The organism is Azospirillum brasilense (assembly GCF_007827815.1).
In the GTDB taxonomy this organism is placed as follows: Bacteria; Pseudomonadota; Alphaproteobacteria; order Azospirillales; family Azospirillaceae; genus Azospirillum; species Azospirillum brasilense_C.
The window spans coordinates 1-55978 of record NZ_VITH01000003.1; the positions used below are offsets into that span (position 1 = coordinate 1).

The following is a 55978-nucleotide window of genomic DNA, read 5'->3' on the forward strand; positions in this document are numbered from 1 at the left end:
CCTGGAAACCATCGCCCCCTTGCGCGATGATCTCGCCCTCACGTTGCCCGCTGCGACCACGTGAACCTTCCGGCCAGACACGCCGGTGACCAGATAAGCGCCCCGGCTCCTACACCACGCCTCGGGACACGACCCTTTCCCAGCAGCTACTGCAGCGATGGCGGCCGGGCGATCAACAATTTCGAACCCGACTGGCCGGACAGCCTCACCGGCTTCGCGCGGGAGGTCTACGACAATTACGACCGGTATCTGCGCCCCGCCGGCTACAAGCTGCGCGCCCAGATTTTGAGCTATCCCGGCGGCATGCCGGGCGACGTCGGCGTTTTCCTGCATTGGTGAGACCAGCAACGTCCGGACGCACCGACGCCCGGCCAAGGAATGGCCGGGCGCGGTCGTCGCCGAAACGATGGAGAGAGAACCCGTCCTTACGCGGTCGGGCTGGCCTTGGAGGCCGAGGAGATGGTGTTGTTGGCGACGTTCTGGCTGATGCTGTCGGCGATGGACACCGCCGAGCGGCCGTTGTTGTTGTTGAAGATGTTGTCGTGCACGTCGAGCGAGATCGACCCGGCGCCCTTCAGGTGCTCCATGATGCCGCCGTTGTTGTTGAAGATCTCGTTGCCGTAGATCTTGTAGGTGACGCTGGTGCCCTGGTTCTGGCCGACCGAGATGCCGACGTTGGCGTTGCCGTAGATCGTGTTGTCGTAGATCTCGGTGCTCGACTTGGCGAGGATGCCGGCGCCGCGCGGGTTGTCGTAGATCGTGTTGTCGTGGATCTTCAGCGTGCTGTTGGCCTGGCTGTGGTCGTGGTACAGGCCGTGCGACCGGCCGTCGCCGCCGCCGGCGCCGTTGTTGAAGATCGTGTTGCCGGCGATCTCGCCGCTCAGGATGCGGCCGTTCCAGCCCGAATACACACCGTCGGTCCGCCAGCCGTTGTCGCTGATGGTGTTATTGGTGAAGTACTGGTCGGCGTTGTCGGCCGAGTAATGCACGATGCCGTAGGCGCCGTTGCCGTCGATGGTGGAGCCGTCGATCCGCAGCCCGTGCGAGGTGCCGCTGATGACGACGCCCGAGCCGCGGTTGTCGACGATCTGCGAGTTGGTGACCTTCACGTTGTCGGCGCCGCCGTTGAGCAGCAGGCCAGCGTCGCCCGAACCCTTCATGGTCAGGCTGTCGAAGGTGATGTTGTCCTTGTTGTTCAGGCTGACGGCGTAGCTGGCGCCGCTGGACGCCTCGATCACCGGGTTGGCGCCGGTGCCGTAGGCGCCGTAGATGATCGGCTTGTCGGAGGTGCCGGAGGTCGAGGCCAGCAGGCTGTCGTGCCAGGTCTCGCCACGCTCGAACAGGACCAGCGAGCCCGGGGCGAAGGTGGTCGAGTTCACCTTGTCCAGCGACTTCCAGGCCTGGTTCGCGTCATGGCCGGAGTTGCTGTCGCTGCCGTTGGTCGCATCGACGTAGTAGATCTGCGAGGCCGGGGTGGACGGATAGTCCGACGTGCCGGAGGTCGGCGCCATGGGGGCGGCCGGCGCCGCGGCGGCGGTCGTCGCGAAGAATTCCTTGGGAGCGGCGACGGCCAGCGTGCCGTTCCACCACATGTTGGCCTGGCCCGGGACGACGTCCTTGCCGTCGAGCGCGCCCTTGTCATAGGTGACGGACGGGTCGGTCGGGGCCACCTTGTGGCCGTTGATGGAGATGGCGTTGACCGTCAGGTTGCGGTCCTGCCCATCGACGGCGCCGTCGTTGTCGTACTGGATCTGGATCTTGTGCGCCTGATCGGCGGTCACGTTGGCGTCGAAGGAGAAATCCTTGGCGTCGCCGCCCGCGGAGCCTTCGCCGATCACGGCGCCGTCCACCAGCAGCTTGAAATGGGGCGACACGCCGCCCGCGGCGGTGCCGGAGGCGTTCACGACGATCTTGGCGGTGGCGGCGGCAGCGGCCGTGGCGTCGACCAGCGCCAGAGGCTGTGCGGTGGTCTGGAGTGCCTGGAGATGGAGAATTGAGTCCGGCGTCGCGGCGGTGTCGGTGGTCACCGGGGTGATGCTGTCGACAACAGCCTGGAACGGATCGGCAGCAGAATCACCGACAAAACCGGTCGTGTCGGCGTGGTTCTGATGATCAAGCTCAATGGCCATATGTTCCATGGTCTTTCACTCTTTCCTTTTTTACAGCGCCACGTTTGTGGCGGTGAGCGGGAATGTGCGCGGATCGCGCCGTCCCGCTTGCTGTGCGCTCAATCGTTTTCGACAGGACCGGAGCCTAGCCAGCACCGTGTGGCCTTAAATGGTTCGATTTTAGGATAATTAGTTTTTGAAGTGCGCCAAATCAGTCACAGGAATTTCCCTAACGAAAGAGGTAGTTCCTCGAATTTAAGCGTTAGTACGAACGGGGTAACCCTTTCGACAAATTCTTGAAATTGCAGCGAACTACAAGAATTTAGCCGTCGATTTTCGATGGATTCTTGCACTGCACCCAATGATTGGGCTCGGTCGTCTTGTGACATTCCTGTTGAAGAAAGCTGGGATGCCACATACCATACGCCACACGGACAGTTTGCATAACAAACAATCCGTCTCGCCAGAAAATCCAAAAATGATGAGCCGTGCCGACGGAAGCCCGGCCACCCAAAAGGGAAGGAATGAGGCATGAAGGACGTACAGCGCCCGCGCTGCGCGCGGAAGACCCCTTTTGACTCCTTCGCTTTTAAAAGACCCCATGGAAGAACGCTCGCAAGCGGAACGGCCCTGGCCGGCGCGCTCGGCCTTTTGCTGATCCCGGCCGCGTCCCAGGCCGCCTGGGAGCCGACCAAGTCGGTCGAATTCGTCGTTCCGGCGGGAACCGGCGGCGGCGCCGACCAGATGGCGCGGATGATCCAGGGCATCATTCAGAAGAACAACCTGATGGGCCAGCCCATCGTCGTCATCAACAAGTCGGGCGGCGCCGGTGCGGAAGGCTTCCTCGACGTCAAGTCGTCGAACCGCAACCCGCACAAGATCATCATCACCCTGTCCAACCTGTTCACCACGCCCCTGGCAACCGGCGTTCCCTTCTCCTGGAAGGACATGACCCCGGTGGCGATGCTGGCGCTGGACAACTTCGTCCTGTGGGTGAACAGCGAGGCCCCGCAGAAATCGCCCAAGGAGTTCGTCGAGGCCGCCAAGGAGGGCGGCGCCAACCGCTTCAAGATGGGCGGCACCGGGTCCAAGCAGGAGGACCAGATCATCACCGCCGCCATCGAGCAGTCGGCGGGCGTCACCTTCACCTACGTCCCCTACAAGGGCGGCGGCGACGTCGCGGCCCAGCTCGTCGGCAACCACATCAACGCCAGCGTCAACAACCCGATCGAAGCGGTGTCGCAATGGCGGGCCGGCGCGCTGCGTCCGCTCTGCGTCTTCGACAAGGAGCGCATCCCGCTGAAGGAGCCGGTGGTCGACAACAAGTCGTGGAACAGCATCCCGACCTGCAAGGAATCCGGGCTCGACGTGGAATACACCATGCTCCGCGGCATCTTCATGGGACCGGGCGTCACGCCGGACCAGGTCGCCTATTATGTGGACCTCTTCAAGAAGGTCCGCGAGACGGAGGAGTGGAAGGACTTCATGGCTAAGGGGGCCTTCAACGTCAGCTTCAAGACGGGTGACGAGTTCAAGACCTGGCTGACCGCGGCGGAAACCCAGCACAAGACCCTGATGGACAAGGCGGGCTTCACCAAGCAATAGCCCTCCTCGTCCGACGCGCGGCCCCCGGGGCATCGCGCCCCGGGCGCCCTCCCCCACCGTTTGGGTTTCTTGTGGGAGTGAGCCATGGAGCATGGAACACAGAACAGTGATCCGGTCGTCTCGAACCGGACCATGGAGATCGTCGTCGCCGGGCTGTTCGCGCTCGTCGCCGTCGTGGTGATGGCCGACAGCGTCCGCGTCGGCAACGGCTGGGGGTCCGACGGACCGAAAGCCGGCTACTTCCCCTTCTATGTCGGCCTCATCATGCTGGTCAGCAGTCTGGCCACCCTGGCCGTCAACATCTGGCGCCACAGCGGCGAGCGCACCGCCTTCGTCGAGAAACACCAGCTCGCCCTGGTTCTCCAGGTGCTGGTTCCCAGCGTGGTCTTCGTGGTCCTGACCGCCTTCCTGGGCATCTATCTGTCGGCGGTGCTGTTCATCGCCTTCTTCATGCATTGGGTGGGCAAGTATCCGCTCAAGACGATCCTGCCCGTCTCAATCCTCGTGCCCGCGGGCCTCTTCGTGATGTTCGAGATCTGGTTCCTGGTACCGCTTCCCAAGGGACCGGTGGAGACGATGTTCGGCTACTGACCAGTCCAGTTTTTTAAAAGCCGGAGCGGCCGCGGGAACGGCCGCGCACACCGAAGCAGCGGCAGGCATCCGCGACGAACCAGCCCATGCGGCGGGGACGAACCCCGCCCTGCGCGCTCAAGACGCGACGCTTCCAAACGGAACGGGCGCGGATGCCGGAAAGGGAGGGAAACTTGGAAGCGCTCGGGTCACTCATACAGGGGTTCGGCGTGCTCGCCGACCCCATGAACATCGCCTACATGTTCATCGGCATCACGCTGGGCGTCCTGATCGGCGTGCTGCCGGGGCTGGGCGGGGCGAACGGGGTGGCGATCCTGCTGCCCCTGACCTTCAGCATGTCGCCGACCTCCGCCATCATCATGCTCTCCTGCATCTATTGGGGGGCGTTGTTCGGCGGGGCCATCACCTCGGTCCTGTTCAACATACCGGGCGAGCCCTGGTCGGTGGCGACCACCTTCGACGGCCACCCCATGGCGCAGAAGGGCCATGCGGGCGAGGCGCTTACGGCGGCCTTCACCTCGTCCTTCTTCGGGGCGTTCGTGGCGGTTCTGCTCATCACCTTCCTGGCCCCGGTGATCGCCGGCTTCGCCCTGCGCTTCGGCCCGGCGGAGTTCTTCGCGGTCCAGCTATTGACCTTCTGCAGTTTCGTCGGCATGGGCAGCGAATCCCCCTTCAAGGTGCTGTGCGCCATGATGCTGGGCTTCGCGCTGGCCGCGGTCGGGCTGGACAGCGTGACCGGCGAGCTGCGCATGACCTTCGGCTCGGTGGAGCTGCTGCGCGGCTTCGACTTCCTGATCGCGGTCATCGGCCTGTTCGGCATCGGCGAAATCCTCCTGACCATGGAGGAGGGGCTGGCCTTCAAGGGCAAGGCCGCGAAGATCAACGCCAAGGTCGTGTGGGAGACCTGGAAGAGCCTGCCCCGCTACTGGGTGACCGCCATCCGCGGCTCCATCGTCGGCTGCTGGATGGGCATCACGCCGGGCGGCGCCACCCCGGCCTCCTTCATGAGCTACGGCCTCGCCAAGCGCTTCTCCAAGAACCGCCAGAATTTCGGCAACGGCGAGATGGAGGGCGTGGTCGCCCCGGAAACCGCGGCCCACGCCGCCGGCACCAGCGCGCTGCTGCCCATGCTGACGCTGGGCATCCCCGGCTCGCCCACCGCGGCGGTGCTGCTGGGCGGCCTGCTGATCTGGGGTCTCCAGCCCGGCCCGCTGCTGTTCATCGAGCAGAAGGAGTTCGTCTGGGGCCTGATCGCCAGCATGTATCTGGGCAACATCGCCGGCCTGATCGTGGTGCTGACCACGGTGCCGGTCTTCGCCTCGATCCTGCGCATCCCCTTCAGCATCATCGCACCGGTCATCGTGGTGATCTGCGCGGTCGGCGCCTACACGGTGCACAACGCCTTCCTCGACATCGTCATGATGCTGGTGTTCGGCGTCGTCGGCTACGTCTTCAAGAAGCTGTCCTACCCGCTGGCCCCGCTGGTCCTGGCCCTGGTGCTGGGCGACATGGCGGAAAGCTCCTTCCGGCAGGCCATGCTGGTGTCGCAGGGCGATCTGGCGATCTTCTGGTCCAACCCGCTGGTCGGCAGCATCGTCACGCTGGCGCTGGTCATGCTGTTCTGGCCGGTGATCTCCGCCCTGCTGCGCAAGCGCCAGTCCCGGCAGGACGGTGGGACCCAGGTGATCCCTGTGAAATAGGTCATCCCGGTGAAATAGCTCCACCCACTCCCCCGCCGGCGTCCGGGACGGGACGACCGGCGGGGGGATTTCTTCTCACATCGGGGGGTTCGGGACGATGGACACGTCCGATTTCATGATCGCTCTGCTCCAGATCATCTGGATCGACATCCTGCTGAGCGGCGACAACGCGCTCGTCATCGCGCTGGCCTGCCGCTCGCTGCCGCCGAAACAACAGAAGATCGGCGTCTTCCTCGGCACCGGGGCGGCCATCGTGCTGCGCGTGCTGTTCGCCGTCATCATCGCCTATCTGCTGGCCATCCCGTACCTGAAGATCATCGGCGGGGCGCTGCTGTTCTGGATCGCCATCAAGCTGATGCTGCCCACCGAGGAGGAGGATCAGGCGGCGCATTCCGGCACCTCCGCCGGGCTGTGGGGGGTGGTCCGCACCATCGTGATCGCCGACGCGGTGATGAGCCTGGACAACGTCATCGCCATCGCCGCCGCCTCGCACGGCAACACGGTCCTGCTGATCCTCGGGCTCGCCATCAGCATCCCGCTGATCGTCTTCGGCAGCACGCTGATCCTGAAGGCGATCGAACGGCTGCCGGCCCTGGTCTATGCCGGCGCCGGACTGCTCGGCTACATCGCGGCGGAGGTCATCCTCACCGACCCGAGCATCCATTCCCACGTGACGGAGAGCCTGCCGGTGCTGACCGGGACGGCGCCCTTCGTCGCAGCGCTGGGGGTGATGACCGCCGGGTTCCTGATGGCCCGCAGCATCAATCGCCGCCGCGCCGTGGTGGAAACCGATCCCGCCTGAGGAGTCGTCAGCAGGAGGAGGGGCGACGGGGCTCGCGGCAGCGACCACCCCGCACCGCCCGGAAGCGGCTCGGCAAGGCCATGGCGCGCACGTCGCTGGTGATCTCGGAGATGAGGCCCGGATCGTTCCGCACAATCTCCGTCACCACGGCGGCCAACCCGGCCAGGGCGAACACGACGGCAAGACTCTCCAACATCGGGAACTCCGGGCTTTGGCCACACTTATGCTGCGTTGCAGCAGAGATGGCGCAAAGTCCGTTGGAGAGCAAGGGATAAGAAACATAGCATTTCGTATGCCAGATACGCAGCAGGAGCCGGACACAGGCTCCGCACCGCCAGTTCAGGGAGGAACGTCGAGATGCAAGCGAAGGACGTCATGACATCGCCGGTCATCACGGTGGCGCTGGACACCCCCGTGCCGGACATCGCCGAACTGCTTTTGACCCATCGGATCAGCGGCTTGCCGGTGGTGGACCAGGACGGCCGCGCGGTCGGCATCATCAGCGAGGGGGACCTCTTGCGCCGGGTGGAGACGGGGACTGACCGCCCGCGCGCCCGCTGGTTGGAGATGCTGGTGGGCCGCAACGTGCAGGCCGCCGACTTCCTGAAGACCCATGGGCGCTGCGCACGCGACGTCATGTCGCGCCCGGTCCAGGCCGTCTCGCCGGATACGGAGATCGCCGAGATCGCCGACCTGATGGAGAGCAAGCGGATCAAACGCGCCCCCGTCCTGGTCGACGGTCGCCCGGTCGGCATCATCAGCCGGGCCAACCTGCTGCACGGGCTTCTCCGCAACCGACGCGGCGGGACCGGCTTCGGCGCGTCCGGCGACGAGACGATCCGCACCGCCCTGCTGGAGGCGTTGGACGGACAGTCCTGGGTGGACCTCGATCGGATCAACATCGTCGTCAACGACGGGGTCGTGCAGCTCTGGGGCATGGTCGACAGCGAGGAGCAGCGCCGCGCCCTCCACACCGCGGCGAGCGGCGTGAGCGGCGTGAAGCGCGTGGAGGAGCATCTGAACCGGAACCGCTTCGTCGGGTGATCCCCCGGCCATCCGCCCCATCGAAGGAGCAGCCCGATGCCGCCACCCGAACTGTCCGTGCAGCCGCTGGATTCCGGCGCCACCTTCCGCAACCAGGTTTACCGACGGCTGAAGCAGGCCATCATCCAGATGGACATCTACGACCACCCCGGCGACGTCCGGCTGGACGAACGCCAGCTCAGCGGTCTGCTGGGCGTCAGCCGAACCCCGATCCGCGAAGCCCTGACCCTGCTGGAGCAGGAAGGTCTGGTGCGGCTGGAACCGCGGCGGGGAATCTACATCGTCCGCAAGACCAAGACCGAGATCATCGAGATGATCATCGCCTGGGCGGCGCTGGAGAGCATGGCGACCCGCCTCGCCGCCGAGCGCGCCACCGAGGAGGACATCGGCACGCTGTGGGACATCTTCCGCAGCTTTGAGGAGCAGGCACCCTCCGACAACATCCAGGAATATTCCGACGCCAACATCGAGTTCCACAAGGCGATCATCCGCCTCAGCCGGGCGCGCATCCTGGAAACGCTGACCGACAACCTGTTCATCCACATGCGGGCCATCCGCAAGCTGTCGATCCGGCAGGACAACCGGGCCGAACAGTCGATGCACGAGCACCGCGACATCATCCGGGCGCTGGAGCGGCGCGACGGCGAACTGGCCGAGCGGCTGGCGCGCGAACACACGCTCGGTCTGGCCGCCCATGTCGAGCGGCACGGCGACTTCCTCGACTGGCTGCGGCTGGCCGAGGTGCGGGGACCCGACATGAAAGCCGCCTTCAAGGACGGCCTGCCGCTGATGTAGCCGCTTAGCCCTCTCCCCTCCGGGGAGAGGGTGGCCCGGAGGGCCGGTGAGGGGGTTGCGCTTGTGCCGGACGCGCCGCCTGCGCAACCCCCTCACCCTAACCCTCTCCCCGGAGGGGAGAGGGGATTTACCTGTCCCTCACTTCATCGACGGGAAGGAGAACTGCGCGCCTTCGCGCACGCCGCCCGCCGGCCAGCGCTGGGTGATCGTCTTGCGCCGGGTGTAGAAGCGCACGCCGTCCGGCCCGTAGGCCGCCAGATCGCCGAACAGCGACCGCTTCCAGCCGCCGAAGCTGTGGTAGGACACCGGCACCGGCAGCGGCACGTTGACGCCGACCATGCCGACCTTGATCGCGTCGGTGAAATAACGCGCGGCCTCGCCGTCGCGGGTGAACAGGCAGGTGCCGTTGCCGTACTCGTGGGCGTCGATCAGGTCCATGCCCTCCTGCATCGTGTTCACGCGCACGACGCAGAGGACCGGACCGAAGATCTCTTCCCGGTAGACGCTCATGTCCGGCGTCACCCGGTCGAACAGGCAGCCGCCGAGAAAGAAGCCGCCCTCGTTCCCAGGCACCACCAGCCCGCGGCCGTCGACCACCAGTTCCGCCCCTTCGGCGACGCCTTGGTCGACAAAGCCCTTCACCTTCTCGAAATGGGCGCGGGTGACCAGCGGCCCCATGTCGCAACCGGTGCCGGTCCCCGCCCCGACCTTCAGGCCACGCACCTGCTCCGCCAGCATCGCCACCACGCGGTCGGCGGTCGCGTCGCCCACCGCGACGACCACGGAGATCGCCATGCAGCGCTCCCCGCAGGAGCCGTAGGCCGCCCCCATGATCGCGCTGACCGCGTTGTCGAGGTCGGCGTCGGGCATGACGATGGCGTGGTTCTTGGCCCCACCCAGCGCCTGCACCCGTTTCCCGTGGGCGGTGCCGGTGGCGTAGACGTATTCGGCGACCGGGGTGGAGCCGACGAAGCTGATCGCCTGGACGCGCGGGTCGGTCAGCAGCGTGTCCACCGCCTCCCTGTCGCCGTGGACGACGTTGAGCACGCCCGGCGGCAGCCCCGCCTCCTGCGCCAACTGGGCGACGAGCAGGGAGGCGCTGGGGTCGCGCTCCGACGGCTTCAGGATGAAGGCGTTGCCGCAGGCCACGGCGACTGGGAACATCCAGAGCGGCACCATGGCCGGGAAGTTGAAGGGCGTGATGCCCGCCACGACGCCCAGCGGCTGGAACTCCGACCAGCTGTCGATGCCCGGCCCGACATTCTTGGAATGCTCGCCCTTCAGCAGATCGGCGATGCCGCAGGCGTATTCGACATTCTCCATGCCGCGGCCCAACTCGCCGCGGGCGTCCTCCAGCGTCTTGCCGTGCTCCCGCGTGATCGCGGCGCAGATGCGGTCGGCGTTGTCCTCCAGCAGTTGGCGGAAGCGGAACATCACCCGCGCCCGCTTGCCCGGCGGCGTCGCCCGCCACGCCGGGAAGGCGGCCTCGGCCGAGGCGATGGCCGATTCCACGGTGGCGCGGCCGGCGAGCGGAACGCGGCCCACGGTCTCGCCGGTGGCCGGGTTCACGATGTCGGCGCTGCGGGTGTCGGCGGGGGCGTCGGCCGTGCCGCCGATGAGGTGCGGAACGAGGGTCATGGCGTTCCCATCCTCCTCAAGCGGTCGCCTGGATGGCGTCGGCAACGGCGTTCATCAGCCGGTCGAGATCCTCGCGCTCGCTGATGAAATGCGGGCCGAACTGCAGCGTGTCGCCGCCGAAGCGGACGTAGAAGCCCGCCTTCCAGCAGTGCATGGCGATCTCGTAGGGCCGGCGGGCCAGCTCGCCCGGCAGGGCCGCGATCTGCACCGCGCCGGCAAGCCCGTAGTTGCGGATGTCGGTGACGTGGCGAAGCCCCTTCAGCCCGTGCAGCACCGTCTCGAAATGCGGGGCGAGCGCCGCCGCCTTTTCGGCCAGCTTGTCCCGTTCGAACAGCTCCAGCGCGGCGAGGCCGGCGGCGCAGGCGACGGGGTGGGCGGAGTAGGTGTAGCCGTGCGGGAACTCGACCATGTAGTCGGCGCCGCCGTTGTCCATGAAGGTCCGGTAGATCTCACGGTTGGCGACCACCGCGCCCATCGGCACCGCGCCGTTGGTCAGGCCCTTGGCGACGTTCATGATGTCGGGGACCACGCCGAAGGCGTCGGCGCCGAAGGCCGTGCCCATGCGGCCGAAGCCGGTGATGACCTCGTCGAAGATCAGCAGGATGTTGTGCTTGTCGCACAGCGCGCGCAGCCGCTGCAGGTAGCCCTTGGGCGGCGGCAGCACGCCCGCCGATCCGGCCAGCGGCTCGACGATCACCGCGGCGATGTTGGAGGCGTCGTGCAGGGCGACCAGCTCCTCCAGCGCGTCGGCCAGTTCGGCGCCCTGCTCCGGCAGGCCCTTGGTGAAGGTGTTCTGGGGCAGCAGCGTGTGCGGCAGATGGTCGGCCTCGACGCCCGAGCCGAACAGCTTGCGGTTGCCACCGATGCCGCCCAGGCTGATGCCGCCGAAATTGACGCCGTGATAACCCTTGGACCGGCCGATCAGCTTGGTCTTGGCCGGCTGGCCCTTCAGCCGCCAATAGGCCCGCGCCATCTTCAGCGCCGTGTCGGTGGCCTCCGACCCGGAATTGACGAAGAACACATGGTCCAGCCCGGCCGGAGTCATCGAGGCCAGCTTGTGCGCCAGCTTGAAGGCGGCGGGATGGCCGAACTGGAAGGCCGGGCTGTAATCCAGTTCCCCGATCTGGCGAGCCACCGCCTCGCTGATTTCGCGGCGGCTGTGACCGGCGCCGCAGCACCACAGGCCGGACAGGCTGTCGTAGATCTTCCGCCCCTCGGCGTCCCAGTACCAGGCGCCCTCGGCGCGGGCGATCAGGCGCGGGTTCGCCTTGAACTCGCGGTTCGCCGTGAAGGGCATCCAGTGGGCGTCCAGCTCCTCGCGCGTCAGCCCGGCGGTCGGGGCGGTTCCGGCTTTCTGGCTCTCGTCCAACGGCGGCATCGGGCGGCACTCCTGCTGGCTGGGGTGGGCGTCGGGGATCGTCTCGGAAAACAGTGTGCGCGGAGGCTTGGTTGCGGTTAAATCCAAACCATTCAAACCTTACGCAAGCGTTGGCTTACCTATCCATGACCAAGCCCGCCCGCCCCCTGAGCGGCCTCAACGACGCCGACCTGCGCCTGCTGCGCGTTTTCACGACGGTGGTGGAGTGCGGCGGCTTCTCCGCGGCGGAGGTGGATTTGAACATCAGCCGCGCCGCCATCAGCCTGCACATGGCCGATCTGGAGCGCCGGCTGGGGCTGCGCCTGTGCCGGCGCGGGCGGGCGGGCTTCCTGCTGACCGATGAGGGGCGGATGGCCTACGAGGCGGCGCTGCGCCTGTTCGCCGGGCTGGAGAGCTTCCGCAGCGAGATCAACGCCGCGCACGGGCGGCTGCGCGGGGAATTGAACATCGGCATCACCGACAACCTTGTGACGATGCCGAAGATGCGGGTGACCGACGCCCTGCGCGGCCTGAAGCAGCAGGGGCCGGAGGTGCGGGTCAACATCCGCATGATCCCGCCCAACGAGATCGAGCGCGGCGTGCTGGACGGACGCCTGCACGTCGGCGTGGTGCCGGCGCGGCGCGCCTTGCCCGGCCTGGACCGCTATCCCCTCTACCAGGAGGAGTCACGCCTCTATTGCGGGCGCGGTCACCCGCTGTTCGACGCGGAGACGTTGCCCGACGCGGCGGTGGAGGCCGCCGACGCGGTGGCCCCGACCGAGGCGCAGCAGGTGCCGGAGGCGGCGGGGGTGCAGCGGGCGCTGACAACCACCGCCACCGCGACGGACCGCGAAGGCGTGGCATTCCTCATCCTGACCGGCTGCTACGTCGGATTCCTGCCCACCCATTACGCGCGGCAATGGGTCGAGCGCGGGGCGATGCGCGCCCTGCTGCCGGAGCGCTTCCACTACGCCCAGGAGTTCCAGGCGGTCACCAAGAAGGGCGCCCGGCCCAACCTCGTGCTGGAACGCTTCTTCGACCTGCTGCGGCGCACGGAGTGAGGGGAGGCCGGCCCGGCAAAAATCAGGGTGATTTCCATTGACGCCGGCCCGGTCGCGCCCCACCGTAATTGAGGGGAATACGAACAAAGAACGGATGGGGGAGGACGGCCATGGTGATGCTGACCGAACAGTTCGTCATCGACTATCTGCTGTTCGCCGCTGTCCTGCTCACCGTCACCTGCTCCCTGCTCGGCAGTTTCTTTCTCAGCGCGCTCAGCCGCCAGACGGGCGCCCTGTCCCGTCTGCTGATGTGGAGCGTCCCGGCGACCCTGCTCAGCACCGCCCTGTGGTCGCTGGCCATGCCGACCAATCAGGCGCTGGTGGTCGGAGTCGCCACCGCCGGGGCGACGCTCGTCGGGCAGCATCTCCTGCCCTTCGGCCCGGTCGGCCAAGCCGGCTCCTGGTCGTGGGAGGCGCTGCTGTTCCGCGGCCTGTCCTGGACCGGGCGCACCGCCCTGATGCTCGCCCCGGCCGTGTGGCTTGGCGGCATGCCGTCCTGGATCCTGTGGTTCGCCCTGGCCGGCCCGCTGAACGCCGCCATCTTCGCCCTCTGCCAGTTGCGCGGCACCAACCCGGCGCTGCGCCGGTCGGTCGAGCAGGGCGACGTTCTGTGGGGCGGCTCCCAGGGGGCGGTCCTGGGCGGCCTGCCGGCCTTCCTGATGCTGCTGTGACGGACCCCCGAAAAAATCGGGGATGAATCCACCGTACTCATACGAAAATGCAACGGGCGGGTCTTGCGTGGGCGGGACCACCGGGCCATCTGTGCGGGACTGGCTCCGGGCCCCTCTGGCGGTCCACATGGTACGGACCGCGATGTCGGAGCCCTTCACTTGAGCGGACGGCGCAGCCGTCCCCTTCTGGAGGGTCCGTATGACCGCGACTTCTTTCTCCTCTTTCCAGTACGGTTCCGCCTACGGCGAGACGGCGCATTTTGCGGCGCGCCAGCGTCTCGAATGGCTGGCGCGGATGATGGACAGCGCCATCCGCGTGCCGGGCACCAACATCACCTTCGGCGCCGACGCGGTGCTGGGTCTGGTTCCCGGCTTCGGCAACCTCGCCACCACCGCGGTGTCCGGCTATCTCATCCGCGAGGCCTGGCGGCTCGGCGTGCCGCGCGGCAAGCTGCTGCGCATGGTCGGCAACGTGGCGATGGACAGCCTGATCAGCGCCGTCCCGGTCGCCGGCAACATCGCCGACGTGTTCTGGAAGGCCAACCGCAAGAACATGGCGATCCTGGCCGAGCATCTGGACGGCCATCCACCGCACGGCGATCGGACGCACCGTCGCCGCCGCTCGGCGCCCTACACCATCGACGGCGAGTGGCGCCGGACACGGTAACGGGACGCGTCACTCCCCACCGAACCTGATGCGGTGGTTCTCCAGCATCAGCTCGTCCAGCCGGCGGCCGGCGGTGAAGCCCGCCTGCCCCGGCGGGACCGGTGTGCCGGCGGGCAGCCGCGGGCAAGGCTCGGCGGCGCCAATCACCTGAACCACCGGGTAGCGGGCGGTGTAGATGGGCAGGTCCATGTCCTCACCCTCGTCGGACAGGCCCTTGCCCCGGACCTTGGCGCTCGCCTCCTCGATTTCCATCCCGACCACCATGGTCGCCTTGATCTCCTGCGCCGTGCTGGCCCGCAGCTCGGCGCTCCGCCCCGGATAGAAGCGGTCGACCATGGCGTCGAGCGCGCGGGCCTTGGCGTCGGCCTCCTCGACGATGCGCGCGGTGCCGAAACACATGGCCGACCGGTAATCGGCCGAATGGTTGAACCCGCTGCGCGCCAGCACGAGGCTGTCGAGATGCGTCACGGTCAGGCAGACCGGCAGGCCGTCGCGTTGCGCCCGCAGCATCCGGCTGGCCGCGGAACCGTGCCAATAGAGATGCTCGCCCTCCCTCCAGAAGGCCGTGGGCGTGCAGTAGGGCTGCCCATCGATCACGTAGGCGATGTGCGCGATCATCGCACCGTCGAGGATGGCGTGGACCGACTCCCGGTCGTAGCGCCCCCGCTCGTGCAAGCGCTTGACCCGGTTGCGGTCGGTGACGGGATAGCTTTCGGACGGAACGGCCTCGGACATCGCGGAACTCGCTTCGCGGCGGTGGACAACGGCGCCATTAGAGCCTAGCCATTGGTCCGGCGTGAGAGCCAATTCCGACCTTGTCGACTGGACCAATCCGATGCCCGCCGATCTGTCCGACCTGATGCTTGTCCCCATCGACCGGACGCGCGGGGAGCCGCTGCTGCGGCAGGTCTACGGCGCGCTGCGCCGGGCCATCCTGTCCGGTGCCCTGCCGCCCGGCGGGAAGCTGCCACCAACCCGCGCGCTCGCCGAACGGCTCGGCGTCGCCCGCAACACGGTGGTCGCCGCCTATGAGCAGTTGCTGGCCGAAGGCTTCATCGAGGGGCGCGTCGGAGCGGGCAGCTTCGTGTCCGGTGACCTGCCGGACGGGCTGGACCTCCCGCCGCCGGAACCGCCCCGCCGCGCGCCCTCGCCGCCGCAATCGCCCACCCCCTTCGGCACCCTTCCCTTCAGCACGGGGCGCTGCGCGCTCGACGAGCGCAGCCTGCGGATCTGGCGCAGCCTGACCCTGCGGCATTTGCAGCGTCCCGACCCGGAGATGCTCGGCTACGGCGAGCCCGGTGGACCGCCGGCGCTGCGGGAGGCCATTGCCCGCTATCTTCAGAGCGCGCGAGCGGTGCGCTGCGAGCCGGAGCAGGTGGTGATCACCGCCGGCGCCCAGCAGGCCATCGATCTCGTGCTGCGGGTGCTGCTGCGCCCCGGCGACCCGGTGTGGCTGGAGGACCCCTGCTATCCCGCGGTGCGCGCCGCGCTGGAGGCGGCAGGGGCGCGCGTCGTGCCGGTGCCCGTCGATGGGCAGGGCATGACGGTGGCGGCGGGCGTCGCCGTGGCCCCGGATGCCCGGCTGGCCTATGTCACCCCCTCCTCCCATTACCCTCTGGGCATGGTGCTGTCGATGGCGCGGCGGATGGAGCTTCTGGCCTGGGCGCGCACGGCCGGCGCCTGGGTGCTGGAGGACGATTACGACAGCGAGTTCCGCTACGCGGGCCGTCCGCTCGCCTCGCTCCAGGGGATCGACGGCGGCGGACGGGTCATCTATGTCGGCACCTTCAGCAAGGTCCTCTTCCCCGGCCTGCGGCTCGGCTACGCCGTGCTGCCGCCCGAACTGCTCGACCCCGTGCTCGCCATGCGCCGCCTGACCGACTGGCACCCGGCGACGCTTTACACCGGCGTGGTGACCGACTTCCTGGAAGAGGGGCATTTCGGCCCGCATCTGCGCCGCATGCGCCAGCGCTACATGGCGGCGCGCGACGCATTGGCCGAGGCCATCGGCGCGCACCTCTCCCCCTGGATGGAGGCGGAGGTGCCGGAGCAGGGCATGAAGCTGATCGCCCGGCTGCGCCCTGGCCTGTCGGACCGCGCCGTGGAGGCGGTGGCTGACCGGTGTGGCATCGCCGTCCGCCCGGTCAGCCCGATGCACATCGCCGCCCCGCCCCTGCAGGCGTTGATGCTGGGCTTCACCGGCCACGGGCCGGGCGCCCTTCGCCACGCCGCCCGGGAACTCGGGGCAGCGTTGACGGCTGCGCGATTAGACGTCTAATCCTCATTGTTGGGCGCAAAAGAGTTAATCTGAAAAAGCCTGTTCCCACCAATGCGCCTTGAGGCGCCGCGCCCCTTGGCTTTCTCCGGCTGCGCGGCGATCCCGGCCCCATGGGGTAGCCCCGATACTCCCTTTTCGGACCGCTCCCCTCCGGTCGTTCGGCGCGCCCTACCCCCGATACCCTGTGCAAGGCAGGCCCCAACCTTGCGACGATCAAGCTGCATGCCTGTTGAGGGGTGGCGCCGGTCCTTCGCCGTTTCGCGGCGTCTTTTGCCGGCGTCCAGTCCATTCGAATACGGAGATATTTCTTACAATGTGCGGCATCAGCGGGGAAATCCGCTTCGATTCTCGCCCGGCCTCCGCGTCCGCGGTCGGCTCGATGACCGAAGCCCTGGCGTTGCGCGGCCCCGACGGGCAAGGCGTCTTCGCCCATGGCCGGATGGCCTTCGGCCACCGGCGGCTGAGCATCATCGACCTGTCCGAAGCGGCGCAGCAGCCGATGACCGACCCCGAGCTGGGCCTTGGCATCGTCTTCAACGGCTGCATCTACAATTACCCGGAACTGCGGGCGGAGCTGGAGGCCAAGGGCTACCGCTTCTTCTCGCACGGCGACACCGAAGTCCTGCTGAAAGCCTATCACGCCTGGGGCCGCCGCTTCGTCGAGCGGCTCTACGGCATGTTCGCCTTCGCCATCTGGGAGCGCGACAGCGGACGCGTCACGCTGGGTCGCGACCGGCTGGGCATCAAGCCGCTCTACCTGTCCGAAACGGCGGGGCGGCTGCGCTTCGCCTCCACCCTGCCCGCCCTGCTGGCCGGCGGCGACATCGACACCGCGATCGACCCGGTGGGGCTCTACCAGTATATGAGCTTCCACGCCGTCGTGCCGGCGCCGGGGACCATCCTGAAGGGCGTGCGCAAGCTGCCGCCAGCCACCCTGCTGACGCTGGAGCCGGACGGGCGCCGCATCGAGGAAACCTATTGGGAGCCGGTCTTCGGCCCGCAGCCCGGCGACGAACGGATGTCGGAGGGCGACTGGCAGGACGCCGTCCTGTCCACGCTGCGCAAGGCGGTGGAGCGGCGTCTGGTCGCCGACGTGCCGGTCGGCGTGCTGCTGTCGGGCGGGCTGGACAGCTCGGTCATCGTCGCCCTGCTGGCGGAGGCCGGCCAGACCGGCCTGCAGACCTTCTCCATCGGCTTCGAGACGGTGGGCCAGGAGAAGGGCGACGAGTTCCAGTATTCCGACCTGATCGCCCAGCGCTTCCAGACCGACCACCACAAACTGTTCATCGACAGCAACCGCGCCCTGCCCGCCCTCCAGGACTGCGTGCGGGCGATGTCGGAGCCGATGGTCAGCCATGACGCCATCGGTTTCTTCCTGCTGTCGCAGGAGGTCGCCAAGCATGTGAAGGTGGTGCAGAGCGGCCAGGGCGCCGACGAGATCTTCGCGGGCTACCACTGGTACCCGCCGATGATGGGGGCGACCGATCCGCTGTCCACCTACGCCAAGGTGTTCTTCGACCGCAACCGCGCGGAGATGGCCGAGGCGCTGAACCCGCAATATCTGGCCGACGAGGACGCGGCGAGCGCCTTCGTCGCCGCCCATTTCGCCCGGCCCGGCGCCGACCGTCCGGTGGACAAGGCGCTGCGCCTCGACACCACGGTCATGCTGGTCGACGACCCGGTGAAACGGGTCGACAACATGACCATGGCCTGGGGGCTGGAGGGGCGCGTCCCCTTCCTCGACCACGATCTGGTCGAACTGGCCGCCCGCGTCCCGCCGGAGCTGAAGGTGCGCGACGGCGGCAAATACGTGCTGAAGGAGGCGGCGCGCAAGGTGGTCCCCTCCGAGGTCATCGACCGGCCCAAGGGCTATTTCCCCGTTCCGGCGCTGAAGTACCTGCGCGGTCCCTACTTGGAGCTGGTGCGCGACGTGCTGAACCAGCCCGCCGCGCGGGAGCGCGCGTTGTTCCAGCCGGCCTATCTCGACCGGCTGTTCAGCGATCCGGAAACCCACATCACGCCGCTTCGCGGTTCGAAGCTCTGGCAGGCCGCCCTGCTGGAGTTCTGGCTGCAAACCCACGGGATCTGAACACCGCATGATGACGATGCAGAATCGCACCCAGACGCCTTTCCGGATCGAACGCGCCCTGGTCTCCGCCCTGATGGACGAGGACTCGCCGCGCCCGAACCGCCGGACAGGGGCGGGGCATCCCGGAGCGGAAAAGGGGCCGACGCCGCGCGCGGTGGTGAATTGCGGCTGGGGCCGCCTGCTGTTCGCCAACACCTTTCCCGACGTCGGCGAGCTGATCGCGGCGATGCGCCAGGAGGGGCCGGGCCGGCGCGACATCGCGCTGTATCTGGAGGACCCCCACGTGGCGTTGGCCCAGGCGCCGACCGAGCTGTTCCTCGACCCCTCCCACACCTACCGCCTGCGGCTGGCCGGCTTCCGGCCCGGCGGCGAGACGCGCGGCTTTTCCATCGAAAGGCTGCGTGGCCGCCAGGACGTCGATGCCGTGAACCGCATCTACGGCGCCCGCGGCATGGTCACCATGGACCCGGAATTCTGCTGGTCGGAGCGTGACAGCCGCGTGCTGACCCACCTGATCGCCACCGATCCGGTCAGCGGCGCGGTCATCGGCTCGGTCACCGGGGTGGACCATGCCCGCGCCTTCAAGGACCCGCAGAACGGCTCCTCCCTGTGGTGTCTGGCGGTCGATCCGCAGGCGGCCTATCCCGGCATCGGCGAGGCGCTGGTCCGCGCGCTGGCCGAGCATTTCAAGGAGCGCGGGCGCAGCTTCATGGACCTGTCGGTCCTGCACGACAACGCCAACGCCATCGCGCTCTATGAGAAGCTGGGCTTCCGGCGTGTGCCGGTCTTCGCGCTGAAAACCAAGAACCCGATCAACGAGAAGCTGTTCGCCGGCCCGGCGGTGGAGGCCAGCCTCAACCCCTACGCCATGATCATCATCAACGAGGCCCGGCGCCGCGGCATCGGGGTGGAGGTGGTGGACGCGGAGTCCAACCTGTTCCGCCTCAGCTTCGGCGGGCGCAGCATCCTGTGCCGCGAAAGCCTCAGCGAGCTGACCTCGGCGGTGGCTCTGTTCCGTTGCGACGACAAGGCGGTGACCCGTCGCACGCTGCTGCGGGCCGGTCTGTCCGTGCCGGACCAGATGACCGCGGACGGCATGGACGACAACGCCGCCTTCCTGGAGCGCCACGGCAGCGTTGTGGTGAAGCCCGCCCGCGGCGAGCAGGGCCAGGGCATCACCGTGGATGTGCGCGACGCGGAGACTCTGGCCTGGGCAGTGGGAAAGGCAAAGAAGATCTGCGAAACGGTCCTGCTGGAGCAGTTCGTGCAGGGCCAGGACGTGCGCATCCTGGTCATCGACTACCGTGTCGTCGCCGCCGCGGTGCGCCGCCCGGCGGAGATCGTCGGCACCGGCGAGCGGACGATTTCACAGCTGATCGAGGCGCAGAGTCGCCGCCGCGCCGCCGCAACCGGCGGGGAAAGCCGCATCCCGATGGACGAGGAAACGGAACGTTGCGTGCGTGACGCCGGTTTCACCATGGACTCGGTCCTTCCGGAAGGGCAGACGCTGGCGGTTCGCAAGACGGCCAACCTGCACACGGGCGGCACGCTGCACGACATCACCGACCGCCTGCATCACCGCGTGGTGGAAGCGGCGGTGGAAGCGGCGCGCGCGCTCGACATTCCGGTGGTCGGCCTGGATCTGCTGATCCCCGACCTGATGGGGTCCGATTACGCGATCATCGAGGCGAACGAGCGGCCCGGCCTTGCCAACCACGAACCGCAGCCGACCGCCGAACGCTTCCTTGATCTTCTCTTCCCTTACTCCGCGGTCGATCCGCGGGCGTGACGTTCAGGAGGTGGTATGGAGCAGGCAGCCTTGACGCGGGCCGGAATCGTCCGGCCGGTCATCGACATGGACTATCTGACGGGCCTTCTCCGCCGCCTGCTGGAGATCCCGAGCCCGACCGGATACACCGACCAGATCGTGCATTTCTGCGGCGACGAACTGCACCGTCTGGGCATCCCCTTCGAGCTGACCCGGCGCGGGGCGATCCGCGCCGATCTGGCGGGGCGGCAGTACAGCCCCGACCGCGCCGTGGTCGCCCATCTCGACACGCTGGGCGCCCAGGTGAAGATGCTGAAGCCGAACGGCCGGCTGGAGGTCGTGCCCATCGGCACCTGGTCGGCGCGCTTCGCCGAGGGAGCGCGCTGCACCGTCTACACCGACAAGGGCAGCTACCGCGGCACCATTCTGCCGCTGAAGGCGTCCGGCCACACCTTCAATGAGGAGATCGACACCCAGCCGGTGGCCTGGACCAACCTGGAGATCCGGGTGGATGCCCGTTGCGAGACTCTGGCGGAACTGCAGTTCCACGGCTTCAACGTCGGCGACTTCGTGGCCATCGACCCGCAGGCGGAATTCGACGCCAGCGGCTTCATCAACTCCCGCCATCTCGACGACAAGGCGGGGGTGGCGGTGATCTTCGCCGCCGCCAAGGCGGTGCTGGACGCCAAGCTGCCGTTGCCGGTGGACTGCCACCTGCTGCTGACCATCTCGGAGGAGGTTGGCTCCGGCGCCTCGTCGGTGTTGCACAAGGATGTGGCGGAGATGGTCACCATCGACAACGGCACCACCGCCATGGGCCAGAACAGCCGCGAGTTCGGCGTGACCGTCGCCATGGCCGACAGCACCGGCCCCTTCGACTATCACCTGACGCACAAGCTGCTGTCGCTGTGCCAACAGCACGAGATCGAGCACCAGCGCGACGTCTTCCGCTATTACCGCTGCGACAGCGCCGCCGCCATCGAGGCCGGCAACGACATCCGCACGGCGCTGGTCTGCTTCGGCATCGACAGCTCCCACGGCTACGAGCGCATCCACGCGGACTCGCTGCGCTCGCTGGCCGAGCTGATCGCGCTCTACATGCAGAGCGATGTCGCGATCCCGCGCGACCGCGTCGGCATGGGTCCGATGGGCGCCTTCCCCTGGCAGCCCACCGCACCGGCAAAGGTCGAGGAGTAAGGCTGCCTCAATCCCCAGCCGCCAACTCCGGCCGGGGCGTCCCCACGGGGTCGAGCGGCGTGACGGTCGGCGTCGTCTGGGGCAGCGGGCGGAAGCTGGCCTGCGCCTCGGCGGGCGGCGGCGGGCGCATGCGCGTGCGCCACAGGCCGTAGAGCGTCGCCGAGCCCGCCCCCGCCGCGATGAAGCCGAACAGCGCCTCCGGCCCGGCAAAGCCCATGACGGCGGACGCCAGCGGCGGCCCGATGATCGCCCCCACCGAGTTGGCGAGGATCAGGCCACCGCTGACCGACACCACGTTGTCCGGCCCGGCATGGTCGTTCGTGTGGGCGGCGCAGACCGGGTAGAGCGTGAAGGCCAGTCCACCGAAGAACGGCGCCACCAGCAGCAGCGTCTCCTGCCGCCCGCTGCCATCCGCCAGGATCATGCCGACGCTGACCAGCGCCAGCGCCGCCGACAGGCCGATGATGACGGCGCGCCGGTCGAAACGGTCGGACAGCCGCCCCAGGGGCCATTGCAGCGCCACCCCGCCCAGGATCAGGGTGCTCATGAACAGCGCCGTCCCCGACACTCCGAAGCCGGAGGCCGCGCCGAACACCGGGGCGAGGCCGTAGATGGAGCCGGTGACCGTCCCGCTGATGAAGACGCCGACGACGCCCAGCGGCGACGCCTCGTACAGCCGCCGCAGCCCGTAGGATTCCACATTCGGCAAGGTCGGCGGCGTGGTCCGGGTCAGCGCCACCGGCACCAGGGCGAGCGTCAGCAGGATGGCGATCAGCATGAAGATGCGCACGCCCGCCTCGTCGTCCAGCTGCAACAGCTGCTGGCCCACCGCCGAGGCGGCGTAGAGCGTGACCATGTAGAGCGACAGGATCTGCCCACGCGTCTCGTTGTTGGCGGTGCCGTTCAGCCAGCTTTCGATGCAGATGTAGAGGCCGGCCATGCAGAAGCCCTCGGCCAGCCGCAGCACGGTCCACAGCGGCACCGCGTCGAACAGGGCGTGGGACAGCGCCGCCGCCGACAGGACGGAGGCGAAGGCGGCAAAGGCGCGGATGTGGCCGACCCGCGTGATGACTCGGTGGGCGAACAGGGAGCCGCCGGTCAGCCCGCTGTAGAAGGCCGCGGTGATCAGGCCCACCGCGACCGCACCGGACTCCGTGCCGGCCAGCCGCAGGCCGATGAGCGTGCTGAGCGCGCCGTTGCCCAGCATCAGGAAAGCGACCCCGAGCAGGAGCGAAAGTACCGACCGTGCAACCTGCGGCATATGTCCGACCACCCGTTCCATCCAACGATAAACCAGCGCCGCAGCCCGGAGGCCACGGCGCCGGCCCTTGGATGGCACCCGCCGGATGGCGAATCAACCCTTGTAATTCGCGGAATCGGGGCCGTCCCAGCCATTCCACAGAAATGCAGAAGAGGTACCGCTGGGGGAGCAGCGATACCTCTTCTGGTTGAGCGCTTGGTCGTCTCCGGGCGGCTTGCCCGGTGTCCGGCTATTCCGCCGGGGTGGCGATCAGCGTCTCAGGCAGGGTGTCCTTGCGGATGCGCAGGAGTTCCTTCCACTTCTTGAGAGCGGCGATCAGGATCACGAAGCCCAGCGACAGCATGATGATCGAGATGCCGGCGTTGAAGACGTTGTAGCCCTTGGCCAGCGGGTTCAGATAGACGTTGGTGATCATCCAGTAGCCGGCGTAGTTCACCGTCACGAACAGGTAGGCCAGCGGGACGAGGCAGGTCAGCATGTAGACCCGTTTCTGGCCGAGGCGCAGGATGATCGTGGCGCCGATGATCAGGCCGACCGAGGCCATGAGCTGGTTCGACACCCCGAACAGCGCCCACACCGAGTTGATGTCGCCCGACGTCAGCAGGTAGCCCCAGGCCACGCAGGCCAGCACGCTCGCGGCGATCGAACCGGGGACCCAGTCGAGACGCTTCAGCGGGGCATAGAGGTCGCCACCCAGGTCCTGGATCAGGTAGCGGGCCACGCGGGTGCCGCTGTCCACCGCGGTCAGGATGAAGACCGCTTCGAACATCACGACGAACTGGAAGAAGTAGGAGGCCAGCGTGCCGAACCACGGGATGCGGGTGAAGATTTCCGTCATGCCGACGGCCAGGGTCACAGCACCACCGGTGCGGCCGTAGAGGTCGAGGCCGATTTCCTGGCTGAGCCGCGGCAGATCGACGACCTGCATGTTCAGGGCCTGGAAGGCGGCGGGCGAGGAGTTGATGGCGAAATAGTCGGCCGGGTGCAGGGAGGTGGCGGCGATCAGCGCCATGACGCCGACCACGCATTCGGCCAGCATGCCGCCGAAGGCCACGGTGCGGATGTCGCTCCATTTGTCGATCAGCTTCGGCGTGGTGCCCGAGCCGATGAAGGCGTGGAAGCCGGAGATGGCGCCGCAGGCGATGGTGATCGAGATGAACGGCCACACCGGGCCGGCCAGCACCGGGCCGCCGCCATGGATGAAGTCGGTGAGCGCGGGGAAGCGGATTTCCGGGTTGATGAAGACGACGCCGACGACGAGCGCGCCGAACACGCCGATCTTCATGAAGCTCGACAGGTAGCCGCGCGGGGTCAGCAGCATCCACACCGGCAGCGCCGTGGCGAAGAAGGCGTAGATCGGCAGGATCAGCGCGACCGTCTCGGCGTGCAGCGTCAGCCAGCTTCCCAGCACCGTGCCCTGGATGTAGGGGCCGGCGAAGACGGAGGCGGCGATGGCGGCGATGCCGACCTGGGTGGCGCCCTTGGATGAGCCGGTGATCTTCTCGTAGAGGCCGAGCGCGACGGCGATCGGGATCGTCATGAAGACCGCGAAGGCGCCCCAGGCGTTGCGTTCCAGCGCATGGACGACGACCATCGACAGGCCGGCCATGGTGATGGTGATGATGAACAGCATCGCCAGACCGGTGCACCAGCCGGCGACCGGGCCGAGTTCGGCCTTGGCAACCTCCGACAGGGACTGGCCCTTGTGCTTCATCGAGGCGAACAGCACGACGGTGTCGTGCACCGCGCCGCCGATGACGCAGCCGATCAGCAGCCACAGGAAGCTCGGCAGATAGCCGAACTGCGCGGCCAGCACGGGGCCGACCAGCGGGCCGGCAGCGGCGATCGCCGCGAAATGCTGGCCAGCGTTCACCCACTTCTTGGTGGGAACATAGTTTCGCCCGTCGGCCAGGATGTGGGACGGCGTCACCTCGGAATCATCGGCACGGAGCACCTTGCGCACAAAGAACACGCCGTAGAAGCGGTAGCAGAGGGCGAGGATGCAGAGTGTCGCGATCACAAATGTTAGGGCGTGATCCATGACAGCTCTCCTTGGAAGGAACTGCGGTCACGGTAGGCCGGGTTTCATCCTCCGTGTGGTGCTCTCCCCGGAGCGGCGCCATGGCGTGGCGAGCGGTCGGAAAGCGGTGGTGAGCGGTGGGGGGATTTTATAAGCCCTCTCCCCTCCGGGGAGAGGGTGGCCCGCAGGGCCGGTGAGGGGGTTGCGCATGTCGGTGCGTCCGGCACAAGCGCAACCCCCTCACCCTAACCCTCTCCCCAGAGGGGAGAGGGTTTAGCCATGACATTCACCCGATGCCCAGCCGTTCCTTCAGCGGGCCGAGGAAGCGGCGGCTGACCGGAATGCTCTGGCCGCCGAGCGTCTGGATTTCCGCCAGACCGTTGTCGATCAGACGGATTTCCCGGATCCGGTCGGGGTTGACCAGATATTGCCGGTGGCAGCGCACCAGCGGCGTGCGCTCCTGCAAGGTCAGCAGGGTCAGCTCGGTGAAGCGTTCCTCGCCATCGGCCCCCACGACGAAAACGCCGCTCGCCTTGGAGGCCACGCATTCCACCTCGTCGAGCTTCAGCAGGGAGATGCGGTTGTGGCCGGTGCAGGGGATCAGGCGCAGCGGAGCGGCGTCCTTCAGCACGGCGAGGTCCTGCGGCGCCCGCTCGCGGCGCAGCCGTTGCAACGTCTTGGCCAGCCGGGCCGGATCCGCCGGCTTCAGCAGATAGTCGAAGGCGTGCTCCTCGAAGGCCTGGACGGCGTATTCGTCGTGGGCGGTCAGGAAGACGATGCGGGGCATCCGCTCCGGGTCGAGCATGCTCAGCATTTCCAGCCCGCTGACGCGCGGCATCTGGATGTCAAGGAAGACCACGTCGGGCGGCTGGCGGTTGATGGCGCCGATGGCCTCGATGGCGTTGGCGCATTCCCCGGCGACCTGAAGGTCGGGGAACTCCTCAAGAAGGCGCCGCAGCTCCTCGCGGGCCAGCGGCTCGTCGTCCACGATCAGGACGGTCATCATGGCGCGGTCTCCGCGACGGCAGGGATGTCCAGGGGAAGGCGCAGGGTGATGCGGGTGAAGACGTCGGCCTCGCAGGCGACGTCCACCCCGTAGCCGTTGCCGAAGCGGTTGCGGACGCGGCGGTCCACGATCGACATGCCCAGCCCGTCGCCGCCCGGCTTCTCCTCGTAAAGGCCGGCGTTGTCCTCCACCGACAGCCGCAGGTCGCCACCCTCCCGCCGCGCCGCGATGCGGACATGGCCGGGGCCGAGGAGCTGCGAGGTGCCGTGCTTGATGGCGTTTTCCACGAGCGGCTGGAGCAGGAAGGCCGGCAGCCGGGCGTGGCGCAGCTCGTCCGGCACGTCGATCTCAACCGACAGGCGCCCGGTGAAGCGCGCCAGCTCGATCTGGAGATAGGCGCTGACATGCTCCACCTCGTCGGCCACCGTGGCTTCCTGGCTGGGGCGCTTCAGGTTCTTGCGGAAGAAGACCGACAGGCTCTGCACGAGCTGGCGCGCCCGTTCCGGGTCGTTGCGGATGACCGCGGAGATGGTGTTCAGCGCGTTGAACAGGAAATGCGGGTTGACCTGGGCGTGCAGCAGCTTGATCTCCGACTGGGCGAGCAGCGCCTTCTGCTGTTCGTAGCGCCCGGCGAGGATCTGGCTGGACAACAGCCGGGCGATGCCTTCCCCCAGCGTGCGGTTGATCGTGGAGAACAGCTTGGTCTTCGGCTCGTACAGCTTCACGGTGCCGATCACCCGGTCGTCCTCGCCGACCAGCGGGATCACCAGCGAGGCGCCCAGCCGGCAGTTCGGGTGGATCGAGCATTTGTAGGAGACCAGATTGCCGTCGGCGTAGAGCACCTGGTTGTTGGCGATGGCCTGGTAGGTCTGGGGCGAGGTGATCGGTGTGCCCGGCAGATGGTGGTCGTCGCCGACGCCGATGAAGGCGAGCAGTTTCTCACGGTCGGTGATGGCGACGGCGCCGACGCCCGTCTCCTCGTAGATGATGCGGGCGACCCGCATGCTGTTCTCTTCGTTGAAGCCCTGGCGCAGCACGCCGTCGGCCCGCGCGGCGATCTTCAGCGCCTTGGCGGAGAAGGCGCTCGACTGCTTGTCGATCAGGGCGCGGCGGTCCATCAGGATGCGCATGAACAGCCCCGCTCCCAGCGTGTTGGCGACGATCATCGGCAGAGCCACCACCTCGACCAGATGGACCGCCGCCGGGAAGGGCTTGGCCACCAGCAGGATGATCAGCATCTGGGCGATTTCCGCCACGAGGGTGACGGCGCCGACGCGCAGCGGGTCGAACAGCGGCTCGATGCGGCCCTGGTTGACGAAGTGGCGGTGCACCAGCCCGCCGATCAGCCCCTCCGTCACCGTGGAGATGGCGCAGGCCACCGCCGACATGCCGCCCAGCGAGTAGCGGTGCAGACCGCCGGTGAAGCCGACCGCCAGCCCCACCGACGGCCCGCCCAGGATGCCGCTCAGCACGGCCCCGATGGCGCGGGTGTTGGCGATGGAATCGTCGATCTGCAACCCGAAATAGGTCCCCATGACGCAGAACATGGAGAAGATGACGTAGCAGGCCAGCTTGTGCGGCCAGCGCACGGTGAGGTGCATCACCGGCAGGAACAGCGGCGTCCGGCTCAGCATGTAGGCGATGACCAGATACACGCACATCTGCTGGAGCAGCAGGAAGACGAGGCTGAGATGCTCGACGGTCATGGGGACGGGCACGGGCAGCGGACGGCGGGATTGCCGGCCCGCAGGCTACCCCCGCCCGCCCTGCCGCGGTATGATTCCAATCAATGGATGCGGCTTGTGAACGCAGGCCGCGCGGACGCCGTCAGGCGGCCAGCGCCGGGACCCGCTGCACCGACAAGGGAGCGGTGGCGGCGGTAACGGGCGGCAGGCGCAGGCGGCTGGCCAGCCCCTCCAGGGAATCGTGCAGGCGGCGGCAGGGGGTGCCGTCCTCCCCCGGCTCGTAGATGCCGACGAAGGGCGCGCCCGGCTGGTTGGGGTCGAGATGCAGTTCGACGATGTGGGTGCGCGACGTGCAGCCGCGGATCAGCGGATCGGCTGGGATCACCGTCCAGCCGCGCCGCAGGCAGCGCTCGGCCAGCCCCTCCAGATAGAGCGAGGCGGAGGGAACGCGCTTCAGCGCCTTCAATTCGGCGATGAGCTGGCGGACGTTGTCCACCTGCTCCAGGAACAGGCCGGCGGCGTGATGCGTGTCGCGGATGACCAGTTTCAGCATGGGGTGAAACCTCCTCTGTGCGCACGGCTCCGCCATCCGCCGGGGCGCGTCGGCGGCCTTCGCGGCGCCGCGCCCTTTGGGCGGAAATCGGACGGAAACCTGCGTGCGTTGAACGTTCGGGCGGGAACCACCGTCCGGTGCGGCGCGGTCCCGTTACTCGGCGGCGCCCAAATCCGTGCCGCCGAAGTTCGTGCTATCCAAATCCGGTTCGGGGCGCTCGGCGACGGTAACGGGCGGTTCGGTGTCGGGCTTGCGGTCGGGGTAGAGCGCGGCGACCATCTGCTCCAGCCGTTGCCGCAGCGAACGGTTCGGCTGGTCGGAGGGCCGGGCCTCGACGCGGACATTCACCACGCCGTCCTCGATCATGCCCAGTTCGCCGGCGGCCTTGCGGGACAGGTCGATCACCCGGCCCTTCACGTAGGGTCCACGGTCGTTGATCACGACCTCGACGCTGCGCCCGTTGTCGGCGTTGGTCACCGTGACGCGGCTGCCCAGGGGAAGCCGGCGGGACGCCGCGGTCAGCCGGTTCTGGCTGAAGCGCTCCCCCGACGCGGTGGTCCGGCCATGGAAGAAATCGGCGTAATAGGACGCCTTGCCCTTATGGACATACACCGGTTCGATCTCCGGAACGACCGGTGCCGATGTGTCCTCGAACGCGATGTCCTGCGGCGCTGGCGGGACGGTGGCGATCTGTGCCGTGGACGAGCATGCCCCAACAGAAACAGCACAGATGGCGAGCGCAACACAGCCATACCGCACTCTTTTTCTCCCCCGTTGTTGTTCTGCGGCCACGGTTGCGGAATCTCTCCATCCTGTCAATCCGCGAATCCACGCCTATGCTGTGACAGGATTGCGTCTTAATATTCTTTAACGATTTTATTTTGCCATTTTCTTCATTATGCGGCGATGCTCATCACGTTTCATTTTCAATTATTGTTTTCGATGCCATTCTGAAAATCCTGCCAGTTGCCCCCAACGCAGAACCCGGCCCCGTCTCCGCTTCGCGAGTGCGCGGATGGAATTTCCCGGCATACCCACAAGACACTGAAAATCCGCTGAAAAATTTTCCTCCTTCAATGTTGAAGGTGCCGTCTGATCCATTGAACGCCGTCAAACGGCTTGTCATAAGTACTGAGCGATTGAAAGACGAACGCCGATCGTTTTCGCCAAACATCATCGAAATTCGGAACGAATTTAACGAAACACCGGCCACCCCGACGGAGCTTGCGGAGATGAGTGAGTCTCGGATTCCCGGCCTTGGCGAGAACGGAGACGGAATCGGCGACGATCAATCAGCCTATGATAGTATTGCAGGCCCAGTGACGGCCGGACGGACGACGCCCGGCCCCGACGACCCGCTGTTTCTGCGCGCCTTCGACAGCGGGCGCCGCTGGGGGGCTCCGCCGGACGGCGCCGCTTCCCTGCCCTACACCCTGACCTACGGCTGGGTGGTGGACGCCGGCCTCCGCTACGTGCCGGGCTTCCGGCCCCTCAACGATGGCCAGCGGGCCATGGCGCTGCAGGCGATGGGGGAATGGAGCGCGGTCGCCAACCTCGCCTTCGTGGAGGCGGCGGACCCCATGACCGCCAATCTCCAGTTCCACATGAGCCAGTTGGACGTCTTCCGCGCCTCCGGCATGGCGTACTACCCCAACGCCGCGGGGTCCTACATCTACCTCGACCCCGAATCGGCCGGCTACCGGACCTACATCCACGAGATCGGGCACGCGCTCGGACTGAAGCATCCTGGCGACTACAACGGCACCGGCAGCGGCACCCCGCCCTTCCTGCCCCCGTCCGAGGACAACCGGACCAACACGATCATGTCCTATTACGGCGTCTGGCCCGGCGGGCTGGGTGTCTATGACGTCGCGGCGATCCAGCGCCTCTACGGCCCCAACCCCACCGTGCGGGCGGGCGACGACCTCTATCTCCTGACGCCGGGAGCGCCGGGGCGCTACCTCTGGGACGGCGGGGGCAACGACACCCTGTCCGCGGCGGGGTCGGACGTTCCCGTCACCGTCGATCTGGCGGGCGGCTGGGGCTGGTTCTCCGCCCAGGCATCGTCGATCCTCGCCCGGAACCAGTTCTTCGTCGGCCACGGCACACGAATCGAGAGAGTCGTCGGGGGATCGGCGGGTGATCGGCTGACCGGCTCCGCCTTCGCCGAGACCCTGGAGGGGGGAGTGGGCGACGACACGCTGGACGGCGGGGCCGGCGACGACCTCCTCGACGGCGGCAGCGGCAGCGACACGGCCGTCTATGATTTTCCCTCCGCGAACGCCTTCGTGACCGCTGATCCGTCGGGGAACGGAGCGGACCTGATCGTCACCGGGGCCGGCGGCACTGACCGGCTGAGCGGCGTCGAGCGCCTGGTCTTCAGCGACCGGATCGTCGCCCGGCAGGAGGCCGCCGCAGCCCTGTCCCGCGCGGCGCCGGACGAGCGCGCCCTCGTCCAGGATGGCAGCCGGAGCTACGAGGTGCGGATGGCGCCCTACGACGGCCCGGTCGCCGGGCTGCGGAACCAGTTTCTGGGAACGGCGTCGGGCGAGGCGGTCATCGGCAGCGACCAGGGGGACTTCATGAACCTGCTCGGCGGCAACGACGCCGCGCAGGGCGGAGGCGGGGGCGATGTCCTGGACGGCGGCGCGGGCTCCAACTTCCTGAGCGGCGGAGCCGGCGCGGACACCTTCTTCATCGACGGACGGGGCGAGAGCGTCACATGGTCGACCGTCACCGACCTGCAACCGGAGGAATGGGCGATCGCCTGGGGCTGGACCGACACCGTCTCCACGCTGACCTGGGAGGATCTGGCGGGGGCCGCCGGTTATCAGGGGGCCACCGCGCGCATCGACCTGGACGGCAACGGCGGCACCGATCTCAGCCTGACCTTCGGCGGACGGACGCCCGGCGGACTGGCCACCAGTCCCGGGCAGGTCGGGGCGGACGGCTACCTTGCCTTCCGGATCGGCGGACCGGTTTCCGCAGTTTGAAAAAGCGGTTGGTCCGGGCGCGGCGGCGGCGCCACTCTCGCGCATTCTGGGCGCAATTGTTGCCCCAGGGACAAGAAGGAGCCGCGACCATGAAGCAGGTGATGTTCGTCGAACTCGGCATGGGCGCCGATCTGCATGGGCAGGACGTGACCAAGGCCGCCGTGCGCGCCGTGCGCAACGCCATCGAGCGCAACTCCATGCCCGGCATGAGGGCGCTGGTCGACGGCGACACCAGCCGGATGCAGGTCCGCGTCCACCTCGCCGTTCCGGCGGACGCCGACCGTCTGGACCTGGACGCCGTCCGCGCCGTCTTCCCCTATGGGCAGGTGTCCTTCAACGTGGTGTCCGGCGGCATGCTGGCGCCCAGCGGCATCTTCCTGGCCGACAAGAACGACCGCAACGAGATGATCTACATCGTCAACGCCGCGGTGGAGGTCGGCGTGTGAGGCTCGGCGCCCGGCGTCGGGCCTGTTGAGTCCGGAGCGGTTGCCCCCGCCCCTTTTTCGTGCCAGCGTCCGGGCATGAAGCGCGCGCTCCGAACCGTCCTGATCGCCGTCGGCATCCTCGCCGGCGGCCTCGTCACCCTGACCGTGGGGGTGGTGGCCGCCCTGCCGGTGATTGCCGACCACATTCCACTGGAACTGTCGCGAGTCGTGATGAGCGACGGGCGGCGGCAGGTGGAGATGCAGGGCATGGTCCATGTCGCCAAGCCGGACTTCTACAGCGCGATCGCCAAGCACATCGCGCAGCGGCGCCAGGAGGGCTGGCTGGTCTTCTACGAGGAGGTCCGTCCCGACGACGCCGCCAACCCCGCCGGTGTGGCCGACGTGCTGCGCCGGCTGGGGGCCGACTGGAACCCGGACAGCAAGCAGCATCCCTACGAGATGATGGCGAAGCTGCTCGGCGACGGGCTGGTGCTGCAGGACAACCGCGCCCTGATCGGCCCGCCGGGGCCGGACGCCCGCAACGTCGACGTCACTCTGTCGCAACTGCTGGCCGCCCTGCCCCCCGATGATCCGGACGAGGCCGACCAGGAGACCATCGATCTGGCGCAGCTCCGGGACGAGTACGACACGCTGCCGGGCTGGGTGCAGCGGCGCGTCCAGGCCGCCATCCGCCTCATGCTGGCGACCACCGCCTCGGGCTCCATGGTGCGCGAAGCCCTGCCGCCGGCGCTGACCACTCTGCGCGAGGAGAAGGTGGTGGCGGCCATCAAGGCCGAGCCGGACCGCAACATCCTGATCCTCTACGGCCAAGTGCACATCGGCCACATCCAGACCATGCTGAAGGAGGCCGACGCCCGCTGGCGGACGGTCTCGTCGCAGGCGATTCAGGCCTTCTGAGCCGGGCCAGCGCCCGGTTTCGGCTCACCAGATTTTACGGGCTAGCTCCTCGCCGCGGGCGGTCAGGTCCGCGAACCAGCGGCGGGCGTCATCCTCGGCGCTCCAGTCGCCGGGGGCGACGACGGCTTCGGCGGCGTCCGGGCGGTCCGGCGCGCTGGGACGGTTGCCCGCCGCCCCATGGAGTCCGTAGACTTGGCCGTCGCGCGCCTCGATCACGGCGTAGAATCCATCCCGCTCGACCAGCCGGAAACTGCCGTGTTCCGATACGGTCCGGACGTTGGGCATCGCAATCTCCCCTTGCGGTTCATCGGTCACGCCGTGAACAACCGCCGCGCTGCCCATTTGTCGCATAGCAGCACTATAGCACTTTATGGGTGCAAATGAGAGTCGTTCGCACTATACAGGAAGGAAGTCAGCCGCAAAGAAGTTTGAACCGCCAATGTTCACAGCGCTTCACACCCGTTCCATCGCCGCGATGGCCGCCGCCGGCACCTTCCTGTCGAGCGGACTCGGCTGGGCGCAGGGCACCCCCGCCACCAACGGCGCCGCACCCGCGGCACCGCCCCCGATGGCGGCCCCCCTGGGGGCGCCCGCAACGACGCCCATGACGCCCCCCCCCGCCGACGCGCTGGCCGCCCCGCTGGCCGCGCCGGACGCTGCGGCTGGAGCGGCCGCTGGGCTGGACCACATGACCGCCGCGACGGCGATCCTGCCGCACGACCTGTCCCCCTGGGGCATGTTCATGGCGGCGAGCCCGGTGGTCCAGGCGGTGATGATCGGTCTGGCGCTGGCCTCGGTGGCGACCTGGACCATCTTCCTCGCCAAGTCGCTGGAGCTGTCGAAGGCCAAGCGCAAGGCGCGGACCTCCCTGGCGGCGCTGGAGCAGGCGCGGTCGCTGACCCAGGCGGCGGAGAGCATCGGCTTCGAGAAGACCCCGGCCACCGCCTTCCTGCGCGCCGTGATTGCCGAGGCCCACCAGTCCGCCGACGCCCCCTCGCAGGACGGTCTGAAGGAGCGCGCGGCCTCGCGCCTGGAGCGGATCGAGGCCGCGGAGGGGCGGCGCATGATGCGCGGCACCGGTATCCTCGCCAGCATCGGTTCCACGGCTCCCTTCGTCGGCCTGTTCGGCACGGTGTGGGGCATCATGGTCAGCTTCATCGGCATCGCCAAGTCGCAGACGACCAACCTCGCCGTGGTGGCGCCGGGCATCGCCGAGGCGCTGCTGGCGACGGCCATCGGCCTCGTCGCGGCCATCCCGGCGGTGGTCATCTACAACGGCTTCGCGCGCTCCATCGGCGGCTACCGCGCCCAGCTCGGCGATTCCTCGGCGGCGGTGCTGCGGCTGCTGAGCCGCGACATGGACCGCCGCGCCCTGCCGCGCGCCGTGTCCAAGGCGGCGGAGTAAGGCCATGGCGGCGCGTCTCGACGACGGCGACGATCTCACCGAGTCGCACGACATCAACGTCACGCCCTTCATCGACGTGATGCTCGTGCTGCTCATCATCTTCATGGTGGCGGCCCCGCTGGCGACGGTGGACGTGCCGGTGGACCTGCCGGCCTCGACCGCCCAGCCGCAGCCGCGGCCCGACAAGCCGCTGTTCCTGACCATCCAGGCCGACAAGAGCCTGTCGGTCGGCGACACGCCGGTGGCGCGGGAGTCCCTGGCGGCGGCGCTGGACGGGGTGACGAACGGCGACAAGGGCGCGCGCGTCTTCCTGCGCGCCGACCGCAGCGTGGATTACGGCGCGCTGACCGAGGTGATGAACGCGCTGCGCGCCGCCGGCTATCTGAAGATCGCTCTGGTCGGGCTGGAAGGCGCGGCCGCGAAATGAGCGTGGCGACCGTCGATCCCAACGACCTCCCGGAGGATGGCGAGCGCACGGCGCCCGCCCTGGCGCGCTGGGGCGGCAGCCTGCTCGTCGTGCTGGGCGCCCACGCCCTCGTCGCGGTCGGCGCGCTGTCCTGGCACGTCGCGATGGAGGAGGCGCCGGCGATGCCGCCCGCGGTGATGCTCGACCTGCCGCCGCTGCCGGAAACGCCGCCCGCCGAGCCTCCCCCGACCCTGGAGTCGATGCTCCCGGAGCCGGAAATGCCGCCCGAGCCGGTGATCGAGCCGGAACCGGAACCGGAGCCCATCCCCGAGATCGCCCCGGAACCGCCGCCGCCCGTGCCGGCGGAAGTCGCCCTGCCGGAACCGCCGCCCAAGCCGAAGCCCAAGCCCAAGGAAGAGCCGAAGCCCAAGGTCGAACCGCCGAAGCCGCGCCCGCAGCCGCAGGCCCAGCCGAAGCCGGTCACCGAAGCCCCGGCCAACCCCGCGCCCGCCGCCGCCCCGCCCTCGGGCGCGCCGGCCCAGGCGGCGCCGGTGCCGCGCAACAGCAACGCTCTGCCCACGTGGCATGGTGCCGTGCTCGGCCATCTGGAACGCTACAAGCGCTACCCCCGCATCGCCCAGATGCGGCGCCAGCAGGGGGTTCCGCAGGTGGCGATCACCATCGACCGGCAGGGCCGGGTGGTGTCGGTGCGGCTGCACAAGGGGTCCGGTTTCGAAGCGCTGGACGAGGAGACGATCGCCCTGGTCGAACGCGCCTCCCCGCTCCCGGCCCCGCCGCCGGAGGTGGCGCAGGACCGCATGGAGCTGGTGGTGCCGGTGCAGTACTTCCTGCGCTGAGCCGACGGCGCCCCTGCGGCACCCCCGCCGGACGGCGGGGGCGCCGCGGTCCGAGCGGTCAGACGCCGGAGCGCCGGATGCGGGTCGCCCGGATGTGCCTCACGATGCCCCTCACGATGTGTGCATCCACAGGCGCATGAGCTCCGGAATCGTCCGGATGTCCAGCTTGGTTAGAATGTTCGCCCGGTGCGTTTCCACCGTGCGGACGCCGATCCCGAGGCGGATCGCGATGGCCTTGTTGGCGCAGCCTTCCACCATCAGCGCCGCGACGTCGCGTTCGCGCGGGCTGAGCAGGGCCAGCTTCGCCAGGGCGGAGGCCGCGGCGGAGCGGTCCCGGCGCTGGTGGGCGTCGCGTTGCAAGGCCTCGTGGATGCGGCGCAGGAAGACCCCGTCGTCGAACGGCTTTTCCAGGAAGTCGACGGCTCCGGACCGGAAAGCGGTGACGGCGGCGCTCACCTCGCCGTGGGCGGTGATGATGATGACCGGCAGCCCGCAGCCGCGCCGGGTCAGCTCCTCCTGAAGCTCCAGCCCGTCCATAAAGGGCATGCGCAGGTCGGCCACCACGCATCCCGGCTGCTCCGGGTCGCAGCGGTGCAGGAATTCCAGCGCGTTGACGAAGGTGCGCACGGACAGGCCGGCCACCTCGACGAGGACGGAGAGCGCGTCGCGGACCGCCTCGTCGTCGTCGATGATGAAGACGGTCGGTTCGGCGAGGGAGGGTTTATCGGTCTGGGTCATGGGATGGCCGGCTGTCGGAACGGGCTGCGGGCAGGAAGACCTGGAAGACGGAACCGGTGGGACCGGAGCGGCCGAGCCACAGCCTGCCGCCGTGGCTTTCCACGATCGAGCGGCAGATGGGCAATCCAAGCCCCATGCCCGCCGGCTTCGTCGTGGCGAAGGGCGAGTAGAGATGCTCGACCATGCCCGGCGACACGCCGGGGCCACTGTCCTCGACCTCGAAGGTCAGGCCGTCCGGCGGTGTCGCCTGGGCGCGCAGGACGACCTCGCGCACCGGGCTGTCGGCCGCGGCGATGGCCTCGATGCTGTTGTGCACGAGGTTGAGGAGGACCTGCTCGATCTGGATGCGGTCGCACAGCACGAGCGGCAGCGGCTCCGCCATGTCCACCTTGAGTTGGACCCGGTTGTAGGCCGCGTCCCCGCGCACCAGGGTCAGCGTCTCGCGCAGGATCTCGGTGGCCGATTCCGGCGCCAGTTGGAGCGATCCCTTGCTGAGGAACGTGCGCAGCCCGCGGATGACCTCGCCCGCGCGCTCCGCCTGGATCACCGCCTTGTCGATGAGTTCGTGGGCGCGCGGCGGCGTGTCGTCGCCCTCCAGCAGGCGCTGGGCGGCGCGGGCATAGCTGATGGCGGCCAGCAGCGGCTGGTTCAGCTCGTGGGCCAGGGCCGACGCCATCTCGCCCGTGACGGTGAGGCGCGAGAGGTGGGCCAGCTCGGTCTGGTGCTCGCGCAGCCGGGCCTCGACCTCGCGCCGCTCACTGACCAGGGCGCCGAGGAACAGGGCCGTGATGGCCAGGGCGAGCATCAGCGTCTGGTGATACACCACCGCGCCCAGGGGAAGGCCGATCGCCTGCAGACCGGCGATCAGGCCGCTCTGGATGGCCAGGGCCGCCAGCACCGCGCCCGGCAGGCCGTGCGACACGGCGACCCAGACGAGGGGCAGGAACAGCACGTAGAACAGGTTGAACTGGCCGTCGCCGATGGGCAGGAAGACCAGCAGCAGGGCCGCGGCGATGGCGGCCGTCTGGGCGGCGGTGGGCGTCTTCGGCACGCTCCAGGCGGGCGTCTTGTCGGGATGATGCAGGAGGAGGACGAAGGGCGTGACCACGGCGATGCCGATGGCATCGCCCAGCCAGTATTGGAACGCCAGCGTCGGCAGGTCGGCCGCGGGCAAGGCCCCGTCCAGGACGAACACGCCGACGAAGACGGGCGCCACCACGGCGGCGCTCAGGAAGGTGACGCCGACCAGCCAGCCGACGTCGCGCACCCGGTTCAGCGCCAGGCCGATCGCCACCCGGTGGCGCAGAACATGGGCGGCGGCTCCGTAGCCGGCGACGATGGCGAGATTCGAGAGCAGCAGCGAGGCGATCGAGGCGGGATGCCCCCGCACCACCAGATCGGCCAGGATCAGCGTGGCGTAGACCATCGGCAGGCCGCGCGCGCCGGTCCACAGCAGAAGCGCCATGTAGAGCCCGGCCGGCGGGTTCCACGGCGTGATGTTGAGGCTCGGGCGGGGATGGATGAAGGTCAGCCAGTCGATGGGCAGATAGGCCGCCAGGAAGGCGAGCGACAGCAGGACCATGTCCCGGCCGGTCAGGATGGCCGGCGTTCCCGTCGCACGGCTGGCGGGTGGAAAAGGCATCTCAGAACAGTCTTTCGGGCTGCACGGGCGAACGGCACGGGTGGCGGGCATCGACTATACCGTCCAACCGGCGCGTTCGCCTATGCGGTGGGCGCCGATGCGGGTGACGAACGCCCAATGGGCCCCCGTCCCCACAACGCGCGGATCAGCCGACGAAGAACGGCTGCGTTCCGTGCGCGGCGATGGCGCTCGACAGCCGCTCCAGCGCGTGGGCGTAGGCCGCGGTGCGCATCGGGATGTTCCGGGCCGTTCCCATGTCCCAGACCCGGCGGCCCTCGGTCTCCATGATCACGCGCAGACGCTCGTGGATCTCGCTCAGGCCCCAATAGTAGCCCTGACGGTTCTGCACCCACTCGAAGTAGGACACCGTCACGCCGCCGGCGTTCGCCAGGATGTCGGGCAGGACGATGACGCCGGCCTCGTTCAGGATGCGGTCGGCGTCCGGCGTGATCGGGCCGTTGGCCAGTTCCAGGACGACGCGGGCCGTGATGAGCCCGGCGTTGCCCTTGTGGATCTGATCCTCCAGCGCCGCCGGGACCAGGATCTCGCAATCGGTGCCGAGAAGCTCGTCGCCGGTCACCGCACGGGCGCCGTTTTCCGTGTAGGCGGTCACCGAGCCGCCGCGCTCCTTGGCCGCCTGCACGGCCTGCGGGTCCAGCCCGTCCGCGCAGACGATGGCGCCGCGGGAATCGGACAGGCCGACGATGCGGTAACCATCCGCGTGCAGCAGACGCGCGATGTGGAAGCCGGCGTTGCCGTAGCCCTGGATCACCACCCGGCGGGCCGACCCGGAGAGGCCCAGGTCCTTCTCCAGATGCTTGATGAGGTAGTAGCCGCCGCGCGCGGTCGCGTCGTCGCGCCCGAGCGATCCGCCGAGCGGCAGCGGCTTGCCGGTGATCACGGCCGGGCTCGGCTGGCGGACGATGGAGCTGTACTCGTCGGCCATCCACCCCATGATCATGGAGTTGGTGTAGACGTCCGGCGCCGGGATGTCGCGGTCGGGTCCGATCATGCCGGCGAAAGCCTGCACATAGGCGCGCGACAGGCGCTCCAGCTCCGACTTGGACAGGCTGTGCGGATCGACCTTCACCGCGCCCTTGCCCCCGCCGTAAGGCAGGTTCATCACCGCGCACTTGAAGGTCATCCAGAAGGCCAGCGTGGTCACCTCCTCCAGGTTGGAACTCGGATGGAAGCGGATGCCGCCCTTGGTCGGGCCGCGGGTGTCGTCGTAGCGGCACCGCCACGCCGGGAAGGAGCGCCGCGATCCGTCGTCCATGCGCACCGACAGGCGGACGCTCAGGGTCTCCTTGGCGTATTTCAGCTTCTCGAGAACCTCGGAATCCACCTCAACGTGCTTCGCGGCTTCATCCAGGCGGCTCAGCGCCCCCGAAAGCAGATCGTCCATTACTCTTCCCCATGGTTTCGGTCAGGAGCACCGCAGGTTGGCCGCATCTCCTTCCTGGAAGGTTCTGCTCACCGCCCCTAAGGCATATGACGGCTTTTTCTACTGGGGAATAACCCGGATCAAAATATCCGTATTACTACGGAAATCGCACAACATGTTGGGAAATAACGATAATTTTTTTACAGCCCAACGCGCCGCGAACGCTCCGTAATCATACGGATGGCCGTGGACAATCCGCGTGGGCGAGAGTTCATCCGGGCTTGAATCACCGCCGCCACGCAGTCGAGGACGCATCGATGACCGAGGGAACCGACCGGCCGCTGATCTGGATCGGGCGCATGGAGTATGGCCGCCTGCTGCGGGCCATGGACCGCCTGGCCGTTCAGGCTCCGGAGGTCTCGGCGTTCCTGTCGCGGGAGCTGGAGCGGGCGATTGTTCGGCCGGAAAGCGACCTCCCGCGGACGATCGTGCGCATGGGCAGCCGGGTGCTGTTCCGCCGCGACGACGGCCTGCCACTGGAATGGGGAGAGCTGGTCTATCCGGATCAAGCGCCCAAGGAAGAGCAGATCACCGTCGCCTCCCCTCTGGGGGTGGCCATGCTCGGCCTCCGGGAAGGCGCCCGGATGCCCTACAGCGACGCCGACGGGATCACGCGCCAGCTGACGATCGACCGGATTCTCCCAACCTGACGCCGCCGGCACGGCTGCCGTCGCTCTTCATTTGCAAATGCGAATGATTCGCACTATTAGTGGAGCATGTTCCGCTCCACCGCCACGCTTGGCTCCGGACGGAATCCGCGATTCAACAGCCGAAGCCAATCGGGGGCGGAGACGATGTGTGAGCGTTGTCGGAAGACCGTGCCATCCTGCGTACTGGGACAGGCCAAGCGCCGGAAGCTGTGGACGATTCCCACGGAGTATCATTGCTCGATCGTGGGCACCTGCCTGTCGTCGGAGGATGTGGCGTGGCTGTGCCGGCGGCTGAAGCTGGTCCCCACGGCGGACGCCCGCCCCTACGACATCCACCGCTATTTCGTGGAGAAGGCCGCGGAAGACGGGCCGGAAGCCCGGCTGATGCACAAGCGACTGGACGAGACCTTCGCCATCGCGGTGAAGCGCTTCGCGCGCGAGACGACCGAAGAGGGCTGGATGGCGCTGTGGACCGCCGCGGTGGCCTCGGGCGACGTCGCCGCCGCCTATTGGGGCGTGCTGAGCCACGGCGCCATGCCCGACGCGGTGCGGGTGCGCGCTTTCGCCGACGTGCACATGCTCTCCCACATCATGGGCGGTGAGAACCGCCGCCAATTGCGGGAAAACCGCGATCTGGCCCGGCGCTGCGAGGAGATGACCGCCCGGCTGGCCAAGCAGGAGCGCGCCGCCGCCGAGCGCGTCGCCGAGAAGGACGCCCGCATCCGGGAGCTGGAGGCTCAGCTCGCCGCCCAGCGGGCCGCGCCCGCGGTTCTGGAAACGCCGATCGCCCCGAAAGCGCCGTCCGGCCGCGCGCCGGGCCAGGCGCGGCTTCTGCGCACCATGGACGCCCTGCACCGCCGCGTCGCCAGCGAGCGGATGCGCGCCCGCCACGCCGAGGCGGAGGTGGAGCGGCTACGCCGCCTGCTCGACCCGCCGGCCGCGCAGCTCCGCCGCACCGCCGTTGCCGGGACGAACGCCCCGACCGACCTCGGCGGGCGGGCCATCCTCTATGTGGGCGGACGGACCAAGAGCCTGCCCCATCTGCGGGCGGCGGTGGAAACGCGCAACGGCTGCCTGCTGCACCATGACGGCGGGTTCGAGCAGACCACCCGCTGCCTGGAGGGGCTGGTCGAGCGCGCCGACGTGGTGGTCTGTCCGGTCGACTGCGTCAGCCACGACGCCTGCCTGCGGGTGAAGGGGCTGTGCCGCCGCATGGGCAAGCCCTTCGTTCCCATGCGCAGCGCCGGCGCCACCAGCTTCGCCCGCATCCTGCACAGCTTCGGACAGGACGGCGCCGGGGAGGAATCCGCCCACCACTGAGCGCCGCCCGGGCGCCTGTTGCGGTCAGGCGCTGCGGACACCGGCGAGGAAGTCGCCGACTTCGCCGGTCAGCCGCTCCGCCTGCTGCGACAGCTCCTGCGCCGCGCTCAGCACATGGGTCGCCGCCGCCCCGGTGTCGTTGGCCGCCTGCTGTACGCCGGCGATGTTGGACGCGACCTCCTGCGTGCCGACAGCCGCCTGATGGACGTTGCGGGTGATCTCCTGGGTGGCGGCGCCCTGCTCCTCCACCGCGGCGGCGATGGCGGTGGCGATCTCGTTCACCTCGCCGATCACGCTGGCGATGTCCTGGATCGCCGCGACGGCGTCGCGCGTGACGGTCTGCACCTGGGCGATCTGCGCCGCGATGTCGTCGGTCGCCTGCGCGGTCTGGCTCGCCAGCGTCTTCACCTCGTGCGCCACGACGGCGAAGCCCTTGCCGGCGTCGCCGGCGCGCGCCGCCTCGATGGTGGCGTTCAGCGCCAGCAGGTTGGTCTGGCTGGAGATCGCCTGGATCAGGCCGACCACCTCGCCGATGCGCTGGGCGCAGCCGGCCATCAGCCGGACCGTCTCGTCCGTCCGCCGGGCGTCGGCAACGGCCCGCGTCGTGATCGCCTGCGACTGGGCGGCGCGGTTGCCGATCTCCCGGATGGAGGCGGTGAGCTGCTCGGTCGCCGCCGCTACGGTCTGCACGTTCGTCGAGGCCTGCTCCGACGCGGCGGCCACGGCGAAGGACTGGTGGTTGGTCTGCTGGGCCGCCGTCGACATGGAGCCGGCGGTCGCCTCCATCTCGGTCGCCGCGGAGGACAGGGTGCCGACCAGCCCGCTCACCTTGGCTTCGAAGCCGCGGGTCAGCCGGTCCAACGCGGCCGCCCGCCGCTCGCGCGCCTCCTGGTCGCGCCGCTGCTCCGCCTCCAGCCGCTCGCGCGCCACGGCGTGCTCCTGGAAGACCTCGACGGCCTGCGCCATGGCGCCGATCTCGTCGCGGCGCCCGGTGCCGGGGATGGCGACCGCCAGATCGCCATCGGCCAGTTGCCGCATGGCCCCGGTCATCGCGGTCAGCGGCCGGACGATCCGCCGGACCACCAGCAGCGAGCCACCCACGCCCAGAAGCAGGCTGAGCGTGAAGACGGCGAGGCTGACGAGCAGGTCGGAGCGCGCCTCATCCGCGGCCTCCGCGACCGCCGCGTCGATGGCGGCGCCCACCGTTCCGGCCAGCGTGAGGATGGAGTCGATGCCCACGGTCGCCCGGCTCAACCATTCGTCGGCGGTCAGGGGATAGCGACCGTCCGCACCGGCCTTCAGAACGGCCCGCCGGGTCTCCGAGAAGCCTTGGAAATAGGCGGCCTCGACCCCGTCGATGGCGCGGGCCAGGTGCGGAGTGAGGTCCGGGCGCGCGCGCAGCGCGCGGATGCCGTCCCAGGCCTGCTCCAGCCGCCCGCGCGACTGCGCCAGCGCTTCGGCCTGTGCAGGCGTGACCGCCCGCCCGCCGGCGACGAGGGCGCTGAACAGCCCGCGCTCCCGCCCGGCATGCTCGGCCATGTCGGCCGCATAGCCGCGCAACTGGACCAGCTGGAAGGTCGCCGTCTTCGGTGGCGGGGCCACCGCCTCCAGCAACAGGCGCAGGGAGCCGATCCGCTCGATGTGCGCGGTGATGACCGCGCCGAATCCCGACACCACGTCCGGCGAGCGATCGGCGGGCTGGCGCGACAGCGCCTCGTCCACACCGCGCCGGTAATCCTTGAAGGCGGTCATCGACGCCTCCACCGCGTCCAGGCGCGGAGTGTGCCGGCCCATCTCCGGTGCGGCGCGCAACGCCTCCAGCGCGGCCCCCAAGGCGCCGTCGGCGCCGTCGCGGCGCTGCTGCAGGCGGGCGCGCCGATCGGCCGGAAGCGGGTCCGGGCTGTTCAGCGCGCCGTTGGTGGCGCCCCGTTCCTGGGCGAAGTCCCCGGCGGCGACCACCAGCCCGCTGGCCACCTGATTGACCCTGCGGTAGGCCGCGGCCGTCTCGACGCCGCGGAGGGCCTCGAAGGCGGCATCGCCGGACATGAAAATTCCGAGAAGAGCGAGTCCGCCGACAATCTGCGGCAGAATGACCTTGATCGACAGTAATCGCATGGAACTTCTCGCGGCAACGAACAACATTCGTCAATTTGAGTTTGCGCCACGGCGTTCCTCCTTGACCTCGATCAAGAGATCGTAATTTGCCATGCGGAACGTTCAGGAGGCTGAAATCATGGATAGGTTACAGATATTTCTATGGTTGTTTTTAAACATTGCCGACCAGCCTTAATAAAACGCCATGCCGACGGACTCTTCGATAACGGACGGCCGCAAAGTTGCAGGGCGCCGCCGCGCCCTGTGCTACAGTGCCGCCGGAAGGAGCCGTCATGCCGTCTGAACACCCGTCGCCCGAAGCCTCTCTGCCCAACCAGGATGCCCCTGAACCTCTCTTGAAGCTGGGCGATGCGCCCCGTCCGGCCACCATGCCCGACAGCCTCGCCGCGCAGGTCGCGGGCTGGCGCTTCGTCCTGCGCAACCCGGTGGCTCCAAGCTTCTATTCCAAGCCCGGAACGCCCTGGCAGAGTCCACCAGAGGGGTGCCTGCGGGCCAGCGACCGTTGGAACCTGGATGGTGCCTTCCCCACCGACCGGCCCGTCGAGAACGGCGCGCAGTGGGCCGTCGCGCGGTTCGAGGGCGGCGTGTGGCGCGTGGAAAGCTGCGCTCCGGCCGCTGCCCGCCCGGCGGTGCGCGACCTGCTGCGCCTGCGGGTGGAACGGCTGACCGCCGCCCGCCGCTGGACCCATGGTGACCTGGAGCTTCTGCACGGCCTGCTGGATGGCGGCACCCTGGCGGAATCCGTCCTGCTGGCCGGCGACGACGGACGGGCGCGCTCCCTGCGGTCGTTGAAGGCGCTGGGTCTCGCCGGAACCGCCTCCGCAGACGACCCGGAGCTTCCCGACGCGGCGAAAGCGCTGCTTGCGGACGGGGCGGAGAGCGTCGTCTGGCTCGATGCCGACGCGCGGGAGATCGCCGACGGCATCCTGTCCTGGCACGCCAAGAAGCAGACGCGCGCCGCCGCGCGGGTGAGCCGGGGCGCCGAGGCCAAGCAGCGCGGCGACGATATCAAGGACGCTTTGACCAAGGCGGTGCAGCGGGCCTTTCCGCGCATCCCCAAGGAGGCCGCCGCCGCCGCCGCGACCCGGCTGGCGCCCGGTGTGAAGAAGCTGGGCCGCATGCCGGCGCTGCAGCCCATTGTGGATGCGGTGGCGGAGGTGCGGCTGGAGCGTTGGCGGCAGGCCGTGGCGTCGGAGCCGGAGGTGGCCAAGCGCTTGGCCGCCATGGAGGCGCGCGGCGACGCGAACCGCGCGCTCAAGCGCTTCCGCGACCAACGGGCGGTCGAGCGCGCGGAGGCCGAGTTGAAGGAATGGCGCGGCGACCTCGGCCCCGTGCTGTCCCGCCGCCTGGGCTGGTGAGAGCGGAAACGGCCCAGCGGAGTCAGCGCACGCCGGGGAACCACTCGGTGTGGCTGTCGCCGCTGCGGCCGTAATAGACGACCCGCCGGCCCAGGATGCTGACCGTCCAGCCGGCGCAGCCGGCCCGCAGCACCCGCTCGCGGAAGCCACCATAACGGATCGCTCCGGCCTGGATGGCGCGGACGGCGGACTCCACGCCCTCCGCCGAGAAATCCACGGCCGGCGCCAGGGTGGACGGCAGAACCTCCACCCGCTCCGTCGTCCCGTCCGGGAAATAGTAGGTCGTCTCCGCGCGCACGAGATCGGTGTGGTAGCGCTCCACCCCTGCGACGGCCAGCGCCGCGACGACCTCGGGAAATGTGATTCGCTCGTCGTCCGACGCGCGGCTGCACTCCTGCAGGACGGCGGTGATTCGGGGGTCCATGGCGTTGTCTCCGTGCGTCGCGGTCAAATGAGCGGTCAATCGATGGGAATGGAGCGCAGCCCCATCCGGCGGACGATGCCCTTCAGAGTCTCCTCGATCCGCGCCCGCTCCGCGTGGTCGAGATGGCCGAAGAAATTCGCGTCGTTGCGGTCCGCCATGGCGGACAGATCGGGCACCAGCGCCCGCCCCTGCGGGGTGAGCGCCAGCGTCTGGTAACGCCGGTCGTCCGCATCGGCGGTTTGGGTGAGCAGCCCCTTGGCGGCGAGCCGATCGGCCAGTTTCGAGATGGCGCCCCGCGTCATGCCCAGCCGGTCGGCGAGAAGGCTGGGCGCAACGCCGTCGTTGCTGTGGAGGTCGCGCAGGACGACCCATTCGGCGACGGTCACCCCCCGTTCCGCCAGCATCGCGGCGAAGGCGTGGGACACGTGGTTCGACACGAAGCGCAGCCAGTAGCCGAGATGCGCGTCGAGCGGGCTGATGTTCGGCTCGGCCAACAGACCCTCCATGAGTTTCCTTGGAAACTAATCCAACAATGGTTTCCTTGTCAACTTCTTGGAGTCACTCTCCCGGATCGGTGCTCTGTCGGCGCAACGACACCGTCTCCCGCCCAGCCGCTCACATGAGGATAGTGTTGTTTCAAAGTTGAAACGAATGGCCCCAAGCCAATTGAAAGCGTTCCCTATAATTTCTGTTCAGCCGATGCTGGGAAAATTAAGCGAAACGGGATCGAACTTTTCAATGCAGGGCCAAAGTGCCGGACTCCAGTTTCACTTTGTATCACCAACGCGGTAAACGATCAGAGTATGACTATTTGAAATCTCATATTGCGATAAATTGAATTGAAATTCATGATTAGTGTTATCTAAATCAATTGGCGATACGGTCACCCAGCCACCTTCACACGCCTCTGGTGATACCATGTTCAAGCTCATCTCAGCGGGACACGCGGAAGCTAAAGCCAAGCTCGCGGCATTGGATGCTGCCCAGGCCATCATCGAACTTTCGCCGGACGGCATTGTTCTTTCCGCAAACAAAAACTTCATTGCCGCGCTTGGCTGCAGCCCGGATGAGATCAAGGGTCGTCCCTGGTCGTCCGTTCTCTCCCTTCGAGGCGAGGAGGGTGGCAACCCCAAGGCCGTGTGGGATGCGCTGCGGCGCGGCGAACCGCGGTCCGGGGAATGCCTGTTGGTTGACAAGGCGGGACGGGAAACCTGGGTCCACACGCTCTTCACCCCGATCCGCGACGACGCGGGACGGACGGTCATGGTCGTGGCCTACGCTGTGGACATCACCGCCGACAAACACCGCTCCGCCGATCAGGAGGGGCAGATCGCCGCGGTCAACAAATCGCAGGCGGTCATCGAATTCGACATCAACGGCAATGTCCTGACGGCCAACGCCAACTTCCTCGCCACCATGGGTTACCGGCTGGAGGAGATCACCGGTCGGCATCACGCCATCTTCGTGGCGCCGGAGGAGCGCAACAGCGATGGCTACCGCCGCTTCTGGGACGCGCTCCGGCGAGGCGAGCATCAGACGACGGAATTCCGGCGGATCCGCAAGGATGGCGGCGACGTCTGGATCCAGGCCAGCTACAACCCCGTCTTCGACCCGCAAGGCCGTCTGGCCAAGGTCGTCAAGTTCGCCACCGACACCACGGAGCGGGTCAAGGAGCGGTTGAACCGCGCCGACATCGGGCGCGCGGTGGATGGTGACCTCGGCCACATCACCCAGTCCATCGCCGATGCCAACCGGCAGGCCGCCGCCGCCGCGAACGCCGCCGCCCAGACCAGCCATACCGTCCAGTCCGTCGCCGCCGGGGCCGAGGAACTCGTCGCGTCCGTCAACGAGATCAGCCAGCAGACCGCCACCGCCTCGGTCATCTCGAACGAGGCGGTCGGCGAGGCCGAGCGGATCAGCGCGACCGTCGAGGAACTGGTGGAGGCCGCCAAGCGGATCGGCCTGGTGGTCAAGATGATCTCGGACATCGCCAACCAAACCAATCTGCTGGCGCTGAACGCCACCATCGAGGCCGCGCGGGCCGGCGAGAACGGCAAGGGCTTCGCGGTGGTCGCGACGGAGGTGAAGGCGCTGGCGACCCAGGCGGCCAAGGCGACGGAGCAGATCACCTCGCAGATCGCCCAGGTTCAGGGCGCCACCGATTCCGCCGCCCGCGCCATCAGCTCGATCGGCGGGACGATCCGCAAACTGAACGGCATCTCCGCCGCCATCGCCTCCGCCACCGAGGAGCAGAGTGCCGTCGTCCGCGACATCTCCGCCCACATGCAGGCCACGGCCGACGCCATCGCGACGATCAGCGGCAACATGGCCGGCATCGCCCGCGCCACCGAAGACGCCGCCCAATCGACCGGAAAGGTCAAGGCGCTGTCGCGCACCCTCGCGGCCTGATGAACGTCCCGACAGACGACAGCGGGCATTGAGGGAAAGGAGAGATAAAATCCGATCGGCGCCGTTTCGGCGGCATGCTCCGGAATTTTAGCAACTTATAAGATTAATGATCGCCTTGACCGGTCCGTCCGCGATGGTATTGTCACGGCCGAGCCGGAATTTGAACCGGCGGACGCGCCGATGTTCAATCGGAGCGCTGCGCGCCCCCGGCCATGGAACGCCGGACGGGCGCCGCGCTCCATCGTTCCGCTATGCCGAGGCAGCCTATGCACCGCCTGATGCCGTTTCGCACCGTCGCGACCTTGTGGCTTGCCGTCCTGCTCTCCGTCCCGGCGGTGCTGTCCGCCGAGGCGGACGAGGTCTACCGGGTGCTGACCTGGAGGATGGCTCCCTACGCGATGGTGGACGAGCAAGGCAAGCTGACCGGCTTCGAGGTGGAGATCGCCCGCGCGCTCTGCGACACTATGGGCATCCGCTGCGAGATCACCGCCCTGCAGTTTCCGGAAGTCCTGGACCTGCTCGACCGCAACGCCGCCGACTTTGCGGTCGCCAGCATCCTGAAGACTCCGGAGCGGATGAAGAAATACCTCTTCACCGACCGCCACAAGCGGTCCAGCTCCAGCTACATCGGGCGGGCCGGCGAATGGACGCCGGGCGTGGCGCCGGACCTGAACGGGAAGCGCGTGTCCGTCACCCGCGGGTCGAAGCAGTATGATTACCTGACCGCGAAGAACACCGGCTGCACGGTGGTGATCTACGACGATCAGGCGGAGGCGCTGCGCGCCGTCCTCGACGGGCAGGTCGATCTGGCCCTGGCCCCGACCGCCGTCACCGTCCATCTGCTGACCAGCGCCGAGGGGGAGGCGCTGGAGGTGGTGGGCGACCCGCTGACCGAGAGCGGGCTGGGCGGTGAGTCGGCCATCGCCCTCCCGCTGGGGCGCGAGGAGTTGCGCGACCGCGTCAACATGGCGTTGCGGGCCATCCTGGCGGACGGGCGCTACGACGCCATCAGCTCCCGCTTCCTGCCCTTCCGGATGTACTGAGGCCCCCATGGGTTTCCGCATGCGCTTCCCCACGGCACACGCCATCCTGACCGCCGCAGTCCTGACCGCCTCAGTCCTGCTCGCCGGGCTCGCGCTGCCGCAGCCGGCCGGGGCCGACGCGCCGCCGCCGGCCGGCCGGCCGCATCTGCGCGTCGTGGTCATCGACCATTCCCCGCCCTTCAGCGACCGCGACGCCGACGGTCTGCTGGTCGGCTTCAACATCGACTTCGGGCGGGAGCTGTGCCGGTCGCTGGGCGTGGTGTGCAGCTTCGACGCGGCGCCCTTCAAGCAGATCATCGACGACGTCGCCGCGGGCCGCTACGACATCGGCTTCGGCAACGTCCTGCGCACGCCGGACCGCGAGCAGCGGCTCCTGTTCTCCATTCCCTATTGGCGGTCGAGCACCAGCCTGGTCGGGCGGCGGGGCGTGCCGGAACTGGGCCTGGAGGAGGCGATCCGCAGCCGGCGCATCGCCGCCATCCGCGGTTCGCGGCAGCATGCGGCCCTGCTCCGTCTCGCCGACGCCGATCCGGCGCTGCAGGCCAACGTGGTCCCCGTCTCCACGCTCGACGACCTGTGGGAGGCCATGCGCAACGGCCAAAGCGAGATGGCCATCGGCCCGACGCTGAACGTGGTGCATTTCCTTCTGTCCGACTCCGGGGACGGTTTCGAGACCATCGGCACCCCGATGTCCGAGGACGGGCTGGGCGGGACCGTGCACATCGTCTTCCCGCCCGGTCAGCACGACCTGAAGGCGTCGGTGGACCGGGCGCTGACGGCCCTGCGCAACGACGGCACCTACCAGCGGATCAACCGCAATTACTTCCCCTTCGACATCTACTGAACCGGAACCGGCCATGACGCCCGCCCGCGACCGCAGGCATCCCCGCGTACGGCTGCAGCCGGCGATTCTCACCGGCGGCGCTATCCTGCTGGTGCTGATCGGTCTGCTGTTCCTCGGCATCGTCGGGGAGCAGGGCAAGATGGAACGGCTGGCCGCCGACAGCCAGGACCGCATGGTGCCGCTGATCCTGGAACGCCAGCGCGCCGTTGTGAATCTGGAGCGGCTGAAGCAGTCGGGGGCGATCGTCCTCTCCGCCGACGATCCCCGCCGCCGCCGCGAGGCGCTGCTGGCCGCCCAGGCCCTGGCGTTCCACCCGACCTTCCAGTTCGATCCCGCGCTGAAGCGGCAGGTGACGGACGCCTATGCGGTCATCCGGCAGGTCTCCTCGGCGAAGGCCCGGCGGTTGGAGGGCGCCACAGCCGGCGACGTCAACGCGTCCGCCGAGGAGGAGCGCCTCGCTGAGAAATGGGCGCAGACACTTGTCGAGCTGAACGCGGTCGGCGACCGGCTGCTGGTCGACGTCACCGAATTGACGGCCGGCCGCCTCGGCCAGATCCAGGAACGCACCCGTCTGGTGTCGCAGGTCATCCAGTTCGCCTTCGTCGCCGTTCTGGCGATCTTCATCGCCGCCGGGCTGCTGATCCGCCGCCATGTGGTGCGCCCGCTGCTCGCCGCCGCCGAGGGCCTGCGCCGCATCGGCGAGGGCGAGCGCGACATCCGGCTTCCCGGCGCCCGCACGCAGGAGCTGGACAGCATCCAGAACGCCGTCGTCCGGCTGGGCACCCAGGCCGAGGAGCTGCGCCTGACCCGCGACCGGGCGGAGGCGGCATCCGAGGCCAAAGCCAGCTTCCTCGCCAACATGAGCCACGAGATCCGCACCCCGATGAACGCGGTGATCGGCCTGTCGCATCTGGCGCTGAAGACCGACCTGACGCCGCGCCAGCGCGATTACGTGCTCAAGATCAGCCAGTCCGGCCAGCATCTGCTGGGCATCATCAACGACATCCTGGATTTCTCCAAGATCGAGGCCGGGAAGCTGAGCGTCGAGCGCACCGGCTTCCATCTCGACAAGGTGCTGGGCACGCTGGCCGACCTGATCGCCGAGAAGGCCGCGGCCAAGGGGCTGGAGCTGATCTTCGACGTCGCCCAGACCGTGCCGAGCGACCTCATCGGCGATCCGCTGCGCATCGGGCAGATTCTGGTCAACTACGCCAACAACGCGGTCAAATTCACCGAACGCGGCGAGATCGCCATCATCGTCCGGCTGGAGGAGGAGGCCGGCGAGGAGCTGCTCGTCCGCTTCGAGGTGCGCGACACCGGCATCGGACTGAGCGACGAACAGAAAAACCAGCTTTTCCAGAGCTTCCAGCAGGCCGACGCCTCGACCACCCGCAAATACGGCGGCACCGGCCTGGGTCTGGCCATCTCCAAGCGGCTGGCCGAGCTGATGGGCGGCGCGGTCGGGGTGGAGAGCGCGCCGGGCCGCGGCTCCTGCTTCTGGTTCACCGCCCGGCTGGGCCGCGACAAGCCGCGCCGCGTTCTGCTGCCGCGGCCCGATCTGCGCGGCCTGCGCTGCCTGGTGGTGGACGACAACGAGAACGCCCGCATCGTACTGACCGACATGCTCGCGGCCATGTCCTTCACCGCCGAGGCCGTCGAATCCGGTCAGGCGGCCATCCAGGCGGCACGGCTCGCGGCGCGCGACGGCCGGCCCTTCCGCGTCGTTCTGCTCGACTGGCAGATGCCGGGCATGGACGGGCTGGAGACCTCCGCCGGCCTCGCCGCGCTGGAGCTGGAACTGGCCCCCCACCACATCATGGTCACCTCTTACGGCCGGGAGGAGGTGCTGAAGGGCGCCGAGAACACAGCCATCGAAGAGGTTCTGTTCAAGCCTGTCAACCCGTCGGCCCTGTTCGACGGCATCATGCGGGTTCTCGGCGCCGACGAGGCGGCGACGGACGTCGCCCCGGCGCCGGCCGACGCGCCGGCCGCTGATCTGTCGCGCCTGCGCGGCGCGCGCATCCTGCTGGCCGAGGACAACGACCTGAACCAGCAGGTGGCCTGCGAACTGCTGGGCGACGCCGGACTGGTGGTCGAGGTCGCGGAGAACGGGGCCATCGCCGTGGCCATGGTGCAGGCGGCGTCCTACGACCTCGTGCTGATGGACATGCAGATGCCGGTCATGGACGGCATTGCCGCGACCCTGGAAATCCGCCGGCTGGGCTTCGACGCTCTGCCCATCGTCGCGATGACCGCCAACGCCATGCAGGCCGACCGCGACCGCTGCCTGGACGCGGGCATGAACGACTATCTGGCCAAGCCCATCGATCCGGAGGCGCTGTGGGCCACACTGCTGGCCTGGATCATGCCCCGCCCGGGGCTCGGCGCCGAGGCTCCCCTTCCCCTCCCCGTCCGGATGGCGGAGGAGGAGGGCGACCTGCCCGTTGGCGTTCCCGGGCTGGACACCGCCACCGGACTGTCCCGGGTGCTGGGCAAGCAGCGCCTCTACCTCGACCTGCTGCGCAAGTTCACCGCCGGGCAGCGCGGTGCGACGGCCGCCATCCGCGCGGCGCTGGACGCGGGGGACCTCGCCACGGCGGAGCGCTGCGCCCACACTTTGAAGGGGACCGCCGGCAACATCGGCGCCCACCCCGTCCAGGACGCCGCCGAGCGGTTGGAGGCGGTCATCCGCAACGCCCGGCCACGCCCGGAGATCGACGCGCGGCTGGCCGCGCTGGAGCCGCCGCTCGGCGCCCTCCTCGCCCATCTGGAGGCGGCGCTGGCACCGGCGGGCACCACCACGCCGTCCGGAGCCGACGCCGTCGCGGTCGATGCGGACGAACTCCGCGCCCTGTGCGACCGGCTCCGCCAGCTTCTGGTCGACAGCGACCCGGACGCCGAGGAGGCGCTGACGGCGAACGCCGGCCTGCTGCAAGCCGCCTTCCCCGACCGGTTCGAGGCCATCGCCAGCCAGATCCGCAACTTCGACTTCGACCAGGCCGCCGCGACCCTGGACGCGGCCTTGGCCGGGCGCGGCGTGGCCGCGCATTCCTGATCAGACGCCGGCCCGCCGGCTCCCCACATCGGAACGATTTCATGGACATCGCATTGCCCGCACCGGCCCCCGCTACGCCGAAGGCCACGATCCTCATCGTGGACGACACGCCCGACAACCTGAAGCTGCTCAGCGGCCTGCTGAAGGACAGCTACCGGATCAAGGTCGCCAACAACGGGCGCAAGGCGCTGGAGATCGCCGGCGCGTCGCCCGCGCCCGACCTGATCCTTCTGGACGTGGTCATGCCGGAGATGGACGGCTATGCGGTCTGCGCCGCCCTGAAGGAGGCGCCGGGAACCCGGAACATCCCGGTGATCTTCCTGACCGGGCGGGCCGACGAGGCCGACCGGGAGCGCGGCTTCGCCCTGGGGGCGGTGGATTACATCGCAAAGCCGGTCGATCCGCCGACGGTGCTGCAGCGGGTCGCCGCACGGCTTCCGGTGTCCTGACCGCCGCCCTTCGCGCCAGCCGCCGTCCGAACCAGCCTCAGGCCGACGCCTCCGCCAGGGCGGACACCCGCCGCGGCATGCGCACGACGAAGGTGGCGCCGCCCCCCGGAAGGCTTTCCACCTCGATGGTGCCCTGAAGCACCTGATGGACGAGGTTGAAGGCGATGTAGAGCCCCAGCCCCGGAAACTCGATGCCACGGCGGGTGGTGAAGAAGGGATCGAACAGCTTGGGCAGATGCTCCGGGTCGATCCCCTTGCCGTCGTCGGCAAGGCGCAGTTCCACCCAGTCCTCCTCCCGCGGGGTCACCGACAGGGTGACCCGCCCGCTCTGGCCGGGCCGGAAGGCGTGGGCCACGGCGTTGCGGATCAGGATGGACAGCACCTCCGACAGCGGGCCGGGATGGCTGTCGATGGTCAGGCCGGCGGGGCAGCAGACGGTGAGGCTGTGCCCGCCTTCTCGCAGGTGGGGATCGAGCCCGAACAGCGCGTCGGACAGATAGTCCTTCAGGTCGAACACCCGCCGCTCCGACCCGGCGCGGTCCACCACCACCTGCTTGAAGCTCTGGATCAGGTTGGCGGTGCGCACGATGTTGGTGGTGACCAGCAGCGCGCCCTCCCGCGCGTTCTCCAGGAAGCGGGCGAGGTCGGACTTGCGGATCGCCCCGCTCTGGAACTGCGAGGCCAGCGATTCGACCAGGGCGGAGAGATGGGAGACCGCGGTCAGCGCCACGCCGATCGGCGTGTTGATCTCGTGCGCGACGCCGGACACCAGCAGGCCCAGCGCCGCCATCTTCTCCGTCTGGATCAGGTGCTGCTGCGTCTCCTCCAGCCGGCTGTGCGCGGCCCGCACCTCCTCGACGGTGGCGCGCAGCGAGTCGGCGGTAGCCTTCAGCGACAGGTGGTTCTTCACCCGCGCCAGGACGATGGGGGGGCTGATCGGCTTGCTGATGTAATCGACGGCACCCAGATCGAGACCGAACTTCTCGTCCTCCACCGAGGTGCGCGCGGTGAGGAAGATCACCGGAACGTCGCTTGTCCGTGGATCGGCCTTGAGGCGGCGGCACACTTCATAGCCGTCCATGCTCGGCATCATGACGTCGAGCAGGATCAGATCGGGCGGATGGTCGGAAAAGGCGATGCGCAGGGCGGCGTCGCCGTTGTTCACGGTCTTGACCGTATAAATGGATTTCAGGTGGCTGCTCAGCAGCGACAGGTTGTCGGCGGTGTCATCCACGATGAGAATCGTCGCCTTCGTCGGTGCTCCCATATCCGCCCCTTCCTCTTGCGGCGGAAAAGACGATCCGGCACTCCCCCCGCTTGGGGGCGCCGGCCACAACCAGCGCTTCTCCAGCCTGCAGGAACACCCTCGTCCGCCGAAAGAGACCTTACAACGCGATTTTTTATCGTCCAAGACAATTTATCGGTGCCGGTTGGGCGCAACACTCTCCCGAATTCTCATTACCTGAAGAAAAAACAACTTAATTTTACGCATCTCCCGAATTCACAAACCGCCATATCCGGCGGGGGAACCGGCCGGCGCCCAGAGGCGTTTCCGTGTCCGCAGGCGGCGGCCGCGGCGCGAAAAAGTGGTAGCCCGCCCCCACCCGTCAAACTGTCACAGACCGCTCGTATAGTCCGTCCAACTTTGGAAATGCCTCGTGAATCCAGCCATGCCGACGCCGACACACACCCGAATGATCCAGCCCGCCTCCGCACAGACGCTGCATTGCGCCTGCTGCGGGCGTCCGTTCACCCGCGCCTCCGGCCGCGGCCCCGCCCCGCTCTACTGCTCGGCGGACTGCCGGACGCAGATCCGCATCCGCCAGCGGGTCTGGTCGAGCCGGCCCGGCTATGCCGCTGCGAACGGCACGGCCAACCACCGCCCCACCCAGTTCGAGCCCACCCTGTTCGAGACGGCCTGCGCATCATGATGAAGCTGGTGATCCACGACCGCCATTCCGCCGCCGGGCTGATCCTGCCGGAGGTCGGCCAGATGCGTGACGTCGTGCGTGCCCTGCGCGGGCTGGAGACGGTGGACAGCGCGTCGGTGCTTCTGGAGGCCTTCGCGCGGCGCTGCCTGGAGGCCGGCGTGGCCTTCGATTCGACGGACCCGCTGACCGCCTGCTCCTTCTGCACCCATCTGGTGGAGGTGGAGGTCCATGCGGAGGAGGGCGCGGCGCCCGTCCAGTTCGTCCGGCTCTACGACCGCGACGCCGACGGCATCCTCTGCCGCCGCCATCACGGCACCCTGCACGCGGTGGCCCGGCAGTTGCGGTGCGAGGACGGCGTGCCCTTCCCCACCCTGCCGGCCATCGCCGCCAAAACGGCGGCCTTCACGGCCGCCATCCCGCCGCGCCCGCTTTGAGCAACCGGACACGGACGGAATCACCAATCGTCACGGCATGTACTGGCCGCCGTTGACGTCGAGAACCTGCCCGGTGATGTAGCCGCTGCAGGCGTGCGACGCGAAGAACAGGAAGGTCGGAGCGCACTCTTCCGGACGGCCGAAGCGGCCCATCGGGAAGCCGGAGCCGATGCGGGCCTTGGTGTCCTCGTCCTTGTCGGCGTGGAAGGCCGTGTCGAAGGTCCCCGGCGACACCATGTTGAAGCGGATGCCGTCCTTCGTGTGGAAGGCCACCCAGTTCTTCTGGATGTTGTGCAGCCACGCCTTGGCCGCGCCGTACAGGCCAGCGCCAGGACCGCCGCCGGTGTAGCCGGCGACCGAGCCGACCGAGATCACCGAGGAGGTGGTGCCGTTCTGCGCCGCCGCGGCCTTCAGGTGCGGCAGGGCGTGCTTGGTCACCATCAGGGCGGAGCGGGAGTTCAGGTCGGTCACCGCGTCGAAGAACGCGTCGTCGATTTCCGGCAGCGGCTTGCGCGCGACCAGGCCGCCCGCGTTGTTGACGAGCACGTCGATGCCGCCGAAGCGCTCCACGAACGCCTCGACGAGCGTACCGCACGCCGCGCTGTCCGACACGTCGGCCTGGAGGAAGACGACCTCGCCGCCCAGCCCGTTCAGACGGGCCAGCGTGGCCTCCAGGTCCGCCGGAACGCGGCGGCCGTTCATGGCGACCTTGGCGCCGGCGCGGGCGAACGCCTCCACCGCCGCCAAGCCGATGCCCTGGGTGGAGCCGGTGATGAGAACGCGCTTGCCCTTCAGATCGTCAAACATTCCTTGCCTCTCGTGTCTTGGTCTTGACGTTCCCTCTCCCCTCCGGGGAGAGGGTTCAAACAGCCAGGCGGGGTTCCGGCAGGCCCTGGGCGCCGGGATCGAACATCAGGACGCGCCCGCCATGCGGGTCCTCGGCGAGGTCCGCCGGCCCGCGGCTGAGCGAGGTGACCAGCATCGTCCGCAGGTCCGGCCCGCCGAAGGCGCACATGGTCGGCTTGCGCATCGGCACCTCGATGCGGCGGTCGAGGTCGCCGTTCGGAGTGAAGCGCTTGATGCAACCCTCATCCAGGCAGCAGATCCAGTAGCAGCCGTCGACGTCCACCGCGGCGCCGTCGGGACGCCCGACCATCGCCCGCATGTCGACGAAGGGGCGGCGGTTGGCGGCGGTGCCGGTGTCCGTGTCGTAGTCCCAGGC

52 protein-coding genes (1 of these 52 cut by a window edge) are annotated in these 55978 nt (G+C 68.4%); 30 read left to right on the forward strand and 22 right to left on the reverse strand.

Annotated elements, in window-relative coordinates; all coding sequences use genetic code 11:
- Positions 1 to 60 precede the first annotated feature (60 nt).
- Complete coding sequence (locus tag FBZ83_RS06820; protein WP_247888181.1) at positions 61 to 339, forward strand: hypothetical protein; 279 nt, start codon at positions 61 to 63, stop codon at positions 337 to 339.
- Positions 340 to 425: 86 nt separating this feature from the next.
- Here the strand turns inward: FBZ83_RS06820 and FBZ83_RS06825 are convergent, their stop codons facing one another.
- Complete coding sequence (locus FBZ83_RS06825) at positions 426 to 2138, reverse strand: right-handed parallel beta-helix repeat-containing protein (RefSeq protein ID WP_145681696.1); 1713 nt, start codon at positions 2136 to 2138, stop codon at positions 426 to 428.
- Between the two features lie 621 nt (positions 2139 to 2759).
- Here FBZ83_RS06825 and FBZ83_RS06835 point away from each other — a divergent pair.
- The 4 genes from FBZ83_RS06835 (at position 2760) to FBZ83_RS06855 (ending at position 6806) form a co-directional block, all read left to right on the forward strand.
- Positions 2760 to 3713, forward strand: a complete 954-nt coding sequence (locus FBZ83_RS06835; protein ID WP_247888182.1) for a Bug family tripartite tricarboxylate transporter substrate binding protein — start codon at positions 2760 to 2762, stop codon at positions 3711 to 3713.
- A gap of 84 nt (positions 3714 to 3797) precedes the next feature.
- Positions 3798 to 4304 (forward strand): tripartite tricarboxylate transporter TctB family protein, encoded by a 507-nt coding sequence (locus tag FBZ83_RS06840; RefSeq protein WP_145681714.1) that lies wholly within the window; start codon positions 3798 to 3800, stop codon positions 4302 to 4304.
- A 209-nt stretch (positions 4305 to 4513) separates the two neighbouring features.
- On the forward strand, positions 4514 to 6004 hold the full coding sequence (locus FBZ83_RS06850) for a tripartite tricarboxylate transporter permease (RefSeq protein ID WP_247888183.1): 1491 nt from the start codon (positions 4514 to 4516) through the stop codon (positions 6002 to 6004).
- A gap of 97 nt (positions 6005 to 6101) precedes the next feature.
- Positions 6102 to 6806, forward strand: a complete 705-nt coding sequence (locus FBZ83_RS06855) for a TerC family protein (RefSeq protein ID WP_145681720.1) — start codon at positions 6102 to 6104, stop codon at positions 6804 to 6806.
- Positions 6807 to 6813: 7 nt separating this feature from the next.
- Here the strand turns inward: FBZ83_RS06855 and FBZ83_RS06860 are convergent, their stop codons facing one another.
- Positions 6814 to 7002, reverse strand: a complete 189-nt coding sequence (locus tag FBZ83_RS06860; protein ID WP_145681722.1) for a hypothetical protein — start codon at positions 7000 to 7002, stop codon at positions 6814 to 6816.
- 161 nt (positions 7003 to 7163) lie between these two features.
- Here FBZ83_RS06860 and FBZ83_RS06865 point away from each other — a divergent pair, with 161 nt between their 5' ends.
- Complete coding sequence (locus tag FBZ83_RS06865; protein WP_145681724.1) at positions 7164 to 7850, forward strand: CBS domain-containing protein; 687 nt, start codon at positions 7164 to 7166, stop codon at positions 7848 to 7850.
- 36 nt (positions 7851 to 7886) lie between these two features.
- Positions 7887 to 8645, forward strand: a complete 759-nt coding sequence (locus tag FBZ83_RS06870; protein WP_145681726.1) for a GntR family transcriptional regulator — start codon at positions 7887 to 7889, stop codon at positions 8643 to 8645.
- 138 nt (positions 8646 to 8783) lie between these two features.
- Here FBZ83_RS06870 and FBZ83_RS06875 read toward each other — a convergent pair whose 3' ends face one another.
- Together FBZ83_RS06875 and FBZ83_RS06880 are read right to left on the reverse strand one after the other, a co-directional pair.
- Positions 8784 to 10283 (reverse strand): CoA-acylating methylmalonate-semialdehyde dehydrogenase, encoded by a 1500-nt coding sequence (locus tag FBZ83_RS06875; RefSeq protein ID WP_145681728.1) that lies wholly within the window; start codon positions 10281 to 10283, stop codon positions 8784 to 8786.
- A gap of 16 nt (positions 10284 to 10299) precedes the next feature.
- Entirely contained in the window at positions 10300 to 11661 is a 1362-nt protein-coding gene (locus FBZ83_RS06880) for an aspartate aminotransferase family protein (protein ID WP_145681730.1), read from the reverse strand.
- 125 nt (positions 11662 to 11786) lie between these two features.
- Between FBZ83_RS06880 and FBZ83_RS06885 the strand changes: the two genes are divergently transcribed.
- From FBZ83_RS06885 to FBZ83_RS06895, 3 genes are all read left to right on the forward strand, one after another.
- Entirely contained in the window at positions 11787 to 12701 is a 915-nt protein-coding gene (locus FBZ83_RS06885) for a LysR family transcriptional regulator (RefSeq protein WP_145681732.1), read from the forward strand.
- A 110-nt stretch (positions 12702 to 12811) separates the two neighbouring features.
- The gene (locus FBZ83_RS06890) at positions 12812 to 13372 is read left to right on the forward strand and encodes a hypothetical protein (RefSeq protein WP_145681734.1); all 561 of its coding nucleotides are present in this window, start codon (positions 12812 to 12814) and stop codon (positions 13370 to 13372) included.
- A gap of 199 nt (positions 13373 to 13571) precedes the next feature.
- Positions 13572 to 14039, forward strand: a complete 468-nt coding sequence (locus tag FBZ83_RS06895; protein ID WP_145681736.1) for a DUF4112 domain-containing protein — start codon at positions 13572 to 13574, stop codon at positions 14037 to 14039.
- A 9-nt stretch (positions 14040 to 14048) separates the two neighbouring features.
- On the opposite strand, the gene FBZ83_RS06900 is transcribed toward FBZ83_RS06895, so the two are convergent.
- On the reverse strand, positions 14049 to 14774 hold the full coding sequence (locus tag FBZ83_RS06900) for a pyridoxamine 5'-phosphate oxidase family protein (RefSeq protein ID WP_145681737.1): 726 nt from the start codon (positions 14772 to 14774) through the stop codon (positions 14049 to 14051).
- 100 nt (positions 14775 to 14874) lie between these two features.
- On the opposite strand from FBZ83_RS06900, the gene FBZ83_RS06905 reads away from it, so the two are divergent.
- From FBZ83_RS06905 to FBZ83_RS06920, 4 genes are all read left to right on the forward strand, one after another.
- Entirely contained in the window at positions 14875 to 16317 is a 1443-nt protein-coding gene (locus tag FBZ83_RS06905; protein ID WP_145681739.1) for a PLP-dependent aminotransferase family protein, read from the forward strand.
- Positions 16318 to 16630: 313 nt separating this feature from the next.
- Positions 16631 to 18406, forward strand: a complete 1776-nt coding sequence (locus FBZ83_RS06910) for an N-acetylglutaminylglutamine amidotransferase (RefSeq protein WP_145681740.1) — start codon at positions 16631 to 16633, stop codon at positions 18404 to 18406.
- Between the two features lie 10 nt (positions 18407 to 18416).
- Positions 18417 to 20195, forward strand: a complete 1779-nt coding sequence (gene ngg, locus FBZ83_RS06915; protein ID WP_348982500.1) for an N-acetylglutaminylglutamine synthetase — start codon at positions 18417 to 18419, stop codon at positions 20193 to 20195.
- A 15-nt stretch (positions 20196 to 20210) separates the two neighbouring features.
- Entirely contained in the window at positions 20211 to 21371 is a 1161-nt protein-coding gene (locus FBZ83_RS06920) for an osmoprotectant NAGGN system M42 family peptidase (RefSeq protein WP_186465996.1), read from the forward strand.
- A gap of 7 nt (positions 21372 to 21378) precedes the next feature.
- On the opposite strand, the gene FBZ83_RS06925 is transcribed toward FBZ83_RS06920, so the two are convergent.
- From FBZ83_RS06925 to FBZ83_RS06950, 6 genes are all read right to left on the reverse strand, one after another.
- Positions 21379 to 22632: an MFS transporter gene (locus FBZ83_RS06925; RefSeq protein WP_145681744.1), complete on the reverse strand. Its 1254-nt coding sequence runs from the start codon at positions 22630 to 22632 to the stop codon at positions 21379 to 21381.
- A gap of 229 nt (positions 22633 to 22861) precedes the next feature.
- Positions 22862 to 24673 carry a carbon starvation CstA family protein gene (locus tag FBZ83_RS06930; RefSeq protein WP_035679491.1) on the reverse strand — a complete coding sequence of 604 codons (1812 nt, stop codon included), beginning with the start codon at positions 24671 to 24673 and terminating at the stop codon, positions 22862 to 22864.
- 265 nt (positions 24674 to 24938) lie between these two features.
- Positions 24939 to 25658, reverse strand: coding sequence for a two-component system response regulator BtsR (btsR, locus tag FBZ83_RS06935; RefSeq protein WP_014241759.1), 720 nt, complete (start codon positions 25656 to 25658; stop codon positions 24939 to 24941).
- Positions 25655 to 27364: a sensor histidine kinase gene (locus tag FBZ83_RS06940; RefSeq protein ID WP_145681746.1), complete on the reverse strand. Its 1710-nt coding sequence runs from the start codon at positions 27362 to 27364 to the stop codon at positions 25655 to 25657. Before FBZ83_RS06940 ends, btsR begins: the two co-directional genes overlap by 4 nt.
- A 121-nt stretch (positions 27365 to 27485) precedes the next feature.
- Positions 27486 to 27896: a hypothetical protein gene (locus FBZ83_RS06945; protein WP_145681748.1), complete on the reverse strand. Its 411-nt coding sequence runs from the start codon at positions 27894 to 27896 to the stop codon at positions 27486 to 27488.
- Positions 27897 to 28049: 153 nt separating this feature from the next.
- A complete protein-coding gene (locus tag FBZ83_RS06950; RefSeq protein ID WP_200477311.1) occupies positions 28050 to 28508 on the reverse strand; it encodes a septal ring lytic transglycosylase RlpA family protein in 459 nt (152 codons plus the stop codon).
- Positions 28509 to 29128: 620 nt separating this feature from the next.
- On the opposite strand from FBZ83_RS06950, the gene FBZ83_RS32290 reads away from it, so the two are divergent.
- From FBZ83_RS32290 to FBZ83_RS06965, 3 genes are all read left to right on the forward strand, one after another.
- Positions 29129 to 30889, forward strand: coding sequence for a reprolysin-like metallopeptidase (locus tag FBZ83_RS32290; RefSeq protein WP_145681750.1), 1761 nt, complete (start codon positions 29129 to 29131; stop codon positions 30887 to 30889).
- An 89-nt stretch (positions 30890 to 30978) separates the two neighbouring features.
- Complete coding sequence (locus FBZ83_RS06960) at positions 30979 to 31335, forward strand: Lin0512 family protein (RefSeq protein WP_119508166.1); 357 nt, start codon at positions 30979 to 30981, stop codon at positions 31333 to 31335.
- A 75-nt stretch (positions 31336 to 31410) separates the two neighbouring features.
- The gene (locus FBZ83_RS06965; RefSeq protein WP_145681751.1) at positions 31411 to 32232 is read left to right on the forward strand and encodes a hypothetical protein; all 822 of its coding nucleotides are present in this window, start codon (positions 31411 to 31413) and stop codon (positions 32230 to 32232) included.
- A gap of 24 nt (positions 32233 to 32256) precedes the next feature.
- On the opposite strand, the gene FBZ83_RS06970 is transcribed toward FBZ83_RS06965, so the two are convergent.
- Positions 32257 to 32517 carry a hypothetical protein gene (locus tag FBZ83_RS06970; protein ID WP_145681753.1) on the reverse strand — a complete coding sequence of 87 codons (261 nt, stop codon included), beginning with the start codon at positions 32515 to 32517 and terminating at the stop codon, positions 32257 to 32259.
- Between the two features lie 154 nt (positions 32518 to 32671).
- Between FBZ83_RS06970 and exbB the strand changes: the two genes are divergently transcribed.
- The 3 genes from exbB to FBZ83_RS06985 are packed head-to-tail and all read left to right on the forward strand — an operon-like array spanning position 32672 to position 34900.
- The gene (gene exbB, locus FBZ83_RS06975) at positions 32672 to 33637 is read left to right on the forward strand and encodes a tonB-system energizer ExbB (protein ID WP_247888184.1); all 966 of its coding nucleotides are present in this window, start codon (positions 32672 to 32674) and stop codon (positions 33635 to 33637) included.
- Positions 33638 to 33641: 4 nt separating this feature from the next.
- Entirely contained in the window at positions 33642 to 34064 is a 423-nt protein-coding gene (gene exbD, locus FBZ83_RS06980; RefSeq protein ID WP_014241770.1) for a TonB system transport protein ExbD, read from the forward strand.
- Positions 34061 to 34900, forward strand: coding sequence for an energy transducer TonB (locus FBZ83_RS06985; RefSeq protein WP_145681755.1), 840 nt, complete (start codon positions 34061 to 34063; stop codon positions 34898 to 34900). Before exbD ends, FBZ83_RS06985 begins: the two co-directional genes overlap by 4 nt.
- A gap of 111 nt (positions 34901 to 35011) precedes the next feature.
- Here the strand turns inward: FBZ83_RS06985 and FBZ83_RS06990 are convergent, their stop codons facing one another.
- From FBZ83_RS06990 to FBZ83_RS07000, 3 genes are all read right to left on the reverse strand, one after another.
- On the reverse strand, positions 35012 to 35638 hold the full coding sequence (locus FBZ83_RS06990; RefSeq protein WP_145681757.1) for a response regulator transcription factor: 627 nt from the start codon (positions 35636 to 35638) through the stop codon (positions 35012 to 35014).
- On the reverse strand, positions 35622 to 37280 hold the full coding sequence (locus FBZ83_RS06995) for an ATP-binding protein (protein WP_247888185.1): 1659 nt from the start codon (positions 37278 to 37280) through the stop codon (positions 35622 to 35624). The genes FBZ83_RS06990 and FBZ83_RS06995 overlap by 17 nt, the downstream gene beginning before the upstream one ends.
- A 145-nt stretch (positions 37281 to 37425) precedes the next feature.
- Entirely contained in the window at positions 37426 to 38685 is a 1260-nt protein-coding gene (locus FBZ83_RS07000) for a Glu/Leu/Phe/Val family dehydrogenase (RefSeq protein ID WP_145681759.1), read from the reverse strand.
- A 296-nt stretch (positions 38686 to 38981) separates the two neighbouring features.
- On the opposite strand from FBZ83_RS07000, the gene FBZ83_RS07005 reads away from it, so the two are divergent.
- On the forward strand, positions 38982 to 39374 hold the full coding sequence (locus FBZ83_RS07005) for a GreA/GreB family elongation factor (protein ID WP_145681762.1): 393 nt from the start codon (positions 38982 to 38984) through the stop codon (positions 39372 to 39374).
- A gap of 168 nt (positions 39375 to 39542) precedes the next feature.
- The gene (locus FBZ83_RS31840) at positions 39543 to 40694 is read left to right on the forward strand and encodes a DUF2325 domain-containing protein (protein WP_247888186.1); all 1152 of its coding nucleotides are present in this window, start codon (positions 39543 to 39545) and stop codon (positions 40692 to 40694) included.
- Positions 40695 to 40718: 24 nt separating this feature from the next.
- Here FBZ83_RS31840 and FBZ83_RS07015 read toward each other — a convergent pair whose 3' ends face one another.
- Positions 40719 to 42809: a methyl-accepting chemotaxis protein gene (locus FBZ83_RS07015; protein ID WP_186465997.1), complete on the reverse strand. Its 2091-nt coding sequence runs from the start codon at positions 42807 to 42809 to the stop codon at positions 40719 to 40721.
- 272 nt (positions 42810 to 43081) lie between these two features.
- Between FBZ83_RS07015 and FBZ83_RS07020 the strand changes: the two genes are divergently transcribed.
- On the forward strand, positions 43082 to 44167 hold the full coding sequence (locus FBZ83_RS07020; RefSeq protein ID WP_145681766.1) for a hypothetical protein: 1086 nt from the start codon (positions 43082 to 43084) through the stop codon (positions 44165 to 44167).
- 22 nt (positions 44168 to 44189) lie between these two features.
- Here the strand turns inward: FBZ83_RS07020 and FBZ83_RS07025 are convergent, their stop codons facing one another.
- The 3 genes from FBZ83_RS07025 to FBZ83_RS31640 form a co-directional block, all read right to left on the reverse strand.
- Positions 44190 to 44591: a DUF1398 domain-containing protein gene (locus FBZ83_RS07025; protein ID WP_145681767.1), complete on the reverse strand. Its 402-nt coding sequence runs from the start codon at positions 44589 to 44591 to the stop codon at positions 44190 to 44192.
- 35 nt (positions 44592 to 44626) lie between these two features.
- A complete protein-coding gene (locus tag FBZ83_RS07030) occupies positions 44627 to 45097 on the reverse strand; it encodes a MarR family winged helix-turn-helix transcriptional regulator (RefSeq protein ID WP_145681770.1) in 471 nt (156 codons plus the stop codon).
- Positions 45098 to 45358: 261 nt separating this feature from the next.
- Positions 45359 to 45607 (reverse strand): hypothetical protein, encoded by a 249-nt coding sequence (locus tag FBZ83_RS31640; RefSeq protein WP_211101642.1) that lies wholly within the window; start codon positions 45605 to 45607, stop codon positions 45359 to 45361.
- Between FBZ83_RS31640 and FBZ83_RS07035 the strand changes: the two genes are divergently transcribed.
- The 5 genes from FBZ83_RS07035 to FBZ83_RS07055 all read left to right on the forward strand — a co-directional run bounded on the left by FBZ83_RS07035 (position 45510) and on the right by FBZ83_RS07055 (position 52391).
- Positions 45510 to 47000, forward strand: coding sequence for a methyl-accepting chemotaxis protein (locus FBZ83_RS07035; RefSeq protein WP_145681772.1), 1491 nt, complete (start codon positions 45510 to 45512; stop codon positions 46998 to 47000). The two genes, FBZ83_RS31640 and FBZ83_RS07035, sit on opposite strands and share 98 nt — an antisense overlap.
- A gap of 278 nt (positions 47001 to 47278) precedes the next feature.
- Complete coding sequence (locus tag FBZ83_RS07040) at positions 47279 to 48043, forward strand: substrate-binding periplasmic protein (RefSeq protein ID WP_247888187.1); 765 nt, start codon at positions 47279 to 47281, stop codon at positions 48041 to 48043.
- Between the two features lie 7 nt (positions 48044 to 48050).
- The gene (locus FBZ83_RS07045) at positions 48051 to 48887 is read left to right on the forward strand and encodes a substrate-binding periplasmic protein (RefSeq protein ID WP_247888188.1); all 837 of its coding nucleotides are present in this window, start codon (positions 48051 to 48053) and stop codon (positions 48885 to 48887) included.
- Positions 48888 to 48900: 13 nt separating this feature from the next.
- The gene (locus FBZ83_RS07050; RefSeq protein ID WP_145681776.1) at positions 48901 to 51942 is read left to right on the forward strand and encodes a response regulator; all 3042 of its coding nucleotides are present in this window, start codon (positions 48901 to 48903) and stop codon (positions 51940 to 51942) included.
- A gap of 41 nt (positions 51943 to 51983) precedes the next feature.
- Positions 51984 to 52391, forward strand: a complete 408-nt coding sequence (locus tag FBZ83_RS07055; RefSeq protein ID WP_145681778.1) for a response regulator — start codon at positions 51984 to 51986, stop codon at positions 52389 to 52391.
- 37 nt (positions 52392 to 52428) lie between these two features.
- On the opposite strand, the gene FBZ83_RS07060 is transcribed toward FBZ83_RS07055, so the two are convergent.
- Positions 52429 to 53658, reverse strand: coding sequence for a sensor histidine kinase (locus tag FBZ83_RS07060; RefSeq protein ID WP_145681781.1), 1230 nt, complete (start codon positions 53656 to 53658; stop codon positions 52429 to 52431).
- Between the two features lie 403 nt (positions 53659 to 54061).
- On the opposite strand from FBZ83_RS07060, the gene FBZ83_RS07065 reads away from it, so the two are divergent.
- Both FBZ83_RS07065 and FBZ83_RS07070 read left to right on the forward strand, forming a co-directional pair.
- On the forward strand, positions 54062 to 54322 hold the full coding sequence (locus FBZ83_RS07065) for a hypothetical protein (RefSeq protein ID WP_247888189.1): 261 nt from the start codon (positions 54062 to 54064) through the stop codon (positions 54320 to 54322).
- Positions 54319 to 54756, forward strand: a complete 438-nt coding sequence (locus FBZ83_RS07070; protein ID WP_145681783.1) for a hypothetical protein — start codon at positions 54319 to 54321, stop codon at positions 54754 to 54756. Before FBZ83_RS07065 ends, FBZ83_RS07070 begins: the two co-directional genes overlap by 4 nt.
- Before the next feature lie 30 nt (positions 54757 to 54786).
- On the opposite strand, the gene FBZ83_RS07075 is transcribed toward FBZ83_RS07070, so the two are convergent.
- The gene (locus FBZ83_RS07075; RefSeq protein ID WP_145681785.1) at positions 54787 to 55563 is read right to left on the reverse strand and encodes an SDR family NAD(P)-dependent oxidoreductase; all 777 of its coding nucleotides are present in this window, start codon (positions 55561 to 55563) and stop codon (positions 54787 to 54789) included.
- A gap of 55 nt (positions 55564 to 55618) precedes the next feature.
- Positions 55619 to 55978 carry the 3' end of an SMP-30/gluconolactonase/LRE family protein gene (locus FBZ83_RS07080; RefSeq protein WP_145681787.1) on the reverse strand. It continues 555 nt past the right edge of the window, so the window shows 360 of its 915 coding nt (coding positions 556-915); its start codon lies beyond the right edge, outside the window; it ends in the stop codon at positions 55619 to 55621.

Bases quoted from the DNA above. Each gene is read 5' to 3' on its own strand.
- FBZ83_RS06825 (WP_145681696.1), bottom strand. From the start codon at position 2,138: ATGGAACATATGGCCATTGAGCTTGATCATCAGAACCACGCCGACACG.
- FBZ83_RS06840 (WP_145681714.1), top strand. From the start codon at position 3,798: ATGGAGCATGGAACACAGAACAGTGATCCGGTCGTCTCGAACCGGACC.
- FBZ83_RS06855 (WP_145681720.1), top strand. From the start codon at position 6,102: ATGGACACGTCCGATTTCATGATCGCTCTGCTCCAGATCATCTGGATC.
- FBZ83_RS06860 (WP_145681722.1), bottom strand. From the start codon at position 7,002: ATGTTGGAGAGTCTTGCCGTCGTGTTCGCCCTGGCCGGGTTGGCCGCC.
- FBZ83_RS06865 (WP_145681724.1), top strand. From the start codon at position 7,164: ATGCAAGCGAAGGACGTCATGACATCGCCGGTCATCACGGTGGCGCTG.
- FBZ83_RS06870 (WP_145681726.1), top strand. From the start codon at position 7,887: ATGCCGCCACCCGAACTGTCCGTGCAGCCGCTGGATTCCGGCGCCACC.
- FBZ83_RS06875 (WP_145681728.1), bottom strand. From the start codon at position 10,283: ATGACCCTCGTTCCGCACCTCATCGGCGGCACGGCCGACGCCCCCGCC.
- FBZ83_RS06880 (WP_145681730.1), bottom strand. From the start codon at position 11,661: ATGCCGCCGTTGGACGAGAGCCAGAAAGCCGGAACCGCCCCGACCGCC.
- FBZ83_RS06885 (WP_145681732.1), top strand. From the start codon at position 11,787: ATGACCAAGCCCGCCCGCCCCCTGAGCGGCCTCAACGACGCCGACCTG.
- FBZ83_RS06890 (WP_145681734.1), top strand. From the start codon at position 12,812: ATGGTGATGCTGACCGAACAGTTCGTCATCGACTATCTGCTGTTCGCC.
- FBZ83_RS06895 (WP_145681736.1), top strand. From the start codon at position 13,572: ATGACCGCGACTTCTTTCTCCTCTTTCCAGTACGGTTCCGCCTACGGC.
- FBZ83_RS06900 (WP_145681737.1), bottom strand. From the start codon at position 14,774: ATGTCCGAGGCCGTTCCGTCCGAAAGCTATCCCGTCACCGACCGCAAC.
- FBZ83_RS06905 (WP_145681739.1), top strand. From the start codon at position 14,875: ATGCCCGCCGATCTGTCCGACCTGATGCTTGTCCCCATCGACCGGACG.
- FBZ83_RS06910 (WP_145681740.1), top strand. From the start codon at position 16,631: ATGTGCGGCATCAGCGGGGAAATCCGCTTCGATTCTCGCCCGGCCTCC.
- ngg (WP_348982500.1), top strand. From the start codon at position 18,417: ATGACGATGCAGAATCGCACCCAGACGCCTTTCCGGATCGAACGCGCC.
- FBZ83_RS06920 (WP_186465996.1), top strand. From the start codon at position 20,211: ATGGAGCAGGCAGCCTTGACGCGGGCCGGAATCGTCCGGCCGGTCATC.
- FBZ83_RS06925 (WP_145681744.1), bottom strand. From the start codon at position 22,632: ATGCCGCAGGTTGCACGGTCGGTACTTTCGCTCCTGCTCGGGGTCGCT.
- FBZ83_RS06930 (WP_035679491.1), bottom strand. From the start codon at position 24,673: ATGGATCACGCCCTAACATTTGTGATCGCGACACTCTGCATCCTCGCC.
- btsR (WP_014241759.1), bottom strand. From the start codon at position 25,658: ATGATGACCGTCCTGATCGTGGACGACGAGCCGCTGGCCCGCGAGGAG.
- FBZ83_RS06940 (WP_145681746.1), bottom strand. From the start codon at position 27,364: ATGACCGTCGAGCATCTCAGCCTCGTCTTCCTGCTGCTCCAGCAGATG.
- FBZ83_RS06945 (WP_145681748.1), bottom strand. From the start codon at position 27,896: ATGCTGAAACTGGTCATCCGCGACACGCATCACGCCGCCGGCCTGTTC.
- FBZ83_RS32290 (WP_145681750.1), top strand. From the start codon at position 29,129: ATGAGTGAGTCTCGGATTCCCGGCCTTGGCGAGAACGGAGACGGAATC.
- FBZ83_RS06960 (WP_119508166.1), top strand. From the start codon at position 30,979: ATGAAGCAGGTGATGTTCGTCGAACTCGGCATGGGCGCCGATCTGCAT.
- FBZ83_RS06965 (WP_145681751.1), top strand. From the start codon at position 31,411: ATGAAGCGCGCGCTCCGAACCGTCCTGATCGCCGTCGGCATCCTCGCC.
- FBZ83_RS06970 (WP_145681753.1), bottom strand. From the start codon at position 32,517: ATGCCCAACGTCCGGACCGTATCGGAACACGGCAGTTTCCGGCTGGTC.
- exbB (WP_247888184.1), top strand. From the start codon at position 32,672: ATGTTCACAGCGCTTCACACCCGTTCCATCGCCGCGATGGCCGCCGCC.
- exbD (WP_014241770.1), top strand. From the start codon at position 33,642: ATGGCGGCGCGTCTCGACGACGGCGACGATCTCACCGAGTCGCACGAC.
- FBZ83_RS06985 (WP_145681755.1), top strand. From the start codon at position 34,061: ATGAGCGTGGCGACCGTCGATCCCAACGACCTCCCGGAGGATGGCGAG.
- FBZ83_RS06990 (WP_145681757.1), bottom strand. From the start codon at position 35,638: ATGACCCAGACCGATAAACCCTCCCTCGCCGAACCGACCGTCTTCATC.
- FBZ83_RS06995 (WP_247888185.1), bottom strand. From the start codon at position 37,280: ATGCCTTTTCCACCCGCCAGCCGTGCGACGGGAACGCCGGCCATCCTG.
- FBZ83_RS07000 (WP_145681759.1), bottom strand. From the start codon at position 38,685: ATGGACGATCTGCTTTCGGGGGCGCTGAGCCGCCTGGATGAAGCCGCG.
- FBZ83_RS07005 (WP_145681762.1), top strand. From the start codon at position 38,982: ATGACCGAGGGAACCGACCGGCCGCTGATCTGGATCGGGCGCATGGAG.
- FBZ83_RS07015 (WP_186465997.1), bottom strand. From the start codon at position 42,809: ATGCGATTACTGTCGATCAAGGTCATTCTGCCGCAGATTGTCGGCGGA.
- FBZ83_RS07020 (WP_145681766.1), top strand. From the start codon at position 43,082: ATGCCGTCTGAACACCCGTCGCCCGAAGCCTCTCTGCCCAACCAGGAT.
- FBZ83_RS07025 (WP_145681767.1), bottom strand. From the start codon at position 44,591: ATGGACCCCCGAATCACCGCCGTCCTGCAGGAGTGCAGCCGCGCGTCG.
- FBZ83_RS07030 (WP_145681770.1), bottom strand. From the start codon at position 45,097: ATGGAGGGTCTGTTGGCCGAGCCGAACATCAGCCCGCTCGACGCGCAT.
- FBZ83_RS07035 (WP_145681772.1), top strand. From the start codon at position 45,510: ATGTTCAAGCTCATCTCAGCGGGACACGCGGAAGCTAAAGCCAAGCTC.
- FBZ83_RS31640 (WP_211101642.1), bottom strand. From the start codon at position 45,607: ATGCCGTCCGGCGAAAGTTCGATGATGGCCTGGGCAGCATCCAATGCC.
- FBZ83_RS07040 (WP_247888187.1), top strand. From the start codon at position 47,279: ATGCCGTTTCGCACCGTCGCGACCTTGTGGCTTGCCGTCCTGCTCTCC.
- FBZ83_RS07045 (WP_247888188.1), top strand. From the start codon at position 48,051: ATGGGTTTCCGCATGCGCTTCCCCACGGCACACGCCATCCTGACCGCC.
- FBZ83_RS07050 (WP_145681776.1), top strand. From the start codon at position 48,901: ATGACGCCCGCCCGCGACCGCAGGCATCCCCGCGTACGGCTGCAGCCG.
- FBZ83_RS07055 (WP_145681778.1), top strand. From the start codon at position 51,984: ATGGACATCGCATTGCCCGCACCGGCCCCCGCTACGCCGAAGGCCACG.
- FBZ83_RS07060 (WP_145681781.1), bottom strand. From the start codon at position 53,658: ATGGGAGCACCGACGAAGGCGACGATTCTCATCGTGGATGACACCGCC.
- FBZ83_RS07065 (WP_247888189.1), top strand. From the start codon at position 54,062: ATGCCGACGCCGACACACACCCGAATGATCCAGCCCGCCTCCGCACAG.
- FBZ83_RS07070 (WP_145681783.1), top strand. From the start codon at position 54,319: ATGATGAAGCTGGTGATCCACGACCGCCATTCCGCCGCCGGGCTGATC.
- FBZ83_RS07075 (WP_145681785.1), bottom strand. From the start codon at position 55,563: ATGTTTGACGATCTGAAGGGCAAGCGCGTTCTCATCACCGGCTCCACC.